The following is a 57,671-nucleotide window of genomic DNA, read 5'->3' on the forward strand; positions in this document are numbered from 1 at the left end:
CAGCGTCGATCCCCCCACCCCCGTCCCGCTGTTGTTCCCCCCAAACGCCGTAGGGGTACCCCCCCCACTGATCCTCTCCCCCTGCCAATAGATCCCGCCCTGCGCCTTCTCGTCCGTCGCAAAATCAGCCGGATCCCACCACTTCCCCGCCTCGATGGCCACCACTTTCAACCCAGCCAACGCAAGCCTCGCCAGCAGCGGAGCCCCACCCGCCCCTGTCCCGATCACCACCGCATCGACGATATCGTTCGTGCTGTATTGCTTCATGCCAGCTTGATCCTGTGCCGTCATCGAGCTTTACCCTCAGGCTCCCACGCTTCCACTTCCCCCATCCCGATCAGCACGAAGCCCTTCTGGGTCGCCGCATCCGCTCCATCCCCGATCCCGCTGTACCCAATTCGCGCAAACGTGCCCGGATGCGCCATGTACATCTCCGCCGCATACGAGAGGAGTTCCTCCGCCCACCGCCCCATGTCCAACAAATCGCCCTGTAGCGTTCCGTTGACGGCGTCCACCAAAAGCTCGTCCTGCGCCTCCGCCCCGAGAACCGCGAACCCCTTCCCAGACCTTAGCAGCGCCGTCTCATCGAGAACCGCAAGCCCGATTCGGATCGCCATTCCGTCCTCGGGAAGTACCTCGTACCGCCAGCCGTTGCCTCCTCCGCTCGCGAGCATCGTGTCCACACGCGCCGCGAGGTCGATCGGCTCTGGCCCATCCTGCGGAACCATGCGTGCAAGCACGGCTCGCAGGGTCGGCAGCCCCTGCGCATCGATTACCAGAGGCACATATTCAGGGTTGTCCAGCTTCGCCCGCTCCAGCAACACCTTCCGCGTCGCCGGCGAAACCCGGTCCGACTCGATCAGCCGCAGATACTCCTGATCCACCATCCGTCACTCTCCTCGCATCCTCCCTTGTTGTATCTTCCGGCGGACCCGGTGCACACTGAAATCGTCGCCGCATTTCGCTCGCCGAACATTCGACTGCCGAAACACACGCACCATCGCTCCCGAGAAAGATACCCTCCGCACATGAACACAACAATGCAGCCGATCCCGATCAAGGTCCAGCGCCTCACCCCGACCGCCCAGATGCCCACCTACGCCCACACGGGCCCCTGGGGCGATCTCGCCGCCGACCTCTATGCGTCTGCCCCGCACACACTCGCCGCAGGCAAGACAGCCGCCGTCCCTACCGGCCTCGCATTCGAATTCCCCGCGAGCCACGGAGCCTTGATCGAGGACCGCTCCAGCCTGGCCGTCCGAGGCCTCACCACCCTCGCGGGCGTGATCGATCCTGGCTATCGCGGCGAACTCAAGGTCGTCATGACGAACCTCAGCCCTAACCCGGTCCACATCGCCCCCGGCGACCGCATCGCGCAGCTTCGCATCGTCCAGCGCCTCGAAGCTGCCTTCGAAGAGGTCTCAAGCCTCGTTGAAACCGAGCGCAACGAGGGAGGCTTCGGGAGCACCGGCGTCTAGCGCCGCGCACACCCAAAGCGGTGCACCAAACCTCGTGCAACAGAGGAATTTCGGGCCTCGCCCCGTCTTTACCACACTCATTCGTCGCCCCGTAACATGCGACAATCGAACCAGCGAGCCATGCCCAAACAGCAAGTTCAGCCTCACCCGTATCTCCCCGCCGCCCCCGAGGGCCAGACCCCGAGCCCCTGTACCATCACCCCCGCTCTGCTCAAGACGCACAGCATCACCCAGGCCGAGTACGAGAGCCTCCACGCCAAGCTTGGGCGCACGCCGTCCTTGACCGAGTTGGGCATCTTCTCCGTCATGTGGTCGGAGCACTGCAGCTACAAGAGCTCGCGCGTTCACCTCAAGCGGCTTCCGACCAAGGGCGACCGCCTCACCGGACCCGGGTCGGTAGTACAAGGTCCAGGCGAGAATGCCGGCATCATCGACGTCGGCGATGGCTGGGCCTGCGCGTTCAAGATCGAGTCCCACAACCACCCAAGCTACATCGAGCCCTACCAGGGCGCGGCGACCGGCGTCGGCGGCATCCTTCGGGATATCTTCACCATGAACGCCCGCCCCATGGCTGTCATGGATTCCCTCCGCTTCGGCCCCCTGTCCCCTCCCGAAACTCCGGAAGAGGGCGACCCCACCGACTACCACCGCAACCGCCACACCATGCAGGGCGTCGTCCACGGCGTGGCCGGCTACGGCAACTGCTTCGGCGTCCCGAACCTCGGCGGCGAAACCCGCTTCGAGTCCTGCTACTCCGGCAACCCGCTCCTGAACGCCTTCGCCCTCGGCCTCGTGCGCAAGGACGAGATCTTCTACGCCAAGGCCACCGGCGTCGGCAATCCGGTCATCTACGTCGGAGCCAAGACGGGCCGCGACGGCATTCACGGCGCGACGATGGCATCGGAAGAGTTCACCGAAGGCTCCGAGCAGAAGCGTCCGAACGTTCAGATGGGCGATCCGTTCCTCGAGAAGCTTCTCCTCGAGGCTTGTCTCGAAGCCATGGCGACCGGGGCCGTACTTGGAATACAAGACATGGGAGCCGCCGGCCTCACCTGCTCCACCTGCGAGATGGGCGCGCGCGGCGAACTCGGCGTCTCCATCGAGCTCGACCTCGTTCCCCAGCGCGAGACCGGTATGACCTCCTACGAGATCATGCTGTCCGAATCGCAGGAGCGCATGCTCCTCGTCGCGGATGCCGGACGTGAGCAGGAAGTCCTCGACGTCTTCACCAAGTGGGGCCTCGACGCGAGCATCGTCGGCACGGTTACGGCCGATGACGTCATGCGAGTCTTCCACCACGGCGAACTGATCGCCGAGATTCCCAACAAGGCTCTCACCGACGAAGCGCCCGTCTACCACCGTCCCGTAGGCACATGGACCGCGCCCGTGCCCAAGGATCCTCCGGCGTGGGTTCTCGAAGAGCTGAAGAAGCCCCGCGACTACACCGCCGACCTCAAGCGCCTGCTCGCCAGCGCCAACATCTGCGACAAGCGCTGGATCTACGAGCAGTACGACTCGATGGTCCAGACCAACACCGTCCAGGGCCCCGGCGGCGAGGCCGGCGTCATCCGCATTAAGGGCACAGGCAAGTCCGAGGCCGCTCCGCACGCGGAGGCTCCGCGCCACGAAGGCTTCCTCGGCCATCTCGTCGACCTCGTCTCCTCCTCGACCCCCGAAGGCGAAGCGACCCTCTCGACCGGCAACGTAGATGCCGCCAACCCTGATCTCGATATCGACACAAAGATGGTCGCGAAGCCCGAACGTGGCCTGGCGATGGCCCTCGCGGGCAATGGCCGCTGGACGTACCTCGACCCCAAGCTCGGAGCCATGCACGCCGTCGCGGAAGCCGCACGGAAGGTCGCCTGCACGGGAGCAACGCCAGTCGCCGCTACCAACTGCCTCAACTTCGGCAACCCCGAAAAACCCGAGATCATGGCCCAGCTCTCCGAAGCCATTGACGGTATTGCCGAAGCATGCAAGGCCCTTGGCACCCCGGTGACCGGAGGTAACGTCAGCCTCTACAATGAGACGCGGGGCGAGGGGATCTATCCAACGCCGGTGATCGGTATCGTTGGCATTCTCGACGACGTTTCCACGGCCGTGCCGAACAGCTTCCGTCAGGCAGGCGATCTCATCGTCTTCCTCTCAGCGATCACAGGAGACGGCCGTCGTGCCTTGCAGGACATGGGTGCCACTGCTTACGCCCAGAGCCGTTCGTTCCCGTTGTGGGGTGAACCGCCTGTCCTTTCTCTCAACGAGGAAGCGGCCCTGCACAAGGCCCTCACCGCGCTCGCTTCGAACCGCCTGCTCGCCTCCGCGGCCGATCTCTCGGACGGAGGAGCGGCTACGGCGATCGCACGCGCCTGCATGCCACAGGAACTCGGCGCAGCAATCTCGATGAAGCTTACAGACGCCTCCCCATTCGCCATCCAGGAGCGCCTCTTCAGCGAGGTCGGATCCTCCGTCATCGCAAGCTGCCGCAAAGCCGACTTCCCCGAGATTCAGGCCCTCCTCGCGCAGCACCCAAAGGTGTGGGCATTCCCGATTGGCGAGGTAAGCGCTGGCGCGATCGAGGTCCGCATCAACGAAGAGCCGGTAATCTCGGCATCACTCGCCGAGTTGCAAGGTGCCTACTCCCAAACCATCGAATCCAATCTAGCCGCCGAGGTAGCCACCGCATGACGAAAGCCCTCGAACGAGCCCGTATGCCCTTGATCAGCAATTCTGCAATCGAAGACGAAGAAACCCCCTTCGACAAGCTCCGCGAAGAGTGCGGCGTCATGGCCGTCTACAACCACCCTGACGCCGCCCGCCTCACCTACTGGGGCCTCTACTCCCTCCAGCATCGCGGCCAGGAGTCCGCCGGCATCGCCGTCTCGAACGGAGCCGAAGAGAACGCCATCACCGACCTCAAGGGCATGGGCCTCGTCTCCGAGATCTTCACCGACCCCGTCCTCCAGCGCCTCCCCGGCCACATCGCCATCGGCCACACCCGCTACTCCACCACCGGCGACTCCGCCCTGCTCAACGCCCAGCCCATCTCGGTCGAATCGACCAAGGGTCTCATCGCCATCGCGCACAACGGCAACCTGACGAACCTCGGCAACTCCCGCGCCCGCCTTGAGAAAGACGGCGCCGTCTTCCAGACCACATCCGACTCCGAGATCATCGTCCAGCTCATCGCCCACTCCAAGGGCCACACCCTCATCGACTGCATCGCCGACTCCCTCGCCCAGGTCGACGGGGCCTTCTCGATCGTCATGATGACGCGCAACCGCATCTTCGCCGCGCGCGACCCTCACGGCTTCCGCCCGCTCTCGATGGGCCGCATCACAGGCAAGGAAGGCGGCCCGGACACGTTCGTCTTCGCCAGCGAGACCTGCGCCTTCGACCTCCTGCACGCTAAGTACGAGCGCGACGTGGAACCGGGTGAGCTCGTCATGGTGTCGGAAGACGGCGTCAGCAGCCACTTCTTCTCGACAGGAACACCGCGCCAATCCTGCGTCTTCGAGCACGTCTACTTCGCCCGTCCCGATTCGCGCATCTACGGCCGGTGGGTCCAGCAGAGCCGCGAAGAGATGGGCCGTCAGCTCGCCCGTGAATCCGGCGTCCCGGCGGACCTCATCGTTCCCGTGCCCGACTCCGGTGTCACCGCCGCCATCGGCTACGCCGCCGAGTCCGGCATCCCGTTCAACTTCGGCCTCATCCGCAACCACTACGTCGGCCGCACCTTCATCGAGCCCACCCAGCGCGTGCGCGATTTCGGCGTCCGCATGAAGCTCAACCCGAACCGCTCGCTGCTCGAAGGCAAGCGCGTCATCCTCATCGACGACTCCATCATCCGCGGAACCACATCCAGAAAAATCGTCCGCATGGTGAGAGCAGCCGGAGCTACGGAGGTCCATCTCCGCATCTCCTGTCCGCCAACGGTCGCCCCCTGCTTCTACGGCGTCGACACCCCCTCGACCGAGCACCTTATAGCTGCACAGAAGAACCTCGAACAAATACGCGAGTACATCGAAGCCGACTCTCTCGCCTACCTGTCGCTGGTCGGTTTAACTCACTCCTGCACCAAGGGCGAACCCGCCACCGGCATGGCCCCCGCCTCCTACTGCACGGCGTGTTACACCGGCGTCTATCCGACCCAGGTGATTGATGTAAGCGAGATTCTCCCTGCCACAACATTGGCCTGACGAATGCCACGTGCCTCAACCGACGACGCGTTCCACTTGAATCGCTTCCTCGAAGCTCAGTCGGGGTTTTATGCCCAGGCCCGCGCCGAACTCGCCGCTGGCCAGAAGCATTCCCACTGGATGTGGTTCATCTTCCCGCAGATTCAAGGCCTCGGATCGAGTTCGGTAGCACAACGCTACGCCGTCACCGACCTCACCGAGGCGAAAGCCTACCTCGCTCATCCCACCCTCGGTCCACGCCTCCGCGAGTGCACCGGCCTCGTGAACGCCATCGAGAACCGCACACTCGCTGAGGTCTTCGGCTACCCCGACGACCTCAAGTTCCACTCCTGCATCACCCTCTTCGCCCACGCCGCATCCCTGCCCGAAGACCAGGTCTTCCAGGAAGCCCTCGCGAACTACTTCCAGAACAAGCCCGACCAGGCGACCATCGCCCGACTCCACCGCTGAGCCGTATCATGGCATCAAGCGTCCAGCCCTCAGGAGTATCTCGAACGTGAACCTCCGCCGCATCCTCAGGTCTCTCTCAGCCCTGATCCTCCTTCTCGCCCTCGTCCTGCCCGGCAACGCCCAGACGCCGCTCAAGACAATCGCCTTCATGACCGACTTCGACGTCAAGGACGACGCCGTCGGCATCTGCAAGGCGGTCATGCAGGGCATCGCCCCGGGCGTGAACATCCTCGACGTCACCCACCAGGTGACCCCCTACAGCATCGCCGAAGCAGCACGCTTCCTCGCCGGCACCGCACCCTATCTTCCCAAGGACGCCGTCTTCGTCGCAGTCATCGACCCAACAGTTGGGAGCAAGCGTCGAGCCATCATCGCCAAGTCAAAGCTCGGCCAATACTTCGTGCTCCCGGATAACGGTCTCCTCACCCTCGTCCAGGATCGCGACGGCATCGAATCCGCCCGGCAGATCCTCAACCCCGCCTGGATGATCGGGGCCAAGACCTCGAGCACCTTCCACGGGCGCGACATCTTCTCCCCCGCCGCCGCCCACCTCGCCAAAGGCGACGACTGGACCCAGGCCGGTCCCGCGATCGACGTCTCCACACTCGTCCGCCTCGACCTGAAGTCCGCCACGGTAAACGCCGCGGGCCTCCTCGGCCAAGTGATCGGGACCGATGGCCCCTTCGGCAACCTCGTGCTCAACATCCCCGCCGAGACCTTCGCCGAACTCGGCTACCGCATCGGCGACGTCATCCCCATCTCGCTCGCCGGGAAACCTTACGCCATCCCATTCGTCAAGACCTTCAGCGACGTACCCGTCGGCAAGCCACTTGTCTATATCGACTCCCGTGGCCGCCTGTCGCTCGGCATCAACCAACGCAACTTCTCCACCACCTACCAGGTCGACGCCCCCGCTGAAATCGCCATTCCCCGCAAGCCCCAGTAACCGCATCTCAACGCAAGAGTCCGACATAGGAGAATTCATGTTGCAGTCCAAAGGCTACGCCGCCGAGACGAAGTCCGCCCCACTCACCCCCTTCAACTTCGAACGCCGCGACCTCGGGCCCGCCGACGTCGTCGTCGAGATCCTCTACAGCGGCATCTGCCACTCCGACATCCACCAGGTTCGCGACGAGTGGGGCGGCTCTATGTACCCGATGGTCCCCGGCCACGAGATCGTCGGCCGCGTCACAGCCGTAGGATCTGATGTGAAGCGTTTCAAGGAAGGCGACCTCGCCGGAGTAGGTGTCATGGTCGATTCCTGTCGCGTCTGCGGCAACTGCATCGCCCACGAAGAGGCGTACTGCGAAAAGGGTTTTGTCGGCACCTACAACGCCAAGGACTACAAAGGCGAGATCACCTACGGCGGCTACTCCAACAACATCGTCGTCGACCAGCGCTACGTCCACAGCATTTCGACCAAGCTCGAGCCGAAGCTCGCCGCAGTCGCCCCGCTGCTCTGCGCTGGCATCACGACCTACAGCCCGCTCCGCCACTGGAAGGTTGGGCCAGGAAAGAAGGTCGCGATCATTGGCCTCGGCGGCCTCGGCCACATGGGCCTCAAGTTCGCCCACTCCTTCGGTGCGCAGGTCACGCTCTTCACCACCTCGGCCGGCAAGGAAGCTGACGGCAAGCGCCTCGGAGCCGACGAAGTCGTCATCTCGAAGGATCCCGACGCTATGGCGAAGCAGAAGAGCAAATTTGACTTCGTTCTCGACTGCGTCTCCGCCCCACACGACCTCAACGAGATGCTCGGCCTGCTCCGCCTCGACGGAACCCTCTGCCTTGTCGGCCTTCCGGAAGTTCCGCTCCCGGTTAGCGCCTTCTCGACCGTCGTGAACCGCCGCAGCCTCGCCGGCTCGATGATTGGCGGCATGCCCCAAACTCAGGAGATGCTCGACTACTGCGCCGAGCACGACGTCGTCTCGGACATAGAACTCATCGGCGTCGACAAGCTCGACGAGGCCTACAACCGCGTCGTTAAAGCTGACGTGAAGTACCGCTTTGTCATCGATATGTCGACCATGAAATAGCTCCGCACGGAAGAGGTTCTCTTCTCGGGGACCTCTTCAGCTTTTTTTTCTTATCGGCAATCGATTTTCGTTGTGCTCCTGTCCGCGCGGGTGAAGAATGAAGCCGGATTTCAAGGAGGCGCAAATGAGCGATCAGGAAAAGACCGGAAACTCGGAGCTTGCTCCGGACGGATCGGTTTCAGACGCGGAGCTAGACCATGTTACGGGTGGCATTTCGGCCTTTCGCCCTTCCACAGCGGTCGAGACTGTAGCCCCCACGTCCTCAAGTGTTCTGCTCTTCGACGAGGCGGATAGCCTCTTCGGAAAGCGAACCACGGTTACTGACAGCCACGACAGGTACGCCAATCCATAGGCTGGATAGCGCACCAATTCCGCTGGCCCGGAGTCACGGCGGCGAAGTCGTACGCCCGTACAGCGGGGATAAAGTCCCTACTGCTCCGAAGCCCGCCACCCGATGTCCCGCCGGTACGTCATCCCTTCAAACGATACCTCGCCCAGCGACGAGTATGCCTTACCCAGCGCCTCCTTCAGCTTCGGAGCGTACGCGGTCATCCCAAGTACCCGCCCCCCCGCCGTCACCAGCTTCCCATCCCTGAGCGCCGTCCCCGAATGGAATAGCTCGACACTCTTCTCCCAATCGCAGAACCCCGTCGCCCCGGTAATCGCCTGCCCCTTCGGATAAGCCCCCGGATATCCAAGACTCGCCGCGATCACGCACACGCTCGCGCCACCCCGCATCTTCACCTTGATAGCCTGCCCCGCACCTAGCACGGACCACTCCAGCAGATCCAGCAGATCCGTCTCCAGCCGCATCATCAAAGCCTGCGTCTCCGGATCACCGAACCGCGTATTGAACTCGAGCACCTTCGGCCCGGCGGCCGTCATCATGATGCCGCAGAACAGTACCCCCTTGAACGGCGTTCCCTCCCGCATCATCCCGTCAACAGTCTTCTGCGCCACGTTCTCGAGCAGCCACTTACTCATTTCTTTAGAGACTAGCGAGTCGGTCGAATAAGCCCCCATACCTCCGGTATTCGGGCCCGTATCCCCTTCACCGATGCGTTTGTGATCCTGCGCCATCCCGAGGGTCACAGCCTTCCGCCCATCGCACAGTGCAAAGAATGAAACCTCGGGCCCGGCCAGAAACTCCTCCACCACAACCGACCCAGCCGAGACACCCGCCACCTTCCCAAGGAGCATAGCCTCCGCAGCCTCTTGAGCCTCTTCAACAGTCGAGCAGATCACCACGCCTTTCCCCGCCGCCAGCCCGTCCGCCTTCACCACCACCGGCGCGCCTATCTTCCCCAGCGCCGCCCTCACCTCCGCTGAAGTCTCGCACACCGCATACCCAGCCGTCGGAATCCCGTTCTTCTCCATGAACCCCTTCGCGAACGCTTTGCTCGTCTCGAGCATCGCCGCCGCTTTCCGAGGCCCGAACACCCGTAAACCGCGGCTCTCCAGCGCATCCACGACGCCCACTGACAGCGGCACCTCCGGCCCAACCACCGTCAACCCAGGCCGCTCCGACTCCACCAGCGCGACCATCGCATCGACGTTCGCCACATCGACAGGGACGCACCGCGCCACAAATCCGATCCCACCATTCCCCGGTGCGCAAACCACCTCCGTCACCCGAGCCGACCGCCGCAGCGCCCAACATAGCGCATGCTCGCGGCCACCACCACCAATCACCAGAACCTTCATAAAAAAAGCCTAGCACCCGCAGAGACCAGCGACGAGGAAGGGGTGCCGCATCTCTTCACCGACAGCCTCTTCGTCAGCTAAGGTGGGTAACCTCAGCTTCAACCTAAGGATTCTTTGAAGCCGCCTTCTCCGCCTCTGCCACCATCTTCCGAAACTCGTCCACCGCTGGCACTCCATGCGGCCGCAGCCCATCCCTCCCCGTATACCGCCATGCGGCGGGATGTTCCAGCGGACCCTCCACCTTCCCCTCGTAGACCACGAACGAGTCATCCGTAGCCCCAACCTCGGTCTGCGGATGCACGCCCGTCGGCGATGCGCTCGGCTGCCCCGAATCGGACGCGTCCAGTGGCCTACCACGCTGCCCACCCACCGCCAGCCCGCCACTGGTCGGGTCGATCATCCCGGGCCGGTTGTTCTGCCTGGGATCGGCAATCGTCTGGTCGACCAGCTTCCCTGTTCCCCTCCGCACCACGATGATCAGGTCCGCATCCTGCGTGCTGATTACAGGCTCGAAACGTCCCCACTTCAGCAGCGCCGTCTCCACATCTTTCTGCGCCACCTGGTTTGCCCGAGGATCGTCGTACGCAATTCCTGCATCTGGATCAATCAGGACAGCCACCGTATGCGCCTTCAGCACGTATGCCGGCAGAACAATCTTTTTGCTCTTGGCCAATCCCGGCAGTGCCAGCAGGCCCAACGCAACCATCGCCAAACGTTTTCGCATCCGCGCCTCCCGATCGATCACGCAAATCCTACTCCGATTTCAACGGAAGAGAGCCCACCGAGTCACCGGTGAGCCCCAGACGCGTGTTGCTCCCTCAAAAAGCTACTGGTTCGGCTGAACCACAAGATCGTCTGCCAGTTTGAATCGCATTAGCGACTCCGCCGGAATATCAATATCGCGGTTTCCGGTCATTCCCGCAAGTGCCGTACCCGCGCCGCCGCCAGCCAGTCCGCCGACCACGAGGCCAACACCGCCCGTTGCCACGCCGCCGATCAGCATCCCGAGCCCCGATCCGCCACCGATAAACGCAGCAGACCGCTTGCCCTTGCCCTTCTTCGTCCGGACCACGTCGTGTGTATCCAGCGCGTACTCCTGCCCGCCCATCGTCATTGAGGTCAGCCGCAGTTCAAGGATCGAGGCACCCTTGAAGTGTCCCCGCCGATGAGAGGCATCCACCACACCGCTCACATGAGTTCCGCGCGGGATCAGGACCTGTCCAGTGTCAGTTCCTGACACTGCCTCGTCGACTTCGCCCGTGAACCGCTCGCCCACATGGCTGGTCTTCACGTTGATGTGCTGGTTGATTCGGATGACGAGCGAAGTTCCCGCAGGGATATGAACATTCACCGGCGAGACGACCGGCTGGCTGGCTGGTGCTGGGGCAGTCCCGTTCGGTGCGGCCACCGCATCTGCCGATGCCATAGCAGGAGCAGCCTGCCCGACCGGTTGCACCGTCGGAGGAGGAACTGCGGCCGCGACCGTGCCACTCTTCGTCGAAGTCGTTGTGGTGGTCACCTGCTGGGTCGCCTGGCCCGGAACCGGGGGCTGCACCACCGAGGTCGTCGTGTTGCCGTCCTTATCGGTCGTCACCACCTGCTGAGCCTGGCCAGTCGCTGCTGCCTGCTGCTTGGCCTGATCGATCGCCTGGTCCTGTTTCGACTTGCATCCGGCAAGAAGCACAAGGGCAAAGGTAGTAGCCGTCATGGACCGGAACATCACTGTTTTTGCAATCGCTGGGAAAGTCATCGTGCGTCATTCCTCTTGTTCTTTGTCTTGGATTTTGCTGAGGAGCCTTCGGAGGGAGTCGGCACCCGGCCGTCCATCCGGAATGGACAGACGGCCGGTAGTCGATACGTCACACCTACACTTCGGGGCCCTACGGAGACCGCTAACCGATCATCCGTACAGGCTGTGAGATGCAGGACAAGCGCGCCCAGCCGTCCAGCTTGTCGATGTGCCCTGAAAATTCAGGATTCCGCACGACCGGCGTCCTGCGATATGGCGCGGGCGTTAAGATAGGTATTATGCCTTTCGCCGCAACGCGTCCGCAGCTCGCTCACCTCACCGCCGTCATGGACGACCTCAAGGCGCGCGGCACCTACTTCAAACTCCGCGTTCTCGACGACGAGCAGGGCCCCGTCTGCCACTACGACGGCCGCGAGGTCATCAACCTCGCCTCCAACAACTACCTCGGCCTCTGCAACCACCCGAAACTCCGCGAAGCCGCCATCGCCGCGACCCGGAAGTACGGCGTAGGCTCCGGGGCCGTCCGCACCATCGCCGGAACCATGCGCATCCACATGGAGCTCGAAGAGAAGATCGCCGCCTTCAAAGGCGTCGAGGCCTGCGTCGTCTTCCAGTCCGGCTTCTCCGCCAACGCCGGTACCGTCTCGAGCATCCTCGGCAAGGAGGACTTCATCCTCTCCGATGAGCTCAACCACGCCAGCATCATCGACGGGGCCCGCCTCTCCAAGGCAAAGATCAAGGTCTTCCGCCACAAGGACGTTGCCCACGCCGAAGAGCTCCTGAAAGAGGTCCAGAACGAGCCCGGACGCAAGCTCGTCATCACAGACGGCGTCTTCTCCATGGACGGCGACATCGGCCCCGTCGGCGAGCTCGCCGACCTCTGCGAGCGCTACGGCGCCATCATGATGGTCGACGACGCCCACGCCTCCGGAGTCCTCGGACGCAACGGACGCGGATCCGTCGACCACTTCCACGCGACCTCCAAGGTGGACGTCCAGGTCGGAACCCTCTCGAAGGCTATCGGCGCGCTAGGCGGATACGTCTGCGGCTCCCGCGACCTCATCGACTTCCTCTACCACCGCGCCCGCCCATTCCTCTTCTCGACCAGCCATCCCCCATCCGTCGCCGCCACCTGCATCGCCGCATTCGACCTGCTCGAGTCCGAGCCTGAACGCATCGCCCGCCTTTGGGACAACACCTGGTACTTCAAGAAGCAGCTCACCGATGCCGGCTTCGATGTAGGCGGCAAGACAACGCCTGCCTCCGAGACCCCCATCACCCCCATCATCCTCGGAGACGGCCGCCGCACCATGGACTTTAGCCGCGCCCTCTTCGATCAGGGCGTGATGGCCACCGGCATCGCCTTCCCCACCGTCTCCGAAGGCAAGGCCCGCATCCGCACCATCATGACAAGCGAGCACACCCGGCCCCAAATCGACCGCGCCCTCGATATCATCGTCTCCACGGCAAAGACAAGCGGCATCCTCTGATCGCCCCTTATCTTCCCCCAAATTCCGACAAAACCACCTCAAATGACCCACCAACGCATCAATTTCCCCAAAATTGCGTCTTATCCTATTGATGCCGTCCTTTGCCCCCCCTCTTCGTCTCAAGATTTCCCCCTCGACGGCGCTCCTCCTCGCTGCTCTTTGTGCTGCCCCCAGCCTCTCGTACGCCCAACAAACCGACCCGGCCACCGCGCCCGTTCTGATCGCATCCTCTGAAAAGCCCCTGGACAATCCCCTCCCCGACGCCCCCTCCGTCACCCTGCAAGACCAGCAGGAGCCACAGTCTTCCTCCTCCAATCCAAGTTCTTCGAACCCAAAACAGACCGAGCAGGGCCCGCCCCCCGGCGAGCCCGTCCAGACCGGCCGCATCCTCTTCATCATGCCGAACTTCCGCTCCGTCTCCGCCGACGAGAAACTCCCGCCCCAGACCGCCAAGCAGAAGTTCCTCATCGCCGGGAAGGACACCTTCGACTACTCCTCCTTCTTCATCGCCGGCATTCAGGCCGGCTTCGCCATGAATGGCGCTTCCTACCCCGAGTTCCACCAGGGAGCCAAGGGCTACGCCCGCTACTACTGGCACACCCTGGCCGACACCGTCGACGAAAACTTCATGGTCGGCGGCGCCGGCCCAGCCATCTTCCACTCGGATAATCGCTTCTACACCCTCGGCCACGGTGGATTCCTGAAGCGGGCAGGATACGCCGTCTCCCGCGTCGCCATCACTCGAACCGACGCCGGCGACCCCACCTTCAACTTCTCCGAGATCATCGGCGCCGGCGCTGCCTCGGGACTCTCCTCCACCTACTACCCCACCCGCTACCGCACCTGGACCAAAGTCGGCCAGAAGTGGCTCACCAGCATGATCATCGACGGAGCCAACTTCACCCTCAAGGAGTTCTGGCCCGACATCAACCAGAAGCTCTTCCACACTCACTAGCCCACTCGCCCTAAAATAGCCGAGATGAGTGTAGCCACCTACGTTCCCGCCCTGAGCTACGCCACCCCCGACGGCGAAAGCCGCATCCTGCTCGACCGCCCCTCCACCACCATCGGTCGCTCCCCCACCCAGGATCTCGTCCTCCCCGAATCCTTCGTCTCCCGTCAGCACGCCCTCATCTCCCGCGAGGGCCACACCTACGAACTCATCGACCAGAACAGCACCCACGGCACCTACCTCAACGGTGCCCGCATCCAGCGCGCCGCCCTCAACCCCGGCGACACCATCCAGTGCGGCTCCCCCAACGCGCCCAAGCTCCGCTTCCACCTTCAGCGCACCGGCGAGTCCGGCATCTCTTTCCTCCCTACCCCCGTCAGCGACCTCCTCTCCACCCTCAGCAACTTCCAGCCACCCGATGACGCCACCCCCGCCGGCCCCCTCGAACAGCTCAACTTCCTCCTCAGCGCCGCCCGCCAGCTCAACGCCGGCGGTGCCATCGACGACATCCTCCGAGCGCTCCTCCAGCTCACCCTCAAACTCACCGGAGTCGAGCGCGGCTTCGTCTTCCTCCGCAAGGACGGCGAAATGCACCTCGCCCTCGGCCTCCACGCCAACGGAGACCCCGTCGAAGAGGACGCCACCGTCTCCCGCCGCGCCATAGCCCGCGCCATCGAGAGCGAGTCCAACTTCCTCATCAGCGACACCATGACCGACCACAGCGCCTCCGCCTGGGCCAGCGTCATGGTGAACAAGATCCGCTCCATCTACTGCCTTCCCCTCCGCAAGCGCACCGCCCCCGGCGAGCCCGACCACCTCCTCGGCCTCCTCTACCTCGACAGCCAGCTCAAGCCCGGAAACCTCAGCGAGGTCGACCACCAGCTCCTCGACGCCGTCGCCACCGAGGCCGCCGCCCTCCTCCACAACGTCCTCCTCGCCGACGCCGAAAACTTCGCCCGCAAGGCCCGCGAAGAGCTCGCCATCGCCGCCCAGATCCACACCAGCCTCATGTCGATCAAGCTCCCCGTCCTCCCCTACGCCGTCCTCAAGGGCCGCAGCAAGCCCTGCCACGACATCGGCGGAGATTTCTACGACGCCGTCGCCTTGACCTCGGCCTCCGGCGAACACGACTGCGTCTGCGTCACCATGGCCGACGTCTCCGGCAAGGGAGTCTCCGCGGCCATCGTCGCAGCCACCCTCCAGGGCATCATCCACGCCCTCATGCTCACCCGCCAGAGCCTCCCCGAGATCGCCGCCCTCCTCAATCAGTTCCTCTGCACCCGTCAGGTCGGCAAGTACGCCACAATGGTGATGCTCAAGCTCTACCCCGACGGACGCCTCGAGTACCTCAACTGCGGCCACATCCAACCCGTCCTGGTCCATGGCGAAGGCCCCACCCGCCAACTCCGCCGCCTCGAAGACTCGAACCTCGTCGTCGGCCTGATCGACACCGCCACCTACGACTCCACCTTTTCCACGTCCGCCCCAACGAGCGCATCCTCTTAAGCACGGACGGCGTAACCGAAGCCGAAAACCCCGAAGGCATCCCTTTCGGCGACGCCGGCTTCGACCTCATAGCCCACGACCCCCTCGAAACCATCTTTACCCACATCACCCACTACCAACACCCTAACGAACCCCAGGACGACTGCACCCTGCTGGAGATTCGCTACGAGACGGCAAGCGCTTAGACCGGAACCGAGGAACTCCATGGACGCAATGAGCCATTTCTCCTGCGAAGCCGGATGTCAGGTGAATAGAGCTTAGGATTTCCGTCGAGCACGATAGAGAGTCAGCGCCTGACTTAAGAGCGGCGCCGGCAGACGTAGGATGGCTTTTTCCAAACCACCATGGTGCAACCTCGCCGCGGCCTCTCTTGCTTGAGCGAAGTGACCTCTAAGCAGAAAACCCCTGGCAAGCTGTTTGTTCAACCCCTCCACGATCGCATGCATCTCCTCCCCGTGCTCACGAACAAAGACTTCGTCGGTGGCCCACGTGCGGCTGATGATTAGGAGCCGCGCGGTTGCGACTTGAATGGAATCCGCGTCGGTCAACCTTGGTCCTCCGTGAGCCCGTTGGAGTGCCGTGTCGACGTCGAGATAGGCGCATGGACCCAGCCGTGTCAGGCGCGCGAAGCATTCGCATTCTTCCCATGTAGGCAAACCTATTCCAAAGCGAAACGCCTCACCGGCCAGGCTGCGGCGTGCAAGCACGGTATTTACATTGATGTAATTGGTGTGGAGCTGGTTCCGATACATGCTCCCGATGTGCACGGGGACGTCTGCAACTCCTGGAAGGAGGGGTATGAGCGCCGAACACGGCTGCCCCGCGCCGAGAATCTCATCCCATCCCCTCGAATCCTCATGCCACTGCTTCCCCCAGGCATGCTCAATCGAGCCATCGGGAAATAATTGGCCGAAGTTCGAAAAGGAGAACACCAGGTCCCTGCGTGTCTCCATGAGTGTCCTCTGCTTATCCAGACGACTCGGTAACCACTCATCATCGGAATCGGCGAAGCCTACCAGATCGTGGGTCGCTGCCTCAACTCCAACGTTGCGAGCAGCTCCTGCCCCTCCGTTGGGGACCCGAAGGTAACGCACTTCACGCTCAAATTCGGATGGCACGCGCGAGGTGTCATCGGTCGAACCATCGTCCACGACAATGATCTCGTCCTTCGGGGTCGTCGCCTCGATGACCGTTTGAATTGCGCGGCGTAATAACGCAGCTCTGTTATACGTCGGAATGACGACACTAATGCTTTCCATGGCTCGTTGCCTCACCCACTCACCGCGATACTTTGCCTTGGCCTCGTCACTCATCGCATACGTTCAATGCACACTATCTCACGCCGGAAGAGCTTTGTTCCGGCTCGTCAATCGCCGGACTTTGCACTCGAGATCAGTAGAAAGTTCCGAAAACAGATAACCGTTGTGTAGTCTTCGCTTGATTCCCTTCCTTGCAATCTTCGGAAACTGGTATACGATCACTCGCAGTCTGAATCCGACAGAGGAATCTTTATCAAATCTATGTTGAACGTGGAATGGCACAAAGGGGTTAATGGGCTCAGATTCCTAAAGAAGGATTGGTGTGAATTGGCTGTGGGTGCTCCGCTGTTTGCTCGCTACGAGTGGAATCTGGCTGCGGCGATGCATCTTGCAGGAGACGCGCAAAGCGTTTGGTTCTGCCGGGTGTCGGATGCCAACGGTCGTCCGTTGTCGATCATTCCCGTAATCCCGGCAACCGCAGCGGTTAGACCCTTTGGTGAGGTAAAAGCCCTGACACTTGGCTTTGATCATCAGTTGGCGGCATTCGACTTCCCCCTGGCCCCTGACTCCAATGTTGCTGAGGTTGGCGCCGCCGTCCTTAAAGCATTCAAAGGCCACCCGTATAAGTGGACAGTCATCTCATGGCCGCGAGTGATGGCAGACAGCAACGCTGCCAGACTCGCCCTCGCGCTCAATCCCCAGTGGACAAACATCACCCCATCGCAAGGATGCAGCACCTTCCACACTCGAAGCACACCGGGTCCCGTGGGCGAAGTTGTCTTCTCCTTGAAGTCAGGGCGGCTCCGAAGAAATCTCGCGAACCGTACGAGACGCCTGGAGAAGCATGGCCCGATATCGATGAAGATGGCTCGGGCGGAAGGCAACATAGATTCTTTCTTTGATGAATTCCTACGCTTGGAATCCTCTGGATGGAAGGGAGAAAGCGGAACCAGGACGGCAATAGCGCTGGTTCCCACCGCTAAAGCCTTCTACCGTTCGCTGCTCGCCGAATCCGACCCATCCTTTGAGACAGACATAGCCTTGATGTACTCCGGAGAAAAGGCCGTCGCAGGCCAATTCGTGATTAGGACGGCAGGGTGGGAGCATCTTTACAAAATTGGCCATGACGACGCCTTCAATGAGTTTTCGCCCGGCAGACTTTTACTGCTACGCGTAATTGAACGTGCAATCGGGCTCGGCGAAATCGATCGAGTCAGCCTTGTCACAGGTCTCGACTGGCACGAGGAATGGGAACCGGCTCTGGAACCAACTCTCCAGATCCATATCTTTCGCTCAAAATGGCGTCCGGTGGTGGTTCGTCTTGGAAGGTACCTTCTGGCGGAGTACCGAAGAAGGCGCAGCCGAACAGGATCGCAAAGCACGCAGACGGTTGCTACACCCGGTCATGAATAACGATACTCATAGACGGGTGCCCGCGAAGCAATCGGAAACCCAGGCAGCGCACCCGCTACTTAAACCCCAGCCGCGCGAGCCTCTCAGCTAGCTACACTCCACCACTCCGCCGGTACGTGACTCCCTCAGGGCTTGCTCACCTCCATCTGGTTGTCGTCCGACACCCGATCGATGAGCTTGTTGTAAGGATCGATCCCCGCGAACGTCGGCGCTTCATCCACAACGATCTCGAACGTCTGCTGCGCCTGCATGATCTTCTCTTTCTTCAAATAAAGCTGCTTTTCATGGGCCTTCTTGCCCGAAAACACCCCAATATCGATGTAATCTGCAAGCGGCATGGGAGTCTCATTTCCATTGCCGTCCGCCTTGACCTTCCTGGCCTGCACAGTAAGCGTCACCTTGTACTTCTTATCCGGCGTCTGCACATAACTCGCGCTAACAGCTTTGTTATCGTAGAGAACGATATTCTCAAACGCATCTGTAATGTAATACTGCAACTCCGCCGGAGTAGCCGCCCGCAGTGCATCCACGAAGTGCCGCGTATCCGGATAAGGAACATCCTGGTTATCAGTCGCATTCGCGTAGCGATACTGCATCAGGAAGCTACGCAGAGCAGCATTCAGCTTGTCTTCCCCAATGTAATCAGAAAGTGCGTAGAGAACGACGGAACCCTTCTGATACCAGACGTATTGCTCATTCTGAACAAGAACAAGTGGGTTCTCGTGGCGAATCTCCCCGGAACGCCCACGCAGATAGCCATCAAGCTCATGCGAGAGGAACTTGCGCATGTTCTCCGTCCCATACTTCTTCTCCATCACCCGCAGCGCCGAATACTCCGCAAGCGATTCGGACATCATGTTCGAACCTTCTACCTGGCCACCGATCAGTTGGTGGGCCCACCACTGGTGGGCAAGCTCGTGCGCAGTAACGAAGTAGGCGAAGTCGATATCTTCAGGCTTTTCAGTGCGCTCGATGAAGCCGATGGCCTCTGAAAAAGGCACGGTGTTTGGGAACGACTGCGCGAATGTCCGATACCGCGGGAACTCCAGAATGCGGTACTGCTTGAACTGGAACGGGCTGAAGTTCTTCTCGTAATACGCAAAGCCCGCCTTGGACGCCTCGATCATGTCGTCCACGTCGAATTTGTGGGCCGGGATGTGATAGACCTCGATGTTGATCGGACCGGCCGTCCCGGGATACACAACTCGCTTTACGTCGTAGCGGGCTGAGATGAAGTTGAAGAAGTCGAGCGTCTTCACCTGGCCCATATCGTAGGTGAAATAATGACGGCCATCCTTGTGCCAATCGGTCTGCAGATAGCCCGGAGCGACAGCTATCTGCGGCTTGCCTTCGGAGTCAGAATCCGATGTGCTGACGGTGGCACGGAAGCTGATCCAATCAGAATGTGTCGTGAAGAGGTTCGTAACAGAACCGAGAGGATCGCCGCGATGCGGCAACAGTTCGAGCTCTCCGAGCTTCTCTTCACGGCGGCGGCGCGGATCGTCTAACTCGACGCCCGAATCGTAACCGATCGTGGGAAAGTAGCCGGAGTCGAAGAAGGTGCCGGAGTACGCGAACTCAGGCCGCTCGTGTCCATCCTTGAAGCCGCGGCTGATGTGCTGCACGTTGAAGGTCATGTTGACCGTCTCGCCGGGCGCAAGCGGCGTATCGAACTGATAGATGGTGTAGACGTGTGTCGGGCTGGTCGACACGATATGAAATGGGCGATCGAACTGGACCTTCGATACGGATGGCTGAAGATCGATGGAGCCGAAGGCAGCGGCGTGGGCGTCGGAGAGGTGTATCTGCGAGATCGGGCCAGACGTCTTGTTCTGGAGCAGGAAGTGGCCGTCGCCTGTGAAGGACCGGCGCTCGGGAAAGATGTCGATGTTGGCATCGACGGCGATGATCTTGGGCATCGGCTGATGCTCGTATTTCCTATAAGCGCGTTCGTAGTCGGCCTGGATCACGCGGCCTTGCTTCGCGCTGATAAACGGGTTCAAGACGTGGGCGTTATAGAAAAACCATGCCCCGCTGCCAAGCGTCACGAGTACGAGGAAGATACCCGCAGGCAATAGCCCCGGCGCGCGCTGGAGAGCGACCTTCAGACGCGCGGCCCACCCGTCTTCAGAGCCTCGACGGGCCAGTGCAATGGAGACGACGCCAAGGACGCTGACGAAGCCAAGCCAGTAGATCGTCGACCATATCAGCGCAGGGACGAAGTGTCCGTAGCGGTTCATATCCGAGTAAGTCACGGAAGTGGTGTTGCCGAGGAGGTAGAGCGTGTTCTCCCAGCCGAAGCTTTGCAGGATAGGAGTAATCACGAAGATGGCGATGACGATGCCATGACCGATGAACTTGTTCGAGACAACCGCCTGTACGAAGAGAGCGATGAGAACGAAGATTAAAACCTGGGGGAAGACAACGAGATAGAGTTCCTGTGCATATTGGATCAGCTCGAAGTGGTAGTAACCCGCCACTGTCTGCATAATGATGCCGCAGAAGCCGGCAACCGTGAGCAGGACGAGCTCAACGAAGCAGAGGGCCGCCAGCTTCGAGAACCAGTCGGTCGTCTCGCGCATGGGGAGCGCATCGTGGATGCCGGAGAAGCGCGTATCGCGTTCACGCCAGATGAGTTCGGCCGCATAGAGCGTCGCGACGATGTAGAAGAAGAGGCTCGCTCCGCCCTCCACCGCCTGAAGCATTAAATAAGTAACGGGCCAACTAACCGAACCATCCCTTCGGCCGGCGAAGTGGCCGTTGTTCAGGCTGAGCGCTGCCATCAGCACGAGGATTCCCCAGAAAGGAACCTCGTGAACGATGTTCGAGATACGGATGCGTGTGAGCGAGACGAACTGCGCGAAAGACGTGCCGGAGCCGAAGATCTGCGTAACGCGGGGTAAAGGGATGGCGACAAGCGAGCGGCGAGGCTTGGCGGTTTCTTCCTGCTCACGCTGAAGATTGGCGCGCTTGCTGCTTGCCTTTGCGGTAAGCGATTCCACCGACATGGGAAAGAGCTTCCAGACGGCGAGCAGGCTCAGCAGCCCAATGCTGCTCCACAGGAGGCGGTTGTAGAGGAAGACGCCCGTCCAGGAGTAAAGCAGCGTGTTCTTCTCGATGACCGTCCAATAGCGGGTGATGGCGTCGTTGTAGAGGAAGCCGATGGGATCGAGGATGCCGGACCAGAAGTGTTCGAGCGAGCGCGTGGCGGAGAAGGCATTCACGCCAATGATGTAGATCATAAAGATCGCCGCGCCCTGCAGGTACACGATGAAGATCCTGCGAGAGAGAGCCGCGACGAGAAAGAACAGCGATCCAAGAAAAAAGATCTGAACGACCGCCACCGAGAAGAATGGCTGCAGATACCAGAAGAGATGGTTCGGTCCGATGCGGGAGTGATCCGCCCAGGGCGCAAACGTCCCGATAAACCCACCGAAGATCATCCCCGAGAATGCAAAGACAGTGGCGACGAACGACCCCGCCCACCGCCCACCAAGATAAGCAAACTTGGAGATGGGCTTGGTGAAGAGGATCTGGATCGTGTCGCGCTGAAAGTCGCGCAGGATCGATGTGCCGAAGATGGCGGCGATCACGATCACGCCGAAGAAGCTGGCGCCGATGTAGTTATAGGTGTTGGCATATGGCCCATTGAGGAGGATCTTGCCATTCGCATTCCCAATAGGGCCGAAGCTCTCGCTGGCGATGCAAAGGAACTCAAAGGTGAACCAGAGCAGGAAGTAAACGTAGGTGGAAACGCTCTTCGCACGGAACTTCAGCTCGAAGGTAAAGAACTCCCAGAATTGGGTCATAAGACTTTCTCCTCGGTGCGGGTCCTGAGGAGGGCGGCATCAAGAGCCCTCACTGTGTCAGGGGCACGGCAAAAGGTGATCCGCGGTCAGTTTGTCTTGGTCTGCCTTCCGAGGTTGAGAAAGTACACGTCCTCGAGGCCGGAATCGACCGGAGTAAAGCCTTCACCCGGACTCGAGTCGGCATAGATCCTTACTTCATGCAGACCGCCAACGAGATGCGTCGAGATGACGTTGAGGCTCGCTTCGAGAGCACGAAGCTCCTCGTCGGTGGAGACCACCCTGCTCCAGATCTTCCCCTTCAACTCATACAGCGCCTCAGCGGGAGAGCCCTCCAGAAGCAGCTCGCCGTTGGCGATGATGGCCATCCGGGGGCAGAGTTCGCGCACGTCCTCGACGATATGAGTCGACAGGATGACCGTCACATTCGAGCCAATGGAACTCAGCAGATTGAGGAAGCGATTGCGCTCGGCAGGATCAAGACCTGCCGTAGGCTCGTCCACAATGATCAGCTTTGGGTTGGCAAGCAGAGCCTGCGCGATGCCAAAGCGCTGCTTCATGCCGCCGGAGTACGTGCTTAGTGCTTTCTTACGTGCATCCCAGAGATTCGTCTGGTTCAGCAGCGCATCCACCATCTGGTTACGTTCGGTCTTATTCGTAATCCCCTTCATCACAGCGAGATGCTGCAGCATATCCAGCGCCGACATCTTCGGGTAAACGCCGAACTCCTGCGGAAGATAGCCGAGCACCTTGCGGACCGCATCCTTTTCCTTCAACACGTCGAGGCTATCGAGAAAGATCGTGCCGGTGTCAGGGTCCTGTAGCGTGGCGACCGTGCGCATAAGGCTACTTTTCCCCGCACCGTTCGGCCCGAGCAGTCCGAACATCTGGTTGCCGATCGTCAGGGAGAGGTTACGCAAAGCCTTGACACCATTAGGGTAGGTCTTCGATAGTCCTTGAATCGTGAGTGCCAAAGGTTAGATCCTCCGATACTGCCCAGTTCAACTTTCCCGCGTAGGCGCACTTTATCACGGCGAACGGCCTGAAAGAGCAACGTTCTGCGCGACAGCAAAGTGCGGAACCAGCATCGACGGTGTCCATCGGCCTTCACCCCGTTGTACCGAGCGTCACGGCGGCTATCCGCCAGGCGGAAGCCCTGAAACCATGAGAACCTCGTCCGCAGAGTCTCCTCTCATAAACGTGGCTTAGACCCTAGTCCCAACCAAGCGAACCGCCGGTCTGGTATTCGATCACTCGCGTCTCAAAGAAGTTCTTCTCCTTCTTGAGATCCATGGCCTCGCTCATCCACGGGAACGGATTCTCCGTCTTGGCAAACACCGGAGCGAGCCCAATCTGTGCACATCGACGGTTCGCAATGAAGTGCATGTATTGCTCGCAAAGCACTGCACTCAGACCGAGGAATCCATTCGGCATCGTGTCGCGCCCGTAAGCCGCTTCAAGCTCCGCCGCCGAACGAAGCATGCCACTTACCTCATCCTGGAATTCACTGCTCCACAGCCCCGGATTCTCAGCCTTGATCTGGTTGATGACATCGATCCCGAAGTTCAGATGAATGCTTTCATCACGCAAAATGTATTGATACTGCTCGGCAATTCCAACCATCTTGTTGCGCCGTCCGAGCGACAGGATCTGTGCAAAGCCCGTATAAAACCACATACCTTCGAACACCACATAGAAAGCAATCAGGTCACGCAGAAAATCTCTGTCCTTCACCGCCGTCCCCGTACTGAACGCAGCGTCCGCTAGGGATTGCGTGTACTTCATCGCCCACGCAGCCTTCTCCGTAATCGACGGAACCTCACGGTACATGTTGAACAACTCGCCTTCGTTCAATCCGAGGCTCTCGACGATGTACTGGAACGTGTGCGTATGCACCGCCTCTTCAAATGCCTGCCGAAGCAGATACTGCCGGCATTCAGGATTCGTCAGATGCCTGTAGATTGCGAGCACTATGTTATTCGCAACTAATGACTCCGAAGCAGCAAAGAAGCCAAGGTTCCGCTTGATCGCGCGCCGCTCATCGGGGGTAAGTCCGTTCGGACTCTTCCAGAGAGCGATATCCGCCTGCATCGAAACCTCGGTGGGCATCCAGTGGTTATTGCAGCCCGAGAGGTACTTCTCCCAGGCCCACTTATACTTCAACGGAAGAAGCTGGTTCACATCGGCGCGACAGTTGATCATTGCCTTATCATCGACGCGAACCCGCGTTCCATTGCGATCGATAGCCGTCTCACTTATAGGCGCAACATAAGACTCAAGGCCGACGACTGGCTTCTCTGCAACTGCCGGCATTACACTTATCTTCTCTACTTCGACTTCTTCGTCAGACCAGGTCAACATCGTAACTCCTTCTCTGCCTACTGGCAGGCCTCGCAGGTTGGGTCGGACATATCGCAGACAACACCAGCCGGTGCGGTTGTCACGGCAACGGCGTTCAGCTTGCCATCTGTCCGCTTCACCGTCGATTTCTCAACATGCGTTGCCGAACGCGAGCGCAGATAGTAGGTAGTCTTCAACCCTGCGTGCCACGCCTCACGATAAAGAGCATCGAGCTTCCGTCCGCTCGGCTGATCGATATACAGGTTCAGAGACTGCGCCTGGTCGATCCACTTCTGCCGGCAGGCTGCGGCCTGGATCAGCCACGTAGCTTCCACTTCGAACGAAGTGGCGTAAAGCCGCTTCAGTTCTTCCGGCACACGGTCAATCGACCCAAGCGAACCATCGAAGTACTTCAGGTCGGAGATCATGACTTCGTCCCACAGCCCAAGCCCCTTCAGGTCGTTTACCAGGGAAGCGTTCACGACCGTGAAGTCTCCGCTCATATTCGATTTCACGAAGAGGTTCTGATAAGTGGGCTCGATCGACTGGGTTACTCCGCAGATATTCGAGATAGTAGCCGTCGGCGCAATGGCAAGTGTGTTGGAGTTACGCATGCCGCTCTTCTGCACCCTGACGCGCAACGCTCCCCAGTCCAGCGTCGACGTTTGGGTCATCGTCATCGTATGATCCCGATGCTCCTGCAGCAGTTTCACGGAGTCGATAGGCAGGATGCCCTTTGACCACAGCGACCCGTCGAAGCTCGCATATCGTCCCCGTTCCTCAGCCAGATCGACCGAGGCCGAGATCGCCTCATAGCTGATGCACTCCATGCTCTCGTCCGCAAAGCGAACCGCCTCCGAGGAGGCAAACGGAATGCGCTGCTGATAGAGCGCGTCCTGATAACCCATAATGCCAAGGCCCACAGGCCGGTGCCGCAGGTTGGACGCGCGCGCCTCGGGTACCGTATAGAAGTTGATGTCGATCACGTTGTCGAGCATCCGCATCGCGGTACGAACCGTGCGCCGTAGCCGCGCCCGATCCAGTCCACCCTCCGTCATGTGGTTTGCAAGGTTGATCGAGCCGAGATTGCACACGGCAATCTCTTGCGCCGAAGTATTCAGCGTGATCTCCGTGCATAAGTTCGATGAATGCACCACACCCGCATGCTGTTGTGGCGAGCGAAGATTGCACGGGTCCTTGAAGGTGATCCACGGATGCCCGGTCTCGAAGATCATCGTAAGCATCTTTCGCCAAAGCTCTACTGCCTTCACCGTACGCATCACCCGAACTTCGCCACGCGCGGCCTTCGTCTCGTAGTGCGCATAGCGTTCCGCGAACGCCCGCCCGTAAAGGTCATGTAGGTCCGGCACCTCATCGGGAGAGAAGAGCGTCCACGTGCCATCCTCCTCGACCCGTTGCATGAAGAGGTCCGGCACCCAGTTCGCCGTATTCATATCGTGCGTGCGCCGGCGGTCGTCACCGGTGTTCTTGCGCAGATCGAGGAACTCCTCGATATCGATGTGCCACGTCTCGAGATAGCCGCAGACCGCGCCTTTGCGCTTGCCTCCCTGGTTCACAGCAATCGCGGTGTCGTTCGCCACCTTCAGGAAAGGAACGAGCCCCTGCGACTGACCGTTCGTGCCCTTGATATGCGAACCAAGGCCACGCACGCTGCTCCAGTCGTTGCCCAGTCCGCCCGCATACTTCGACAGCAGCGCATTATCCTTCACCGCCTTGAAGATGCCCGCAAGGTCATCCTCGATCGTCGTGAGAAAGCACGACGAAAGTTGCGGACGCAGCGTCCCACAATTGAACAGTGTCGGTGTCGAGCACATAAAGTCGAAGCTCGAGAGCAACTGGTAGAACTCGATGGCCTTCGCCTCGCGGTCGATCTCGCGAATCGCCAGTCCCATCGCTACCCGCATAAAGAACGCCTGCGGAAGCTCGAACCGAACACCGCCCTCATGCAGGAAGTAGCGGTCATACAAAGTTTGCAATCCGAGGAACTGGAAGTTGCCATCTCGGCTCGCGTCGAGCGCCGCCGCCACCCGCGACAGATCGAAAAGCCCAAGCTCCTTATCGAGAATGTCCAGCAAGATCGCCTTCCGGATATACGCCGGGAAGTAAGTGGCGTAATCGATCGTGACACTCTGCCTCATGGGAGTGACAGCCTCCGGCAGGACGAAACCCAGCGCCTCGTCGCGCAGAATGTTGATCAGCAACCTCGCACTCACGAACGCATAGTTCGGCTCCTGCTCCACCAGGGAACGCGCCGACATCGTCTGGGCAAGTCCGACCTCATGCTCCAGGATACCGTCGTACAGGTTGCGCCGAACCTCTGACATCACGGCGTCGGCGCTCACTCCGTCAAGCCCATGGCATGCCATCTCGACCTCGCGCTGCAGCCGCACCTCATCGAGAGGAACCGTCTCTCCGCTCGCCAGCCTGACCTTGAGCGCTGGAACGGACTGAATCACCACCTGGGCGCGCACCCGCCGCTGTTCCGCCCGTTCCGCGCGATAGAGCACGTAGGCTCGCGCGACCTTGTGCTCCCCTGACCGCATCAGGGCAAGCTCCACCTGGTCCTGGATGTCCTCGATGTGCAGCGCGCGCGCCTTGTCCGCCCGGCGGCTCAGCGCTACCACAATCTGTGTGGTCAGCTCCCGCACGGCGTCATGGATGCGTCGCGATCCGGTCGCCGTCGTACCCTCGACCGCGATAAAGGCCTTGGTGATGGCATTCGAGATCTTGCTCTCGTCGAACGCAGAAAGCGAGCCATTGCGGCGGATGACCTGAAAACCCGAGAAATCAGCGACGCTGCCGCCGCTGGTTCCGGAGAGAAAGGACGTGGGGATCTGAAGCGAGGAATCAAGATGAGGAAGTGCATTGGTGGCCATGGACCGTCTCCTTGCCTCAAAGGGTTGCGAGGAAACAGGAGAAGCGTTCCAGCACGGAGAGCTGCCGCGGAACGAGTCACTGCCACCTCGCCTCCCCTCGGAGGCGCCAGCGAATATTTCTATGGCAGGTCTTCGGACTCTGCAGGTTCTGACCTACTTGCCGGACTTCCCAGGTTTGCACCCAGTGTCATCGTGGCGTTCGTACCTGCTTACCGCTGCGGGGCAGTTCCGGACTCTCACCGGATTCCCTTTTCATCTCCGGACTCACATCCGGGGAACCATGGAATGAACATCACTATATAGGCGTCCTGCGCTCTCCGCTACTAGATGTTGTGGATATCTGGACGGACCGCTCGAACCAGCCGAAATTCCACCAGTCCGTTTTGCGGCCGCACACGCTTGACAAATGCAGCCTCCAAATCACCCCAGGGAGTCCCCACCACACCGCTTACCGCAAAAAAACATGTCGCAAATCAGTTTTAGCCAGTAAAGACGCGCCCTCCACCACGTTTTCTACCGGCCCGCTAACCGCATTTACCGCACAACCCCCCACATCCTACCGTACAAAAGCGGCATACTTGAGCACAATGCAGCCCTCCAGCCAGACCACAAACAGAGTCGCCTCGATCGACATCTTCCGCGGCATCACGATGATCGTCATGATCTTCGTCAACGAGCTCGCCGAAGTGAAACACCTCCCGTACTGGACCTATCACGCCCCCGGCCGCCTCGACTACATGACCTACGTGGACATGGTTTTCCCCTTCTTTTTGTTCATCATAGGGATGTCCATGCCCCTCTCGGTCCGGGCGCGCCTCAAGCAGAACCCATCGATGCCCGCCCTATGGCTCCACATCTTCCTCCGCTCCCTTGGCCTCGTCGTCATCGGCCTTGTCCTGGCAAACGCCGACCAGGCCGGCCCAATGCTCCTCCCTGGAAGCGTCTGGGCCCTCATCGCCCTACTCGGCGCCATGCTCTACCTCAATGTCTACTCAAGTACCTCAAAATCAAAGACTTGGCTCCGCCTGCTCGGCCTCGCGCTCGTCGTCATCATGTACGCCATGTTCCGCCGCACAACCCCCAGCGGTGGAATCGGCTGGATCAACTTCTCTTACCCCGAAATCCTTGGATTGATTGGCTTTAGCTACTTCGCCACATCCCTGCTCTACGTCCCGACCCGCCGCGCTATCTGGGCGCCTGGCGCCTGGTTTGTCCTACTCGTAGCCCTGAACTCCCTCTGCTCCGCCCACATCCTCAACATCTTCAACCACATACCTCTCTACGTCTGGCCCTTCGGCAACTTCTCCATGCCCCTGAATATTATGGCCGGCATCCTCACCTCCACCATCTTCTTAGGCCCCCAATGGCCCGAGAACCGCAAGAAAATCGCATACTCCATCTCTTTCGCCCTCATCTGCCTGGTCTCCGCTTACCTACTCACCCCCCTCGGAGTCTCGAAAATCCGAGCCACCCCCACCTGGTGCCTCTATAGCACCGCAGCCAGCGTCCTCTGCTTCACCATGCTCTATTGGGTCTGTGACATGCAGAAGAAGACCGGATGGGCCTTTTTCATCAAACCCGCCGGCTCAAACGCCCTCCTAACCTACCTCCTGCCCGATCTGTGGTTCTTTCTCTTCTCCGCTTTAGGGATCACTTACCTCGGCACCCACATGAACTTCGGTTTACCTGGTGTTCTTAAAGCGATGTTGTTCACCATGCTCATGGTCGCAATCTCTTCAGTACTCACGAAAGCGAAGGTGCGCCTGCAACTGTGAAGTTGCGAACTGAACAAAGTTGTTGCGCGGGAAAGCTGCTTGGTGTTTCCTTATGAAACATTACTAAGTGCGCATTCGACAGCAGCGAAGACCCTATGAGGTGAAGTCTTGCAGGAAATGGAACCCGCGGTACGGTCGAGGGTGAAGCGTGGTTTCCTCTGGCGAGTCTCGCTGATAGCTGGACTCGGCGGACTCCTGTATGGCTTCGATATGGGCATCATCGCGGCTGCGCTCATCTATGTGCGCTCCACCTTCGCACTCTCAACACAGATGGAAGAGGCTGTCGTCAGCGTCGTGCTGGTTGGGGCAATGCTTGGCGCGATTAGTGGAGGGATGATCGCCGACCGCATCGGACGCCGCGCTACGCTTGTGTGCGGAGGCGCGATCTTCGTTCTGGGCTCGGTTCTCGCGCCGTGGTCGCCCAACGTAGGTGCGCTGATCTTTGCGCGCGGCCTGCTCGGCATTGCAATCGGCTTTACGTCAGTGACCGCTCCCGTTTATGTATCCGAGCTTGCGCCTCCGCAATCGCGCGGCATGCTGATCGGACTCTATCAGTTCGCCCTCACGCTCGGGATTGCGCTTGCGGACCTGACAGGATACTGGCTCGCAGGTCAGCATGCGTGGAGACTCATGTTCGGCATCGGGGCGGTGCCGGCAGTCTTCTTCTTGCTGATGGTCATGACAGTTCCAGAAAGTCCACGCTGGCTGTACGCACAGAACCGGATAGACGAAGCGGAAGCCGTGTTGAAGACGTATACGGATCAGGCCGGAGCGTTGCTTCTTCTCGAAGATATTCGCGTAAGCCTGCTGACCACGATGGAGCGGCGTTGGAGTGTCCTGTGGAGTCCCGCGGTACGCGGGTCTTTGCTCACTGCCGTCGGGTTCACCGTGCTGCAGCAGGTCACCGGGATCAACACGATCATCTACTATGGACCGCGAATCTTCTCGCTTGCTGGTATCGCGTCTGACAAGAGCGCTATCTTTGCCACTTTCCTCGTCGCCATCATGAACGTGCTCGCAACTGTGATTGCGCTTGTCCTGGTAGACCGCGTGGGACGGAAGCCTCTGCTCTACGTAGGCGTCGGAGGCATGACCATCTCGCTCTTTGTGCTGTCCTACGCGTTCCACAACGAAGCTAATCTTGCATCATCGCTCGGGCTTGTTGCGACCGCTTGCCTGATGGTGTACATCACATGCTTCGCGTTCAGCATGGGACCTATCGCGTGGATCTTAGCCTCCGAGGTATTTCCCTTGCGTGTTCGTGGACGAGGCATAGCCGCTGCCTCACTCGGCTCAGGGATCTCGAATTTTATCGTGTCACTTACGTTTCTATCGCTCATCAACGCAGCCGGGAACGCGATGACCTTCGCGATCTACGGTGTCTTCTGCATCCTTACTCTGGTCTTCGTTCGGTTTGTAGTGCCCGAGACAAAGGGGAGGGAGTTGGAGAGCATCAGTTCCAAACCTGCGGCGGTCGCTCCGTAGGATCAGATCATATTCTGGGATCTCGCATCCCAGGGAAAATGCATACATGCTATGGCTGTTGGATCACAGGTTGGATAACAAGTTGAGACGTTCAGCGGATGGAATCGACAAGGGCTATGTGGTCGGGGTTGACCTCGGTGGAACGAATCTACGCCTTGCCCTCGCCGACGGACATGGCGAGGTCCTGGCGAGGTGGTCTACCCGCACCGTTGGGATCAAGGCCCCAGATGAGATCGTCAAATTGATATCTGCGGGCGTCGATGGGCTGGCGGCGCAGACAGGTCTGGGACGACATGACCTGCTTGCGGTTGGAGTGGGCGCACCGGGCGTTACAAATGCAGAGACCGGGGTCGTCATTGCTACGTCGTATCTCATGGGTTGGCGCGATGTTCCCTTGCGCGCGCTTCTTGAGTCGGCCCTTGGTCTTCCCGTCTCGGTTGATAACGATGTCAATGTCGCAGCTCTAGGAGAGAGCCGGACAGGTTTGGCCAGGGATATTCGAGACTTTGTTTTTCTCGCGATTGGGAGCGGAGTCGGTGCCGGCATTGTGCTAAATGGCCGCATATTCCAAGGGGCGGGATGGACCGCGGGAGAGATCGGCTACATGCTTCTACCTGGTCTACCAGAAGAAGCGATTGAACGCGGCAGGCCCGGGGCACTGGAAGGTTTCGTTGGCGGCGAGGGTATACGTGCTCGCTGGAAATCACTTTGGGATGAGACGAAGACTACGCTTCCCATGGATATCACGGCGACGGAAATCTTCGATCATGCATCGGCAGGGGAGACGCTCGCCGATGCGGTGCTTTATGATTCAGCACGCACGCTAGCCTACGCGATCTATAACATGGCGCTGATTTTGAATTGCCCACTCTTCGTTCTCGGTGGAGGTGTCGGCATGCACCCCGCCCTTTGCGCTAGGACGCGGAAGATTCTTGAGGCGCGTGGGACGCGGGCTGTTCCGAAGCTCGTCATCAGCGCACTGGGTGAAGAGGCACAGTTGATAGGAGCCATTCGTCTTGCGATGGATACGGCGATCGCGCATGGGGCTGTTCGACTCTAACTGTATTGGGCAGTTATGTGGCAAGGAAGATGAGATGGAAGAGACGAAGAAGCAACCGGCAAGATGGATTAACGGCATTGAGCCCACAACTGAGCTGTTAGCGATGAACGGTATCGAGATATTGGAGTACGAATGCCGCGAGCAACCAGAGCGATTGCGTGAGCTTGTCAGAGCCTACTCCAGCGATTCCGCGATCAGGGAAGAGCTGCGGCGCTTTCGTGTGCTCGCTGCAGGCAAGGGACCGGTTCTCTTCATCGGTATGGGCGGTTCCTTCTGCTCGTCAATCAGTGCGTCTATCCTTCTGCAGACCCATGGACGGCCCTCGTTCTCGATAGATGCCGGGGAGTGGCTTCACTACGGGATGAGGGCTTGGGATGACGCCGCCCTATCGGTGCTCCTCACTACTTCCGGGGAGAGCGCGGAACTGGTGGAACTCTTCCGTAAAGGAGAAGAGCGATCGCTCGGGCTGATTTGTAACAACGAAGCGAGCACATGTTGGAGCCTGGCGCAAAACAAGCTGCCGATACTCGCGGGTCCGGAGTACGGCAACGCGACAAAGACTTATACCAACTCGACGGCAGCTTCGATCATTCTCGCCTCGGAGATGGTTGGTGTTCGATGGCGCGACGAAGCCGAACGCGTGATTGAAAGCTACGCCGCAGATCTTCAGCGAGTTTTCTCGATGCGCGGAGAGCTTGAGGCTTTTTGCAGAGGGGCGGCGAATACAGAGATCGTGGGGCGTGGCGCGGCCTATGGAGGGGCCATCATGAGTGCGCTCTGCATTCGAGAGATGAGTGGATTCCGAGTTGCTCCACATACCGGTGCGGGCTTCAAACATGGACCGAACCTTGATGTCGACGAGTCCCATGTTGCGATCATCTTCGCGCTCGGACGCGCGGCGGACCTCGGCATCAAGCTTGCGCAGGAGTGTAACCGGCGCGGCGGTAAGGTTGTGCTTGTCTCGAACGAAGAGCTTGATGGGGGCGCTTCGATGTTTCCCGTCAGGATTGGTGCGGTACCGGAACCGTGGGAGGGGATCACTTCCCTGCTCGTGCCCCAGGCGCTGACCCTGGGAATGGTGGAGAAGACAGGCTGCCGCCTACCACCACGTTTCCGGTACGGCGTGATGGAGCAGTAGGCGAGCCTTTGCCTCAAGGTTGATGAGGCAATGTCAAAACGGGATTTTGATCGAAGAAGTTAGCTGGACGGATAAGGAAGTCATGCCACATTGTTGGCATAATCGGCCAGTCCTCAAGCCGGACGACGTGATGGAAGCCCAGGGTGTACCAGCCAACAATGTCGGTGTTTTCAATAGAGCGATTCGCTGCGGTCCAGGCTGGAAGACCCTCAAGACCCTTGCTACTGGTCACGTAGGTCCCGGAAGCGTAAAGTTCGTCAGCAGCATAGGGAGTAACCCACATCTGGTGCTCCGAGAAAGCACCCACTTTCTGGGCCGGATCGTCCAGCGGGATGTTTGAGACTGCCGTTGCTCCGGGCATGATCTCATAGCCGGTCGGGTAGCCTACCGCGCCATGCTGGGTGGGGTTGATGAAGTGCCACATGCCAGGATGCCGCGGGTCCACATCGAGGGTGCCGTCCTTCTCGGTGTGCGCGATCGAAGAGGCGACCCCCCAGATAGTCTTGCGCGCCGAGCCTGTGAGCTGTTCAGGTACGAGTCGGTCGACCATGAAGCTGTTATTCGGCCCGTCGACATCCATGTCGAGCCTATAAGAGAAATAGTGATCGTGATTGATGGCAAGCGTATTCGGTGCAACCAGCGTGCCGTGCTCGAGCTTACCGGCTTGGTCACCCATAACGTGCGCGAGAGCCTGCTCCTTGACCGCTTTCGTCTCAACGATCCCGGTTGCTCCGACCGCGACCCGGATTGTTCCGTCCTGCTGAAAGATCCAGTCGAGGATGTAGTCGTAGTTGCCAACGACGGCCGCAGTACGAAGGACAAGCTCGCGGCTGGGACGACCGCTCATCAAGCCCTCTTCCGAGTGCCGCCACGCCGGACCGTCGGAGGCATGTTCGAAGAGGCAGGCTAACTCCGGTTTCAGCACGGGTGTGCCTTTGTCCGAGGGCACGACGCCGGTGAAGTACTGCGCATGCGCGGGACAGTCGTCGGGCCCCACCGGCTTGATCAGACCGCCTAGGAGGAACTCGCCCGCGTCGAGAAAGACGCGTGAGTTCCAGCCGACGTCGGGATCCATGTAAGGCACGTACATCTCGGAGAGCGATCCCTCGTACATAACGGACCGAAGTTTGTTCCCATCCTGATAGCGCACGAGGTTGACGACAGGACCGACGCGGGCGTCGAGGCGAAAACGGAAGTGCCAGTTCTGCCAGGAGATTTCTCCGTGATCGATCTTGTAGCCAGGGCCGAGGGGTTGTGTCACCAGCAGAGGCGTCGTTCCCTGGCGCGGCGTTGCGGCTCCCTCTTCGTAGTTGATATCGCTCGCCGGCATCGGCAGCGGACCCCGATCGATGACATCGAGGACCTTCTCCGCCGTGAGATTTGCCAGGATGTAGAGGCCTTCGATCGACCGGCCCCAAGGGTGATAAACGCCGTGCGAATCCGTGCATGCGCCATACCCGATGCGGCTTCGGGATTGCTCGGGAAAGACGATAAAGGTGAGCGGAATGGGTTCACAGCGCACGCTTGAAAGATCGGTTACGCCATGGGTTTTGAGAGCCGCGATGACGCGTGGATCCTTCTTGATGATGTCGCTCATATCGTCGAGTTCGGATTCGGTGATGGGCGCCTGCACTCCGGGGACTTCCTTCCAGAAATCGAGCTTGTGTCCCGCAATATCTACCCTCGCCTCGATTGTCTTTCCTGCCGCTTCGAGGATCACATCTACCTCCCTTGGAAAAGGGTCACCCTGTTTCCAAGCTAGAACCGTGCTCTTAAGTGGTTCATGCAGCAAGAGGCTTGCAACGAGGGTCTTATCCGTCATGTGCCCACTCTGCTGAAGCACGTCGTGAACGGTCCAGTACTCGTCCGAGGTAAGCGAGTCGAGTGGGTGCTGCGGCAGTCTTGTTTGTGCGCAAACGCATGCGGCATAGACAAGAACGGCGGCGGAGGCGCCGAGTAGCGTCTTCATCTTCAGCATCGGAGGTTCTATCCTTTTCTCATCACCGGTCCGGAGGCCGACAGGTGAGTGTGTGCGAGACTTAGTAAGGTTTGATTAGTATGGGGACGTTCCTTCGCCGACGCAAGGCCGATCTTGGTTATTATGTAAACGATTCGCACCCCTCGTAGCATCGATCGTTTAGACTTTACGAGCCACGTGAAACGAGAAGCCATTTCGATAGGACGTCCGTCTGCTTTACGGCACGCGAATGCCTTGAATGTGTTGTCTCTGCTGCGGGAATCGCCTTCGTGCTCCCGCGCGGACCTCGTACGGGCAACCAAGCTAAGCGCGCCGACCATTACGAATGTGGTGAAGGATTTGCTCGCGGCGGATTTGATCGAACCTCTCGGACAGGGAGGTTCCAGCGGAGGAAGACCTCCCGATATGATCCGGTTCAAGGCGGAACGTGGCTGTGTACTTGCTGTCGATATCGCCGGTCGCTCGCTTTCATTTCTTCTGGTCGATCTGAACGGATGCGAGCTCGAGCACGCGGAGATATCCCTCCAGGGCAAGAAGACAACTCCAGAGGCAATCTGCGACTTCATTCATGCGGAGGCACGCCGACTCCTGCGACTTCAAAAGAAGGCAAAGGAACGGCTGATTACAATCGTTGTGGGAGTCCCCGCGATCACAAATGTTTGCGAGGGCATGGTGCTTTCGATCAGTACGCTCGAGCAGTGGCGCTCAGTCCCGCTTAGGACCATGCTTCACAAAGCGATGGGCTGCTCCGTCATAATCGAGAACGACACAAACCTGGCAGCGCAAGGAGAGCGGTTTCGTGGAGCAGCACGTGCCGAGCAGAATTTCATCCTGGTGAGCATTGGGAACGGCATTGGGGCCGGCATCGTGCTCAATGGAGAGATTCACCACGGCACGCAATGGTCAGCCGGTGAGATAGGCTATCTGCGCCTTCCGTTCGTCTCTCGCCGGAACCCGACTCTCCATCAGTTCGGCGAGTTGGAGACCGTGCTGACCGCTCCGGAAAGACTGGAAGGTTCGAAGGGCACCACCGGTACGCATGCCGAAGAGCAAGAGGTCGAAGTAGTCGGCATTCTCGATCTGGCGCAGGCTGGCGATCCGTGGGCCCGCAGGATTATCGCGAAGAGAGCGGGCATGGTCTCTGACATCGTTATCAATTTATCGCTGATCCTAAATCCCGGGCTGATTCTGTTCAATGGGAAGATCGGAAGCCATCCCTACCTGATCGAATCGGTTAGAAAGCAGCTTGAACGAGGCGAATTCGCCGTGACAAAGATAGGAGCGGCAGCCTTGGGAGACGCCGCTGTCTTATGGGGCGGTGTTGCGGTCGCGCTCGAAGCGATCCCATCTCTACTCCTTCCGCAGCCTGAGATCTAAGGATCCTTTCAGCGTGCTGTGGCACACTCGAAGGAGATTATGCGAAAACCTCTGGTTGCGCTCGCCGTCTCGGCTTTCGGGATTGGGACATCTGAATTCATTATTATGGGGCTGCTTCCGGACCTCGCTCACAGCTTCCAGGTAAGCATTCCGAAGGCGGGTGTTCTCGTCTCGGGCTACGCTCTGAGCGTTACACTTGGATCTCCGCTTGTGGCTCTTGCCCTTGCGCGTATGGATCGGAAGCGTGCGCTCGTCATCCTCATGGGCATCTTCATAGCGGGAAACGTCCTATGCGCGATCGCTCCGAGCTATACGCTTCTCCTGTGCTCACGCATTATGACGGCTCTATGCCACGGTGCCTTCTTCGGGATAGGAAGCATCGTCGCCTCGAACATGGTGCCTCGCGCTGAGCGCGCTCAGGCGATCGCGCTGATGTTCAGCGGGCTAACCCTTGCGAACGTCCTCGGAGTCCCCGCTGGCACGGCATTAGGCCAGGCCTTCGGCTGGAGGTTCGCGTTCTGGGCATTGGTTCCGATTGGTCTGACGGCGGCGGCAGGCTTGTATTGGTTTGTACCCTCACAACCGGCCGAAGCCATGCATCTCGGACACGAACTGCGGGCGGTGCTCCGCCCACAGGTTCAACTCGTGCTTGCCCTGAGCACGCTATCTTCGGTTGCCATGTTTTGCGTCCTCACCTATATCGCACCCATTCTTGAGAAAGTGACACACCTTTCTCCATCAACGGTAACGTGGGCTCTCGTTATTTTCGGGGTTGGCATTACCCTTGGAAACCTCGTGGGAGGAAAACTTGCTGATTGGAAGCAGATGACCTCCCTCATTAGCGGGCTGATCTTTTTAATCTGCATCTTCCTGATCATGCCCTTGCTGGAACGAAGGATGGTTCCGGCAATCGCAATCGTGTTCGTGTGGGGCTTCGTTCACTTTGCCGCGTCGGCGCCTCTACAGGCTCGCATCGTGGACCAGGCGAAGGGCGCGCCAAACCTGGCCTCAACGCTCAATCAGGGAGCATTCAACCTCGGAAACGCACTCGGAGCCAGTCTTGGCGGCCTTGTCCTCACGGCGGGTTACGGATATCAGAGGCTGTCGCTCGCGAGCGCGGCAGTGGCCTGTGTGGCGTTAATCGTCGCGTTGGTCGCTTTGAGAGTGGAGCGAAACGGGAGTGCTGAAGTTGACGCGCCAAGGGTTGTCGACGCGTATTAGGCATCGTTTATACTTACGCAGATACCGGCCTCCAAAGTTAAAGTAATATCCGCGGGTTGCGAAGCACGATATGGGAGATGTTCCTTCAGGGAGCGATGAAACACGTGTTCCGGGAGAGGCAGCGTCTCGCGATGGAGAAGTATCTCTCTCTTCCCAGGCTCCTGAGGACTCGCGGGTAACTTCCCTGCGCAACGAGACGACTGCTCCCCAAGACTCCGAGGCAACGGTCATCGCACCTTCGCCGATTCGACCTGGTTCTGACGCCGCGATTGGGGGCAACGCTCCGGTAGGGAGTTCAGATGCGACCATAATTGGCATTCCCTCACAGTGGAATGCTGATGCCGCCACTGTCGTTTCCAACGCTGCGACCTTCGTCTCAGAAGGCCCTCCACGCCGCACTCCATCTCCCGGCTCAGGAAACAGACTCGGCGCAGGTGGCATTCTGCTCGAAGTCGGCACGTTTCTCGGCGAACGCTACGAAATCCTCCAGCTCCTCGGTGAGGGTGGAATGGGCGCGGTGTACAAGGCGGCGGATCGTGAGGTCGACAGGATCGTAGCCCTGAAAGTCATTCGTCCCGAGATGGCCTCGAATCCTGAAATCCTGGCTCGCTTCAAACAGGAACTCGTGCTTTCGTCCCAGGTGACCCACCGCAACGTGATCCGTATCTACGACCTTGGCGAAGCCCAGGGCGTCAAGTTCATCACGATGGAGTTCCTGGAGGGTGAAAACCTTCACCAGATTCTGAAGCAACGGAAGAAGCTGGAAGTCGCCGAAGCGGTAGACATCATGGAGCAGGTTGCCAGCGGACTCTCCGCTGCTCATCGCGAAGGAATCATTCATCGCGACTTGAAGCCTGCCAACATCATGCGCGACAAGAGCGGCCGCGTGGTGGTGATGGACTTTGGCCTGGCCCGTACTTTCACCGGCGATGGGATGACGCAAACCGGCATGATGCTGGGGACGATGGAGTACATGTCTCCGGAGCAGGCGCAAGGTATGGATGTAAAGGCCAGTTCCGACATCTTCACGGTCGGCCTGATTTTATATGAACTGCTTGCCGGGACCACGCCCTTCTATGCGGAGAGTGCGATCGCCAGCCTGCTGATGCGCACACAACAACGCGCCGCGCCGCTGGTAGACGTCGACAGGAATATCCCGGGCACGCTCAGCAACATCGTCGCCAAGTGCCTCGAGAAGGATCCGCCAAAGCGTTACCAGAGCGCCGAGAGCCTGGATGCAGATCTCCGCGCGTGGCAAAGTGGGGGCGGTGCGAGGAGCATCTCTGCCTCCACGACGCAGCAACGCGTCAACCGCGTTCGGGAGCTTCCGTGGCTGAAGATCGGGGCAACAGGCGCTCTGATCGCGGTGATCGGTGCGGGAATTGGCTGGTACATCCTGGGGAAGCGGTTGTCTGCCAAGTCGTTGCCGCATGCCCCGATCTCGATCCTGGTTGGCGACTTTGCGAACCACACGGGCGATCCAGTTCTGGACAATACGCTCGAGCCGATGCTCGGTGTGGCGATGGAAGGAGCCAGCTTCATCAACGTGTACAGCCGCGGCGATGCGCGGAAGCTGGCGAAGAAGCTTCCTAATCCGACGGACGTGCTCGACGAGCAGTCATCGCGGCTTGTCGGCATGAACCAGGGCGTCAACGCGATCATCACCGGAGACATCACGCTGCGAGGTGATCAGTACGATATCTCCGCAGTCGCCTTGGACACGGTGAGCGGTAAGGTGCTCGCGAAGGCAGACGTCAACGTAAACAACAAACAGGCAATTCTGAGCGAGCTTCCGAAGCTCGCCGTGCCGATCCGCAAGGCGCTGGGCGATACGACGCCTGCTTCGCTGCAGTTCGATAAGGTGAGCGGAGGTTTCACAGCGGCGTCGCTCGAGGCGGTTCACCAGGATTCCCTTGGCGTCGACGCGCAGTTCGCGGGCAAGTTTCAGGACGCATTCGACTCATTCCAGAAGTCGGCGGAGCTGGATCCGAAGTTTGCGCGTGCGTACACCGGGATGGCGGCGATGGCGCAGAACCTCGGGAGACCTGGAGATGCTGTCAAGTACATGAAGCTCGCGATGGATAACGTCGATCGCATGACCGAGCGGGAACGGTATCGCAACCAGGGCTTGTACTACCTTACGACGGGTGAATGGCAGAACTGCGTGCAGCAATACACGCAGCTTGTCGCTCGCTATCCTGCTGATCGTGTCGGCCAGAACAACCTGGCAAGCTGCTATACGCAACTGCGTGATGCTCCGAAAGCTCTGGAAGCCGCACAGCATGCGGTTGAGATCGTCCCGAGGGGAGTCGGTCCGCGCCTGAACCTTGCGTTCATCAGCGCCTTTGCAGGCGACTTTGCCACGAGCGAGAAGGAGGCACGCGCCGCGCTGGACATCAGTCCAACTGCTTCGCAGGGATATCTGGTGCTTGCGGAGGCGCAGCTTGGCAACGGGCAAGTCAAGGAGGCGATCGACAGTTACCATCAGCTTGCGAAGTCCGGCAAGCTTGGCGCTTCGACCTCGGCGGACGGACTGGCGGATCTCGCCGGTTATCAAGGAAATTACTCCGAGGCTGCGCGTGTCCTTACGCAAGGAGCGGCGGAGGATGCAGCATCCAAGATGGCGGATAACTCGGCGCGCAAATATGCGTCGCTTGCGAATATCGAGGAGTTGCAGGGACATCACGCCGCGGCGCTTGCGGACGTTGCGAAGGCGCTGGCGAACAGCCAGTCAACGCAGATCCAGTTCCTGGCAGCGAGCGTTTACGTGGACGCTGGCGAGGTTTTGAAGGCGCAGAAGTTGGTTACGAGTCTCTCGACGCAGTCGTCGAGCGAACCGCAAGCTTACGGAAAGATCATCCAGGGATTGATTTCGTTGAAGAAGAAGGATTTCAAGGGAGCAGTCACGCAGATTACAGCCGCGAATACGCTGCTCGACACCTGGATTGGACGTTTCGAGCTTGGGCGGGCGAAGCTGGAAGCGGGAGCGTTCGCGGAGGCTGGATCGGAGTTCGATCTATGCATGAAGCGGAGAGGCGAAGCGATCGAACTGTTTATGGATAACGTTCCGACTTACGCTTATTTCCCGTCCGTCTACTACTACCAGGGGCGCACGCTCCAGGCGATGAAGAATGCGGGCTTCGCGGACGCTTACAAGTCTTATCTCGCCATTCGCGGTCAGTCTTCGGACGATCCGTTAGTTTCGGACATCCATCGCCGTATCGGCTCCCAGGGTACTCCCCCCTCCCCATAGCCGGGGTGTAAGTCTTTTGTTGTCAATAGGATACAGCCGATTATTGACTGTAAATATTAGATAACAAAAGGCTTAGCTGCAAATATTAGTGAGGAAAGGAGATAGCCGGGCCTTCGGGTTTTCCGGCTGTTTTCTTTTTTCCTCTGCTTCTAATTGTAGCGGACCGACCATAACTAAAAGGACAGTGACTTTTCCTTTTGCTATGAGTGAGTTAGGCGGTTTGGGGGCTTGACAGGTTTTTTGGGTTTTTGGGCTGGGGCGGAATACAGGGATCCTTCGCTTCGCTCAGGATGACGGCTTGGAGCGGGCGAGTGCGAGTGCAACTGCAACGGCAAAAGAAAACGCAGATTCCCTTCGGGAATGACAACCAGAGAGGCAAGGGCAACGGCATCGCATCGGCATCGGCAACTACAACGGCAAGGGCAAGGGCAACAGCAAGGGCAGTGGCTACTTTCGCTTAAGATGACTTGCCGGGAGTGGGGTTTCTAGTTTGCCTTGCCTGAGAGGGGGATGATCTGGCTGCCTCCATCGCAGCTTCGGGCATTGTCTGTGAGTGTCAGATTCGCGTTGAAGGTTCCGGTGATTGGAGGCTTGAAGGTTACGGCGATCGTACACCGGGCTCCGGGCGCGAGCGACGTTCCGCAGGCGTTGCTCTGCGCGAAGCTGGTTGCGTGCGATCCCGTGATGCTGATGCCGGTCAGGAGCAGAGGTGTCGAGCCGGGGTTTCTGAGGGTTACGTTCAGCGTGCTGGTGGTGGCGTGCCTGATCGCTCCGAAGCCGAGGCTTGTGGGGCTGATGCTCACCTCGGGGTCGATCACCGTTGCGGTGAGGGGGATCGACTGGGGGCTGCCTGGCGCGTCGCTCAGGATCTGCAGGGTCGCGGTCTGCGGAGTGCCGAACGGACCTCCTGCGAGGAAGATGACCGTGACGACGCAGCTTCTGCCTGGGGCCAGCGGCTTCGGACAGAGGCTCAGAGCGAGGAACGCCTTTGAGTTTCCACCTCTCGGGAAAGAGAGAAACGGATCGGTGATGGTCGCGGGGCCGGTCCCGGTATTGGTGAGGGTCAGGGACCGGAAGGTGACGCTCTTGAAGTAGACGGTGCCGAAGTCAATCGATGGCTCCGATACGGCGACGATGGGGATTGTCGCCGTGACGTACTTCGTCACCTGCGTTGCCGCGGCATAGTTGCTATTGCCCGCCTGGTTGGCGATCACCGAGCAGGTTCCGGTTCCGGCGGTCATCGTGTAGAGGACGCCGGCGTTGGTGCATGCCCCGGAGCTGCTGAAGGTCACAGCACCGGCGCTGGTGGAGGTGGCCGCCACCCTGAAGCTGGTCTTGTAGACAGCGCTTGCCGGTGGGTTGGTGGTGAACGTAATCGTCTGACTTGCCTTGCTGAGGGTGACGATGGCGGGACTGCTGGTGATGGCGGCGACCTTTCCGTTGGCGGCCATGGTGGCCGTGACCTGACAGCTTCCGGTTCCGCTATTGGCCGTGAGCCTGACACCGTTGACAGAGCATAAGCCGCTGAGGAGCTTGTAGGACACTGAGCCGCCCGAGACGTCGCCGGTGATACTCATGGTTTCGCTCTGGTTGTAGACCAGAGGCGAGGTCGTGATGAGGGTCAGTCCGGGCTGCACGGTCAACGTGCCGCTGATGTAAAGGAAGGAGTAATTCGTTGCGGCCAGAGTGCCGGTCGATACCGTGATGGGGTAGGTTCCGGCGATGCTGGGTGTTGCGGTGCTGGAGAGCACGGGTGAGCCGCTGATGACTCCGGGCATATCACTCTTCACAAAGCCGCTGTAGGTGTAGGTCAGCGCCGGGAGCGGCTGTCCGTACGGGACCACGAAGCTGGCTGCCGTGACCTTCAGGACGGCCGGGTAGATGGTGAAGGACTGGCTCACGGAGGCGGCGCTGTAGGTGGTGTTTCCCGGCGCCGATGCCGTGATGGTGCAGATGCCGACTCCGCTGATGATGCCGCCCGTGGTGCATGGGCCGGAGGACGTGAAGGCGACCTGCAGCCCCGAGGAGGACGACGCGCTCAAGGTGAACGAGCTGCCATACTGCACGTTCGGCAGGGTGGAAAAGGTGATCCTCTGCGACTTTGTGCTGGACCCCTGAGGCAGGACCATGAAGGTTCCCGAGACCGTGTTGGCGGCGTTGAAGGCAGTTGTGCCCGGTTGCGACGCGTTGACGGTGCAGCTCCCTGTGCCGGTGAGGATCACGTTGGCTGAAGAGACGTTATTGGTGATTGTCTGGGTGCCGATGGAGCACGATCCGGCGGCGGTGAAGAGGACCTGCAGGCCGTTGGGGACGCCGGCCGACAGGGCCTTCGCGGTGACGGTGGGCGGGTTGGCGAGAGTGACGGAGCTGGGTAGCGGGTCGAGGACGATCGTCTGGTCGTTCTTGAGGACGGCGGGTACGGACGGGACGCTCTGGCGTGGCGGTGCGGCCGTGTCCGGAACGAGGGTAGTGGTGATGGTATAGGTCACCGTCTTCGACGTCCGGTCCGGGTTGGTATCAACGAACTCGGTCGCGGGCGGGTTTCCGTTGATGCCGCTCACACTTCCGATGACGATGGGCGTGGCTCCGTCCGAGCTGCGGTTGACGGTGTAGGTGGCGACGACTCCGAAGGCCGGGGCCTTCCAGGTGACACGAACGAAGTTGTCCTGCGTTGGAGTTTCGGTGGGCGCGGTGGGCGGGCGGACGACGGAGTTGGCGGTCTCGTAGGTGAGCTCGGTCGCGGGCGGGCCGCCGCTGCCGGAGGTGGAGGTGGCGACGGTGCCGAGATCGATGGCGGGTCCGCTGCCGAGGTTGACGCTGCCGCCGGTGGCGAGCGAGACGACTCCGCCGCTACCGAGGGTGACGTTGCCGCCACTGCCGAGCGTGATGGTGCCGCCGCTGCCGAGGGCGATGGTGCCACCACTGCCGAGGGCGATGGTCCCGCCACTGCCAAGCGCCACGGTGCCGCCGCTGCCGAGGGTGACCGTCCCGCCGCTGCTGCCGAAGGTGTAGCTGCCGCCGGCGCCGATGGAGATGGGCGCACCGCCGCTGCCGAGCGTGATGGTGCCACCGCTGCCGAGGGTGATGGTGCCGCCACTGCCGAGCGTGATGGTGCCGCCGCTGCCAAGCGTGATGGTGCCCCCGTTGCTCAGGTTGATGTTGCCACCGGCTCCGACGGTTGCGCTGCCGCCGCTGCCGAGCGTGATGGTTCCACCGGCTCCGATGGTTGCGTTGCCGCCACTGCCGAGGGTGACGGTGCCGCCAGCGCTCGCGCTGAGGTCGCCACCACTGCCGAGGGTGACGGTTCCGCCGCTGCCGAGGGTGACGTTGCCGCCGCTGCCAAGAGTAATCGTGCCACCGCTGCCCAGGGCGATGGTTCCGCCGGAGCCGAGGGTGACGTTGCCGCCGCTGCCGAGGGCGATCGTTCCGCCGCTGCCGAGCGCGATGGTGCCGCCGCTGCCCAGGGTGACATTGCCGCCGCTGCCGAGGGTGACCGTGCCGCCGCTGCCAAGGGCGATGGTTCCGCCGCTGCCGAGGGTGATGTTGCCGCCACTGCCGAGCGTGACATTGCCACCGCTGCCGAGCGTGATCGTCCCACCGGCATCGACCGAGTACGTACCGCCGGCGGTGGGGACGGTGATGGGGCTGCCACCACTGCCGAGGGCGATGATGCCGCCGCTGCCGAGGGTGACCGTTCCGCCGCTGCCGAGAGTGATCGTGCCGCCGCTGCCGAGGGTGATCGTGCCGCCACTACCGAGGGCGATGAGGCCGCCGCTGCCGAGAGTGACGAGGCCGTTGCTGCCCGGGGTGACCGTGCCGCCACTGCCGAGAGTGACGTTGCCGCCACTGCCGAGGGTGACGTTGCCACCGCTGCCGAGCGTAATCGTCCCGCCGCTACCGAGGGTGACGTTACCGCCACTGCCAAGAGCGACGGTTCCCCCGCTGCCAAGGGCAATGGTGCCGCCGCTGCCGAGGGCGACGGTTCCGCCCGCGGCGATATTCAGGGGCGAGGTGGAGGGGCCGAAGTAGAGCAGGCTCGCAAGCGAGGCGAACTCGCCGCCGGTGGCGCCGGTCTGGCGGAGGTCCATGTTGGTGAGGTCGTTGAAGCCGCGCTCCTGGGTCTGGAGGGTTCCGGTGAAGTTGAGGTCCTGGCCGTTGGTCCATGCGGGGGTGATGGGGGCGATGGAGTTATCGACGCGGTAACCTGCCTCGCCGGCGAGCGGGGTGCCGTCGCAGTGGAGGGTGGCGGGGCTGGCAGGAGAGCCAAGGGTGTAGGGGACGTACCAAGCCGAGGTCGGGAAGGTCGCGGGGTTGCCGGCGGCGTCGGTAAGCTGTTTGACGGAGCCGGCTGAGGTCTCGTTGAGGGTGTTGAGGGTCTGGTTCGAGAAGGCTACGGATTTGTTCGGGCCGACGAGGTCGAGCTGGAACAGGTAGTTCATGATGCTCTGGTAGTTCGGCTTGCAGTTGGCTTCGAAGGTGGGGACGTAGCTTCCGGGGGTGTCGTAGTAGAGGCCGCCGTGGCTGAGGCCGAGGGTGTGACCGATCTCGTGGAAGATGGTGCCGGCGAGTACGTTGGCGCGCCTGCTCATGTCCTGGTTGGGGGCGGTGAGCCAGAGGCCGAGAGTGACGGCGGAGTCGGCTCCGCCGAGGTCGGAGTAGCCGGAGATGCTGGTGACGGTTCCGGAGGTGAGGCCGATGATGGGTTCGGCCAGGGTGTTGTTGGGGTAGGTGTAGTTCGGGACAGCGGGAGTGGCGACGGTGATGGTCTTGGTGTCGGCGCAGCCGGTGGTGTTGTAGACGCCGTTGAGGCTGGGGTTGCCGAGGACGCCGGAGAGGGTGATGCGGCTGGGGCAGGCGTTGATGCCGGTGCCGCGGTCGACGGTGGAGATGGTGGTGATGCCACTGGAGGTGACGATGGAGGTGAGGGTTCCGTAGCGGGTGTTCCAGGCGGGGATGGCGAGGGAGTGGCCCATCAGGAGGTAGTGATAGCTATCCTTCTGGCCGTAGGGGAAGCGGGTGGTGCAGTCTCCGCCGGTGATGCAGGAGTAGAGATTGCGGGGGTAGAGCTTGGAGAATTCGAGGCTGTTCTTCCAGCCGATGACACCGGGCTGGTTGGGGAACTGGCAGAGGGTGGATGGGGTGGCGGAGGTGGGGTCGACGCAGGTGTATTCGGGGACGGCGTTGCCGACCTGGAGATGAAGGTGGACGTTGGAGTTGAGGAAGGCCTGCTGGACCATGGCGAGGGGGTCGTTGCCATCGGCATCGGGCGAGGGGAAGAGGTTTTCCTTGGTGGAGTCGCAGGAACCGTCGGGATTGACGACGGCGCACATGTAGTCGAGCTGGACGAAGAGGTCTTTCTGGCCGTGCTTTGCTCCGGGCAGGCCTACCCAGGTGCTGGTTTTGGCGTCGTAGTAGCCGGGTTGGCCGGCGTGGAAGTCGGGGGCGGCGGGGCCGGTCTTCCAGGCGTCGAGGATGCCGTCGTTGTCGGAGTTGTTGACGGGGGTGCTGAGGATGACGGCGGCGTAGGCGTTGGCGGGATTGAGTGGGGCGCTGTATTGGCTGGACTGAGTGAGGGGGACGAAGTTGACGCTGTTACTCCACTGGCTGGCAGAGGCGAAGAGGGTGGTGGTCTTGGCGGCGGTGTTGCCTCCGGCGGGGGCGTCGTAGAAGCCCTGGACGAGCTGGGATGGGAAGTTGGTGGGGACGGCGGCTCCGTCGTAAAGGACGACGGATTTGAGGGGGAGGTTCGGGGAGAGGACGCGGTAGATGAAGACGAGGCTTGCACCCTCAGTGAGGGGGAGCGCGGTCTTTCCACCGTCGGGGAGGGTGATGGTGTAGTTGCCGGAGGCGTAGCGGATGCCGTTCGCGGCTGCGGGGAGGTAGATGTTGACGCTGGCGCGGTAGGCGCGGAGGGTGCCGGTGAATGCGCCGTCGGTGTAAGTGGGTATGTCACTGCCGATCTGCTGGCCTGTGATCTGGTTGTTGTTGAAGGTGCCGTTGGCGGAGGACGGCGTCGGGGTGCTTTCGAGGGTCTCCCAGTAGAGGAAGGCGTCGACGATGTCGGCTCCGTCAGGGACCCCGCCGGTGGGGCTCTGGGTGTAGGTGGGGATGGTGATGGTTCCGGTGGCGAGGCCGTTGATGCCGGTTCCGCGGAGGGTTACGCCGGCCGAGACGTAGTCGCCGGTGAGGAAGTAATTGTTTTCGAGCGAGAGGGGGTTGGCCGTGGGGACGACTGGCTGACCGGAGGAGACGAGGAGATTGACGGCCGAGCCTACGCTGACCTGGGTGCCGGGGTCTGGGTTCTGGCTAATGATGGTGCCGGAGGGTACGGTCTGGCTGGAGGCGGTGGAGACGGTTCCTGCCACGAGGCCGGCGGTGGTGAGGGGAGTCGTGGCCCCGGACTGAGGCTGGCCGACGACGTTGGGAACGGTTGCGAGTCCGGCCTGGCCGTTGACGGATCCGGTGCCGCTGAGGGTGGCGATCTGGGTGGTGAGAGGGCTGGCATTGTTGAGCGTGTTGTCGCTCACGGCTGCGGTCCCCGTGAGGAATGCGGCGCTCTGGGGTGTGAAGCTGAAGCTTTCGCTGCAAATGGATCCGGGAGCGAGCGGGAATGCGGACCCACATGTCGAGGCTGGGTTCGGGGTGAAGTTGCCGCCGAGGTTCAGGCCGAGCGAGCCGGTGAGTGGCTGATTGCCGACGCTCTGAATGGTGAACGACTGCGGGCTGTCGGCGCTTGTGCTGCCCACGTTGGTCGTGGCGAAGGCGAACGAAGGCGGCTGGGAGCGATTCAGCTTGATGATGCTTCGGTCGACGAGATCATCGATGAATAGATTACCGGTAGCATCGACCGCCGTAGCGACCATATTGATCCCACTGAGGAGGACGAGCTGGCACGAACTGGTGGTGCAGCCTACCGGTACTTCGACGAGTTCGTTCAACCCGGCATCGGCTATATAGACGTTGCCCGCAGCGTCCACGGCGACACCATCCGGCTGGCTCCAGCCAGTGCCTACGCTGATCAGGCAGGCGCTGGTCGCGCAACCGGTGGGAACCTCCATGACCTTCCTCAGGCCAAAGTCCGCGACGAAGAGATTCCCTGCAGAGTCAAGGGTGATGGAAACGGGGTTGGAGCCGCCGCCCGGGTTGTAGACAACGGTCTGGCAGGCGGCAGAGGCACAGCCGGCCGGGTTTTTGACGACCTCACCATCGAGGAAGTCGTCGAAGAAGACGTTCCCTGCTCCATCGACGGCCACTCCCAACTGGCTTCTGTAATTCGAGCCGATGACCTGCTGGCAAGCGCTGCTGGTACAGCCGGCCGGAACCTCGACGACTTCATTCAGATTGTTATCCGCAATGTAGAAGTTCCCGGCTCCGTCTTCGGCGATGCCCTGGGGAAATTGAAGGCCGACGCCTACAGTGGAGGTCGTTCCATCAGGCGCAATCTTCAGCACCCGGTGCAGGGACGTATCAGCGTCCGAGATGAAGAGATTGCCTGCGGCGTCGGTCAGCAAGCCTTTGGGTTGGCTGAGCGTGAAGGCGCCTGTGTTGACGATGGTCTGCGCACCGGGGCCGAAGGCGATCGCCGGCTCCTGGCCGATGCCGTAGACGGGCAGACTTCCGACGAGATTGCCCGCGTTGTCAAAGATCTGTGCCGCGCCCATTCTGAGTCCGGGAGCGATCGGGGCGAAGTTGACGTTCACGGTGCAGGAGTTGCCGGCGGCGATAGTCCCCGAGCAGGTCCCTCCGGTGGCCTGAGTAAAGTCAAGGCCTGTGGCCCCCTGCGTGACGACCCGGGTAGCTCCAATCGTCGTCGTGGCGGCGAGGGTGAAGGTTACGGGAATGGAGTTGCTGCACGGCCCTGCGATGGGCTGTCCCGCCGGGCAGACGTTGTAGCTTCCCAGGTTCTGATTGACGAAGCTGGCGGTCACAGTAGCTGCCTGGCTGACGGTCACGCTACAGGTTGGGCTGGTTCCCGCGCTCGCGCAGACGCCGCCCCAGCCGAGGAAGGTGGATGTTCCGGTCGCAGCCGCCGTGAGTGTCACCTGGCTCCCAACCGGGAAGTTTCCGGTGCAGGTTCCTACCGACGAACCCTGGTTGGCCTCGGAGCAACTGATCTGCTGGAGGGTGTCGGTTACGTTACCGGTCCCCGCGCCGAGCATGGTCACATTCAAGGGAACCGTGGTTACCAGGCCGACTCCGCTGAGCGCAACCGCCTGAGTCGCGGCGGGGACGTTGAGAGCGTTATCGGAGAAGCTGAAGGTCCCGGAGGAAGGTCCGACGCTGTGCGGCATGAAGCTGAGGGTGACCTGGCAGGATCCGCCGGGCGCGAGTACCGGCGCGTTGGCCTGAATACAGTCCGGCAAGGGACCCTGACCGACACTCGCGGTAAAGTCGCCGCCGGTTTGCCCCAGGCCGATTGCGCCGAGCGGTTGGTTGCCGATGTTCTGAATGGCGAACGTCTTCGGGCTATCGCTGCTCGTGCTGTAGACATTGGTGGGAGCGAAGTTCAGGGAGGGTGTCTGGGACCGCGTGAATTCGTAGACCTCGCTGGTATTCGCGTCAGGGATGAAGACGTTTCCCGTTGCATCCACGGCCAGACCGAATGCAGAGACTCCGCTCAGCACCGTAACCTGGCAACTGGTGCTGGCGCAACCGGCTGGAACCTCGACCACTCCGAGGCCCAGGTCGGAGACGAAGACATCTCCTGCCGCATCGACGGCCACGGCCTCCGGCTGGCTCCATCCCTGGCCGACCTGGATGTAGCAACTCGCGCTCGTGCAACCCGCCGGAACCTCGACGATCTTCGCCAGCCCATAGTCGGCGACGAACAGATCCCCTGCGGAATCGAGCGTTACACCGACCAGATTGGAACCGTTGTACGCTATGCTCTGGCAGCTAAGGCTGGTGCAGCCCGGGGGAATCTTGACGACCTGTCCCGTGTTGAACTCGGCTGCGTACACATTGCCGGCTCCATCGACCGCCGTCCCCAATACGGCGGTAAGGCCGGTTCCAATCGCCACCTCGCAGGAGGCGCTGGTGCAGCCGGCCGGGACCTTCACCACCCGGCTCAGGTCGTTGTCGGCGATGAATAGATCCCCAGACCCGTTGACCGCGATTCCCTGGGGATAACTCAGCCCGAAGTTCACCGTGGTGACCGAGCCGCCCGTTGCGAGCTTAACCACTCTCTGGTGACCGGTATCCGAGATAAAGACGTTGCCGGCCGCGTCCACCGTAACGCCTTTCGGCTGAGACAGAGGGAAGATCGCGGTTGTATTCAAGACGGTCTGCGCGGCCGGTCCGAAGGCAGCCGCAGGCGCCTGTCCAACACCGGAGAGCAGCGTGGACGACAGGATATTGCCAGAGTTATCGAGGAACTGAATCGCGCCGAGGCGCGGGCCGGGCGCGGTGGGAGCGAAGGTGACATTGGCTACGCAGGTATCGCCCGCGGCGTGCGTTCCGACGCAGGTGTTGGTGTCGATCGGGTTGCCGAAGTCAAGCCCGGGGGTTCCCTGCGTCACGGACCGAAGCTGGGCAATCGTGGTAGCGGCTGGAAAGGTGTAGGTGAAGGCAAGCTGCCTGCTGCATGGCGCGGGAAGCGTCTGTCCCGAAGGGCAAACGTTGACATTGCCGTAAGCTCCGGGCAGGCCAAAGGTCCATGTGTCGTTGAGTTGGCCCGAGCCTGCGTACCCACCGAACAAGACGACCTGGCTGTGTGCCGTATCGTACGTCAGGCCATTGGGAAGATAGCGCCCGGATGGGCTTGGGGTGGTGGTGTTCTGCGTCCAGGCAGCTCCGCTGTAGAGCCAGGTGTCCCCAAGAAAGTTGCCGTTGTAACCCAGGGCCATGACGGCCTGGCCAAGCGCCGCGTCGTAGGCCATGCCCTGCGTATAGCGCGCGGGAGGGCTTAGCTGAAACGCCTGCGCGGTCCAGTTCGTGCCGTCCCAGATCCAGGTGTCGTTGAGATAACCGGCACCGTCTCCCCCGAACAGAACCACCTGGCCTGTTGCGTCGTCATAGACCATGCTGTAGTCCGCGCGCGCGGTCGGGCTATTTGTGGGTTGCGCCTGGGTCCAGTTGGTACCGTCCCATATCCAGGTGTCTCCCTGATCCTCGCCGGTTGTGCCACCGAAGAGGACCACCTGGCGGTGCGTCGCGTCGTAGACCATGACGTCGCCATCGCGCGGGGAGGGACTGTTTGCCGGGGCAGCCTGGGTCCAGTTCGTACCATCCCAGAGCCAGGTATCGCCCAGGCGGGTGTTGGCGTTTACGAACCCTCCGAACATCACGACCTGGCCATGCGCCGCGTCGTAGACCATGGCGTGTGCGGCGCGCGCCGGAGGAACGTTTGTTGGGTTCGCCAGGGTCCAGCTTGTGCCATTCCACAGCCATGTGTCATTCAATGTGCCGTTAACGCCGTATCCGCCGAAGAGAACAACCTGGCTGTGGGCGATGTCATACGTCATGGCATGGATGTAGCGATTGTCGGGGCTCGTGGCGGGCGATTGCTGAGTCCATGTCGGGACGAGAGTCTGGGCCCGTGCCGGGGAGCCAAGGACGCCAAGAAGCAGGAACGCGGCAGCGACGGAGAAAAGACGCATCGCACACGCGAAGGCGTACTGCGCCGGCTGGCGACTCGTGCTTCTGCTGGAAGCGACTGACTTCGGGGAAGAGGCTGAATGAACCGAGAAAGACGCTTCGGGGGCCGTGTGTGAGGCGGGCGTTGCCATCTTCAACATCTCCTGCGGGGCCGAATCGAATACTTTCACGAGTCGACGCCCTCGACGATCGGGGCCCGGATTTCTCACTGACGATAGCAAGCGCCAGATTTCGGCGGCACAATCCTTTGTGTCGCCGAGTCGGAGCCTCGACTTACAGTGGGGAGATGATGCGCCGGTTCCGGGTTATCCCTCTCACGGCCGTGTACACAACCAGATGGGCACTTACGCAGGAGAGCTTGCAGGGGCAATTGGCTATAAGCTATGGACGGCGTTATGCGTTGTCAAGGAGATTGGTTGTCTGAGTAAACGAATTATTTCCGTGGTAACGAGTCGAGCCGAGTCAACCGTAACCTGTTTCGTTCGGGATACGCGCCAGCCAGATCACCGCTAGAATCAGCAGGTTCCCTGCACTAACGACCCATCCCCCTTATGCCTGAATCGACTGCTCCGTTGAACGCTCATCTCGAGGTCGTCTTCCCCGACCGCCCCACGCAGGTGGTTCCCATTTCGGACCTACCGTTCTTTATCGGACGAGGAAAGGAGAATGGGAATACGCTGTCGCTCGACGACATGCGCGTCTCGCGCAACTGCATGGTGATCCGCGAGGACGCGGCAGGGCTGCTGCTGGAGGATCGCGGTCAGCGCGACGGGATCTTCGTGAACGGCGAGCCGGTGCGGGCATGGCTGCTCTCGGACGGAGACCGGATACGGCCTGGCACGGATGACGGATACCAGCTTGTCTTCCACCTTTCGCCCGAGGCTACCGCGCATGAGGAAGCCGAGACGAAGCTGCGGAGCATCCTCGGCTCGATGGGAAGCGGAACGGTTGGAGAGCTCGATGGGCTGAAGCTTCTGCTCGAGTTGACGTCCCTGGTGCATTCACAGCTTCCGCTGGAGTCGGTGCTGGCCTCGATGCTGGATAACGCGATTCTGATCACGCACGCGGATCGTGGCATGTTGCTGGAGCCAGACGCAGCCGGAGTGCTGCAGGTGAAGATCGCGCGAGGGAGAGATCGCGAGAGCCTGAGGCCGGAATCGGTGCATCCGAGCCGGTCCGTGCTGGGCAGTGCCATCGAGCTGCAAACGGCGGTGGTGAACGAGGATCTCAATCTGGCGGAGATGAACCTGCAGAGCGCACAGAGCGTGGTGCTGCAGCTGCTGCGCTCGTCGGTGGTGATTCCGCTGTACTGCATGCCGCGGCAGAAGGCGGAACGCTCCGGGGAGACTCCGCTCAAGCAACTGCTTGGCGCGGTTTATCTGGATTCGCGGCGGACGGCCACGTTCTCCGCGCTGGATCGGCGCATTCTGGATGCCCTGGGCGCGCAGGCTGGCAGCATTCTGGACAATGCCCGGCTGATCGAGCGGGAACGGGAGCGGCAACGGCTTGAGCAGGAGTTGAGCCTTGCACGGGTGATTCAACAGGCACTCGTTCCGCAGGGATTGCAGGACCATCCACCTTACTCGATCAGCGGACTCTACCGGCCGTGTGACGAGGTCGGGGGAGACTACTACGACGTCTTTCCTACGCCGGACGGACGGCTCGCGCTGCTGATGGCTGATGTCGCGGGGAAGGGGCTCGGAGCCGCATTGGTGACGACCATGCTCCAGGGGGCGCTCTCGGGGATGACGCTTGGCATCGACCCGGTGAAGGTCTTCAATCATCTGAACCAGTTCTTGTGCGACCGGGCGTCGGTGGGACGTTGCGCCACCATGTTCCTGGGACTGGTGGACAAGGCCGGGGGGCTGGAGTTTGTAAGTGCCGGCCATCCCTCTCCGCTGCTGATGCGGCGAGGCGTTGTGAGCGAACTGTACTCGACCGGATCGCTTCCGATTGGGCTTTTCCGCGAGGAGTCTTACGTTTCGATGCGGATGCAACTCGAGCCCGGAGATACGATCCTGCTGTACACGGACGGAGTGACCGAGGCGGAGGATAAGGAACGAAACCTGTTCCAGGACGCGCGTTTGAAAGAGGTCTTCCGTCAGCAGGAGGAACTGCCGTTGAAAGATGTTCAGGATGGGGTTCTGCAAGCGGTGGAGATCTTTACCGAAGGTGCAAGTCAATCGGATGATGTGACGCTTCTGCTGGTTCGCTATCGCGGTTCAGGAGATGGGCAATAAACATTCTTAATCGCTCCCTCCGCGGACCGTGTTTCTCGGCTCCGGGATCAGGTTCCGTAAGGAAATCGAAGGATAAGCGTTCCTTGAAATGACCGAGCGCAAACTTCTCCGTTCCCGTTGACCTGAACATGCATCAGGGCTGACAGCACGCCTGCGCACTTCACTTCCTTGTTGACCCGGCAGGCGTCCTGGAAGGTTTTGACGTTCGCACTATAGAGCGGATCTGATGTAGGGTTGCTTCCAGTTAGGGTGTCCAACTCGGTTGAACCTGAAAACACAACGTCGCAGCAGACGGGACTCTCCCCAGCTCCGGCTAAATTTATGTGACTTGTCTTTACCCGAACTCATCATCATGTCTCCTCTTCTTATTGCGATGAATAGCGCGTGCCGCTTAGAAACACGATGTTGTCTCCACTTCGCCAGAGACGTCAGCTGCTTCCGCAAACCCGCAAACGAGCTTATTGTGCCGGGGAGAGATAGCTCCTGTTGAACGTCGCTAGCACGCATAAGCATCTCTCGCCATGGACAAGTCATTCCGCCCGAGTCTTGAAGATTGCATCGCCGGCAACTGACACTCTTGTCCGGAAGCAGTGTTTATCAACATTTTCTCCCCGCATTCGAGGAGTTGAAGGGACATCCGAACCAACGCCGCGAAGGATTCTGCGTGCATCTTTCGCATGACTCGTCCGCGATGAACCTGGACGGTATTCTCGGCAATCCGAAGTTCTGCAGCCGTCTGCTTATTCAGGAACCCTCCGACTGCATAACGCATTACCTCAGCTTCTCTAGAAGTGAGGGATCGCCACCGGTTTCTCAAATCTCGGCTTCGCTCGCGAAGGACAAGAGCAGATGCATCTTTCTTGCATGCACCCTCTATGGCTTCGAGTAGGCGAGGCGTCACGACGGGCAGCGTGAGAAAATCATGCGCGCCTTCCTTGATTGCGCGGACACACGCTGGAATATCTCGCTGGTCTGAAAGAACGATGATCGGTGGCGAGACTGCCGGTGCGAGGATCGTCTGTAGATCAGGTCCAGACTTATCTGAGGGTTGTCGACTAATAAGCAAACAACTAGGCACTTCGGGGCGCCTGCAATCCAAATATTCCTTTGTCGAACGAAACCACCTCGCCTGGATACCGCTGTGTTCGATAGCCGCACTGAGGTCTTCAGCGAGTATCTCGTCATTCGTGACGAGGTACGCAATCCTGGATGGGGTGTCCGGTCCGACATCGACACGACGGGCCGGACGAGCGGCTAAGGGACTAAGCGTCCTTCTCGATGTCGAAAACGTCATAGCCCCACTTCGCGGAGCGGCAACCGTAGCGATCAAACTTGAAAACGAATTCATAGCATTCGTTCCGTCCAAGGAAGGTATGCCGAAGTGACAAACTTGGATTGTGCATCACCCAGGTGCCCACATCTACTGAAAACTCGGTTTCCTGGCAGGCTCAAGGCATGACCATTGCCACACGATGTGCCACCGTTAACCAGCATTTCTCTGGGGTGAGCCACTTTCAAGGTTTGTTATCCGACAAGCCAACTATGCCCCATCGATCGCCCAAGATCGATAACGAGAAAACGGCTATTTGGGAACCCACTCTAAAGGCCTTTTGTGACCACTAGAAAGGGGGGGGTGGTGAAGGCGGTGATGAGAGGCAGACGCCTATAGAAAGCTAAAGCTTGATGATGCCGCGACGGGATTCGAGAGAACGCCGAATGTCTGGATCGCCAGCAACGCATCCAAACCACTCATGTCTGGAAGTCGCAGGTCCATGAGAGTTACGCGTGGCTGAAAGGCACGATATTGCTCGATTGTTTCTCACCCGGTCATGGCCTCCGCCACCATTTGCATATCCCCCGCGTTGCTGATATAGGCCGCGATACCTTCCCGCATGGCTTGGTGATCGTCAACGCATAGGACTCGGATTTGGGCTCGTTGCTCCGTCATCGTGGCTTCTACTTTTCGCCTTTCGGCCTAGAATATCGATTTAGGTATCGCCTCAGCCAATACGTTTGCCTCGCGTTCTGTGGAGAGTATGCGATTGCCGCCGGAATGCTAAGCTCCACTTCGGTCCCACCTGGAGTGCGGCTCCGAATCTTTAGAGCGCAGCCGATCGCTTTAGCGCGCTCTTTCATACCGGATAGTCCCCAGTGACCCTCGCGACCACGCTCAAGTATTTCTGGATCAATCCCGCTACCGTCATCCGTCACCATGAAACGAAATGTCCGTAATCCGTAATCGATGACGATTGAAATCTGTTTTGCCTTAGCGTGTGACACTGCATTGATATAGGCCTCCCGCCCTATGCGGCACACCTCATCGCGGACTACAGGCTTTAACTCGTGCGGGTTTCCTCGAGATTTCACTTCACACTTCGAAATCGAAGTGTGAGAGAACTCATCCACCAGCTTTAGGAATATCTCGTCTAAGCTTGCAAGACTGTCGACAGTGCGGAGCCCTCGCAATGCTGCTCTACCGTCTACTGTCGCTTGACGCATCAGCTGCAGCACGCGGCGAAGTTGAGGTTTAGCCGCTGAATGATCCGGGACATCATCCTGCGCAACATCGAGTTGCATGGATGCGCTTATAACGTCCTGTAAAAGTGTGTCGTGTAGATCTTGGGCGATTCGAGTGCGCTCGACGAGCCGATCTTCGAAACGTCTATTGAGTTGTTGCTTTAACTGCAACAATCGGAAGCGATATAGGGCTATCGCGGCAGCCACGATTGCCATACCTAACAGAACTTGGAAATACCAAGTCTGCCAAAACGCAGGACGTATCGTGAAGCTAACATCAGTCTCTGGACCGTTCCACGCTCCGAGAGCATTGGAGCCCATGATGCGAAATGTATAGCTACCATGAGACAGGTGACCATAAGCGACCTGCCGAAACGAAGCATCACTGCTCCACGTATGATCGAGTCCGTCCAACCGATATCGAAAGCGAGTGCGTTGAGGCATAGAAAGAGAAATGCCGGAAAATCGAAAAGTGAGCGCGTGAATTCCAGACGGTAAATTCAAATATTGTTCATGAATGGGGGATGCGTTGTCGATCGAGACCGAATCGATTCGCACACGAACCGGCCGTCGATACCCCTCGTCGGCGTTCACATCCGCAACCGCCAGTGAGTGCATCAGGGAAAGCCAGATGTGTCCAGACGAATCCGAAAAGAGCGAGCGGTCGCGCCTTACTCCTTCCGTTTCTGTCAGTCCGTCCGCCAGTCCATAACTCAGGACGTCATTTTCTTTGATGCTTCCGGATAGCAACTTTGCTCGGTCGATTTGCAGCACATGGGCTGAGGTGACGATCCAGAGAAAACCTCGAACATCTTCGCCGATACTAAGTACCTCCTCATTGAGCAGCTGTGGAGGATCGAAAGGCATTTCAATTCGCCCATGGTTGAAATGGCCGACACCATGGGATGTGCCCACCCAGAGGATGTGGTTCGAGTCTTCAAATAGGGTTCTAGCATTCACGGTGGTTCCGGCATTAGGTGTGGCGTATGTCGTCCACCGGCCATCATCGAGGGACACCAGGCCACTGGGGGACGCGAACCACAACTTCTTGTCCGCAGCTTCCAACGACGAGAATACTGCGTTGGACTTTAGTCCATTGTTGACGTCATAGGTCGTAAACCGCCCGTTTCGTAAAACACTGATGCCTCCACTCACTGTCCCTGCCCACACACTGCCGTCGTGTGCGCGAGTTACGGTGTACACGCTGTTCTGAGCTAATCCGTCTTTTTGTGTATATGTGTGAGCTAACCAGTCATTACCGACTCGTCTAAGCTCAGTAAGTCCACCTTTTTGGCGGCCGAGCCAGAGGTCATCGTCGCTACCAGTGATTGAGTAGATGATGTCATGGTCTAGTTCCGGCGAGGCCACACGTTTCGTCGTACCGTCTTGGAGGCAAAAAAGACCGCCAGAGATGGGTGCGAACCAGGTACGCCCTAGTCCGTCTACAAAAATAGGCCCACCAATCTCCTTCAGTGAGGTATCTCGTTGCGAGATTGAGGTGAACATGCCTTCCCGCAGACGATCAACGCCACCCAGCCCGGCAAACCAAATGTCTCCCTCTGCATCCTCGTAGATTGCGGAAATTGGATTGTCGCCACCGTCGCGATATAGTCCCGTGACGAGCTTGCTCTGGTTGTCGACCCGGTAAAGACCTTTATCAGTACCCACCCAAAGATTTCGATGGTGGTCTCGCGCCAGAGCCAAAACCTGTGCCTTCCGCAACCCCTCCGGCAGGTCGAGGGGGACCATTCGCCCGTGGA

At 60.2% G+C, this 57,671-nt stretch carries 32 protein-coding genes, 2 pseudogenes and 1 riboswitch (2 of these 35 cut by a window edge); of the genes and pseudogenes, 20 read left to right on the plus strand and 14 right to left on the minus strand.

Annotation, left to right across the window (positions count from 1 at the left end; translation table 11 throughout):
* Together GRAN_RS06535 and GRAN_RS06540 are read right to left on the minus strand one after the other, a co-directional pair.
* Positions 1-267 carry the start of a GMC family oxidoreductase gene (locus GRAN_RS06535; protein ID WP_128912136.1) on the minus strand. It extends 1,284 nt beyond the left edge of the window, so the window shows 267 of its 1,551 coding nt (coding positions 1-267); its start codon is at positions 265-267; its stop codon lies beyond the left edge, outside the window.
* 20 nt (positions 268-287) lie between these two features.
* Complete coding sequence (locus GRAN_RS06540) at positions 288-887, minus strand: gluconate 2-dehydrogenase subunit 3 family protein (protein ID WP_128912137.1); 600 nt, start codon at positions 885-887, stop codon at positions 288-290.
* A 141-nt stretch (positions 888-1,028) separates the two neighbouring features.
* Here GRAN_RS06540 and dut point away from each other — a divergent pair, with 141 nt between their 5' ends.
* The 7 genes from dut (at position 1,029) to GRAN_RS06575 (ending at position 8,506) form a co-directional block, all read left to right on the plus strand.
* Positions 1,029-1,478, plus strand: a complete 450-nt coding sequence (gene dut / locus GRAN_RS06545) for a dUTP diphosphatase (RefSeq protein ID WP_128912138.1) — start codon at positions 1,029-1,031, stop codon at positions 1,476-1,478.
* Between the two features lie 120 nt (positions 1,479-1,598).
* Positions 1,599-4,160, plus strand: coding sequence for a phosphoribosylformylglycinamidine synthase subunit PurL (gene purL, locus GRAN_RS06550; protein WP_128912139.1), 2,562 nt, complete (start codon positions 1,599-1,601; stop codon positions 4,158-4,160).
* Between the two features lie 23 nt (positions 4,161-4,183).
* A complete protein-coding gene (gene purF, locus GRAN_RS06555) occupies positions 4,184-5,671 on the plus strand; it encodes an amidophosphoribosyltransferase (RefSeq protein ID WP_421800801.1) in 1,488 nt (495 codons plus the stop codon).
* A 3-nt stretch (positions 5,672-5,674) separates the two neighbouring features.
* Entirely contained in the window at positions 5,675-6,121 is a 447-nt protein-coding gene (locus GRAN_RS06560; protein ID WP_128912141.1) for a DUF1810 domain-containing protein, read from the plus strand.
* A 46-nt stretch (positions 6,122-6,167) separates the two neighbouring features.
* On the plus strand, positions 6,168-7,067 hold the full coding sequence (locus tag GRAN_RS06565; protein WP_241654370.1) for an SAM hydrolase/SAM-dependent halogenase family protein: 900 nt from the start codon (positions 6,168-6,170) through the stop codon (positions 7,065-7,067).
* Between the two features lie 37 nt (positions 7,068-7,104).
* The gene (locus GRAN_RS06570; protein WP_128912142.1) at positions 7,105-8,154 is read left to right on the plus strand and encodes an NAD(P)-dependent alcohol dehydrogenase; all 1,050 of its coding nucleotides are present in this window, start codon (positions 7,105-7,107) and stop codon (positions 8,152-8,154) included.
* A gap of 124 nt (positions 8,155-8,278) precedes the next feature.
* Positions 8,279-8,506 carry a hypothetical protein gene (locus GRAN_RS06575; RefSeq protein WP_128912143.1) on the plus strand — a complete coding sequence of 76 codons (228 nt, stop codon included), beginning with the start codon at positions 8,279-8,281 and terminating at the stop codon, positions 8,504-8,506.
* A 77-nt stretch (positions 8,507-8,583) separates the two neighbouring features.
* Here the strand turns inward: GRAN_RS06575 and purD are convergent, their stop codons facing one another.
* The 3 genes from purD to GRAN_RS06590 form a co-directional block, all read right to left on the minus strand.
* Positions 8,584-9,858, minus strand: coding sequence for a phosphoribosylamine--glycine ligase (gene purD / locus GRAN_RS06580; RefSeq protein ID WP_128912144.1), 1,275 nt, complete (start codon positions 9,856-9,858; stop codon positions 8,584-8,586).
* 103 nt (positions 9,859-9,961) lie between these two features.
* Entirely contained in the window at positions 9,962-10,582 is a 621-nt protein-coding gene (locus tag GRAN_RS06585) for a hypothetical protein (RefSeq protein ID WP_241654371.1), read from the minus strand.
* Between the two features lie 102 nt (positions 10,583-10,684).
* Positions 10,685-11,608 (minus strand): hypothetical protein, encoded by a 924-nt coding sequence (locus GRAN_RS06590; RefSeq protein ID WP_241654372.1) that lies wholly within the window; start codon positions 11,606-11,608, stop codon positions 10,685-10,687.
* Between the two features lie 278 nt (positions 11,609-11,886).
* On the opposite strand from GRAN_RS06590, the gene GRAN_RS06595 reads away from it, so the two are divergent.
* The 3 genes and pseudogenes from GRAN_RS06595 (at position 11,887) to GRAN_RS06605 (ending at position 15,741) form a co-directional block, all read left to right on the plus strand.
* On the plus strand, positions 11,887-13,098 hold the full coding sequence (locus GRAN_RS06595; protein ID WP_128912145.1) for a glycine C-acetyltransferase: 1,212 nt from the start codon (positions 11,887-11,889) through the stop codon (positions 13,096-13,098).
* A 91-nt stretch (positions 13,099-13,189) separates the two neighbouring features.
* A complete protein-coding gene (locus GRAN_RS06600; RefSeq protein WP_241654373.1) occupies positions 13,190-14,053 on the plus strand; it encodes a hypothetical protein in 864 nt (287 codons plus the stop codon).
* 24 nt (positions 14,054-14,077) lie between these two features.
* A pseudogene (locus GRAN_RS06605) lies at positions 14,078-15,741 on the plus strand (SpoIIE family protein phosphatase).
* A gap of 72 nt (positions 15,742-15,813) precedes the next feature.
* On the opposite strand, the gene GRAN_RS06610 reads toward GRAN_RS06605, so the two are convergent.
* A complete protein-coding gene (locus GRAN_RS06610; RefSeq protein ID WP_128912146.1) occupies positions 15,814-16,869 on the minus strand; it encodes a glycosyltransferase family 2 protein in 1,056 nt (351 codons plus the stop codon).
* Positions 16,870-17,076: 207 nt separating this feature from the next.
* Here GRAN_RS06610 and GRAN_RS06615 point away from each other — a divergent pair, with 207 nt between their 5' ends.
* A complete protein-coding gene (locus GRAN_RS06615) occupies positions 17,077-18,228 on the plus strand; it encodes a GNAT family N-acetyltransferase (RefSeq protein ID WP_128912147.1) in 1,152 nt (383 codons plus the stop codon).
* A 125-nt stretch (positions 18,229-18,353) separates the two neighbouring features.
* On the opposite strand, the gene GRAN_RS06620 is transcribed toward GRAN_RS06615, so the two are convergent.
* The 4 genes from GRAN_RS06620 to GRAN_RS06635 form a co-directional block, all read right to left on the minus strand.
* Positions 18,354-22,037, minus strand: a complete 3,684-nt coding sequence (locus tag GRAN_RS06620; RefSeq protein ID WP_128912148.1) for a M1 family aminopeptidase — start codon at positions 22,035-22,037, stop codon at positions 18,354-18,356.
* An 86-nt stretch (positions 22,038-22,123) separates the two neighbouring features.
* The gene (locus GRAN_RS06625; RefSeq protein WP_128912149.1) at positions 22,124-23,008 is read right to left on the minus strand and encodes an ABC transporter ATP-binding protein; all 885 of its coding nucleotides are present in this window, start codon (positions 23,006-23,008) and stop codon (positions 22,124-22,126) included.
* Between the two features lie 238 nt (positions 23,009-23,246).
* Positions 23,247-24,395, minus strand: a complete 1,149-nt coding sequence (locus tag GRAN_RS06630) for a ribonucleotide-diphosphate reductase subunit beta (RefSeq protein WP_128912150.1) — start codon at positions 24,393-24,395, stop codon at positions 23,247-23,249.
* Between the two features lie 17 nt (positions 24,396-24,412).
* Positions 24,413-27,271, minus strand: a complete 2,859-nt coding sequence (locus GRAN_RS06635; RefSeq protein ID WP_128912151.1) for a ribonucleoside-diphosphate reductase subunit alpha — start codon at positions 27,269-27,271, stop codon at positions 24,413-24,415.
* A gap of 106 nt (positions 27,272-27,377) precedes the next feature.
* Positions 27,378-27,569, minus strand: a riboswitch (cobalamin riboswitch).
* Positions 27,570-27,858: 289 nt separating this feature from the next.
* Between GRAN_RS06635 and GRAN_RS06640 the strand changes: the two genes are divergently transcribed.
* The 4 genes from GRAN_RS06640 to GRAN_RS06655 all read left to right on the plus strand — a co-directional run bounded on the left by GRAN_RS06640 (position 27,859) and on the right by GRAN_RS06655 (position 32,729).
* Entirely contained in the window at positions 27,859-29,046 is a 1,188-nt protein-coding gene (locus tag GRAN_RS06640; RefSeq protein ID WP_128913010.1) for a heparan-alpha-glucosaminide N-acetyltransferase domain-containing protein, read from the plus strand.
* Between the two features lie 117 nt (positions 29,047-29,163).
* Positions 29,164-30,531 carry a sugar porter family MFS transporter gene (locus GRAN_RS06645; protein ID WP_128913011.1) on the plus strand — a complete coding sequence of 456 codons (1,368 nt, stop codon included), beginning with the start codon at positions 29,164-29,166 and terminating at the stop codon, positions 30,529-30,531.
* Between the two features lie 82 nt (positions 30,532-30,613).
* On the plus strand, positions 30,614-31,591 hold the full coding sequence (locus GRAN_RS06650) for an ROK family protein (RefSeq protein ID WP_241654375.1): 978 nt from the start codon (positions 30,614-30,616) through the stop codon (positions 31,589-31,591).
* A 34-nt stretch (positions 31,592-31,625) separates the two neighbouring features.
* Positions 31,626-32,729: an SIS domain-containing protein gene (locus GRAN_RS06655; RefSeq protein ID WP_128912153.1), complete on the plus strand. Its 1,104-nt coding sequence runs from the start codon at positions 31,626-31,628 to the stop codon at positions 32,727-32,729.
* Positions 32,730-32,742: 13 nt separating this feature from the next.
* Here GRAN_RS06655 and GRAN_RS06660 read toward each other — a convergent pair whose 3' ends face one another.
* Positions 32,743-34,707 (minus strand): copper amine oxidase, encoded by a 1,965-nt coding sequence (locus GRAN_RS06660; RefSeq protein WP_128912154.1) that lies wholly within the window; start codon positions 34,705-34,707, stop codon positions 32,743-32,745.
* A 240-nt stretch (positions 34,708-34,947) separates the two neighbouring features.
* Between GRAN_RS06660 and GRAN_RS26935 the strand changes: the two are divergent.
* The 4 genes and pseudogenes from GRAN_RS26935 to GRAN_RS06675 form a co-directional block, all read left to right on the plus strand.
* Positions 34,948-35,058 (plus strand): annotated as a pseudogene (locus GRAN_RS26935) (hypothetical protein); the annotation flags it as partial.
* Between the two features lie 54 nt (positions 35,059-35,112).
* Positions 35,113-36,084, plus strand: a complete 972-nt coding sequence (locus GRAN_RS06665; protein WP_128912155.1) for an ROK family protein — start codon at positions 35,113-35,115, stop codon at positions 36,082-36,084.
* Positions 36,085-36,123: 39 nt separating this feature from the next.
* Entirely contained in the window at positions 36,124-37,305 is a 1,182-nt protein-coding gene (locus GRAN_RS06670) for an MFS transporter (protein ID WP_128912156.1), read from the plus strand.
* A gap of 70 nt (positions 37,306-37,375) precedes the next feature.
* A complete protein-coding gene (locus tag GRAN_RS06675) occupies positions 37,376-40,558 on the plus strand; it encodes a serine/threonine-protein kinase (RefSeq protein ID WP_128912157.1) in 3,183 nt (1,060 codons plus the stop codon).
* A gap of 485 nt (positions 40,559-41,043) precedes the next feature.
* Here the strand turns inward: GRAN_RS06675 and GRAN_RS06680 are convergent, their stop codons facing one another.
* Positions 41,044-51,285 carry a choice-of-anchor D domain-containing protein gene (locus GRAN_RS06680; protein WP_161570871.1) on the minus strand — a complete coding sequence of 3,414 codons (10,242 nt, stop codon included), beginning with the start codon at positions 51,283-51,285 and terminating at the stop codon, positions 41,044-41,046.
* A 420-nt stretch (positions 51,286-51,705) separates the two neighbouring features.
* On the opposite strand from GRAN_RS06680, the gene GRAN_RS06685 reads away from it, so the two are divergent.
* Positions 51,706-53,394 (plus strand): SpoIIE family protein phosphatase, encoded by a 1,689-nt coding sequence (locus tag GRAN_RS06685; RefSeq protein ID WP_128912159.1) that lies wholly within the window; start codon positions 51,706-51,708, stop codon positions 53,392-53,394.
* A 496-nt stretch (positions 53,395-53,890) separates the two neighbouring features.
* On the opposite strand, the gene GRAN_RS26940 is transcribed toward GRAN_RS06685, so the two are convergent.
* Together GRAN_RS26940 and GRAN_RS06695 are read right to left on the minus strand one after the other, a co-directional pair.
* A complete protein-coding gene (locus GRAN_RS26940) occupies positions 53,891-54,571 on the minus strand; it encodes a response regulator transcription factor (RefSeq protein ID WP_421800802.1) in 681 nt (226 codons plus the stop codon).
* Positions 54,572-55,350: 779 nt separating this feature from the next.
* On the minus strand, positions 55,351-57,671 hold the 3' portion of the coding sequence (locus GRAN_RS06695; RefSeq protein WP_128912161.1) for a sensor histidine kinase. It continues 793 nt past the right edge of the window; only the last 2,321 of its 3,114 coding nucleotides appear in the window; its start codon lies beyond the right edge, outside the window; its stop codon occupies positions 55,351-55,353.

The sequence above is a fragment of the Granulicella sibirica genome (assembly GCF_004115155.1).
Lineage (GTDB): Bacteria > Acidobacteriota > Terriglobia > Terriglobales > Acidobacteriaceae > Edaphobacter > Edaphobacter sibiricus.

What these genes read in the sequence shown, in the direction of transcription:
- GRAN_RS06540 (WP_128912137.1), bottom strand. Translation starts at nt 887, where the DNA reads ATGGTGGATCAGGAGTATCTGCGGCTGATCGAGTCGGACCGGGTTTCG.
- dut (WP_128912138.1), top strand. Translation starts at nt 1,029, where the DNA reads ATGAACACAACAATGCAGCCGATCCCGATCAAGGTCCAGCGCCTCACC.
- purL (WP_128912139.1), top strand. Translation starts at nt 1,599, where the DNA reads ATGCCCAAACAGCAAGTTCAGCCTCACCCGTATCTCCCCGCCGCCCCC.
- purF (WP_421800801.1), top strand. Translation starts at nt 4,184, where the DNA reads ATGCCCTTGATCAGCAATTCTGCAATCGAAGACGAAGAAACCCCCTTC.
- GRAN_RS06560 (WP_128912141.1), top strand. Translation starts at nt 5,675, where the DNA reads ATGCCACGTGCCTCAACCGACGACGCGTTCCACTTGAATCGCTTCCTC.
- GRAN_RS06570 (WP_128912142.1), top strand. Translation starts at nt 7,105, where the DNA reads ATGTTGCAGTCCAAAGGCTACGCCGCCGAGACGAAGTCCGCCCCACTC.
- GRAN_RS06575 (WP_128912143.1), top strand. Translation starts at nt 8,279, where the DNA reads ATGAGCGATCAGGAAAAGACCGGAAACTCGGAGCTTGCTCCGGACGGA.
- purD (WP_128912144.1), bottom strand. Translation starts at nt 9,858, where the DNA reads ATGAAGGTTCTGGTGATTGGTGGTGGTGGCCGCGAGCATGCGCTATGT.
- GRAN_RS06585 (WP_241654371.1), bottom strand. Translation starts at nt 10,582, where the DNA reads ATGCGAAAACGTTTGGCGATGGTTGCGTTGGGCCTGCTGGCACTGCCG.
- GRAN_RS06590 (WP_241654372.1), bottom strand. Translation starts at nt 11,608, where the DNA reads ATGACTTTCCCAGCGATTGCAAAAACAGTGATGTTCCGGTCCATGACG.
- GRAN_RS06595 (WP_128912145.1), top strand. Translation starts at nt 11,887, where the DNA reads ATGCCTTTCGCCGCAACGCGTCCGCAGCTCGCTCACCTCACCGCCGTC.
- GRAN_RS06600 (WP_241654373.1), top strand. Translation starts at nt 13,190, where the DNA reads ATGCCGTCCTTTGCCCCCCCTCTTCGTCTCAAGATTTCCCCCTCGACG.
- GRAN_RS06610 (WP_128912146.1), bottom strand. Translation starts at nt 16,869, where the DNA reads ATGAGTGACGAGGCCAAGGCAAAGTATCGCGGTGAGTGGGTGAGGCAA.
- GRAN_RS06615 (WP_128912147.1), top strand. Translation starts at nt 17,077, where the DNA reads ATGTTGAACGTGGAATGGCACAAAGGGGTTAATGGGCTCAGATTCCTA.
- GRAN_RS06620 (WP_128912148.1), bottom strand. Translation starts at nt 22,037, where the DNA reads ATGACCCAATTCTGGGAGTTCTTTACCTTCGAGCTGAAGTTCCGTGCG.
- GRAN_RS06630 (WP_128912150.1), bottom strand. Translation starts at nt 24,395, where the DNA reads ATGTTGACCTGGTCTGACGAAGAAGTCGAAGTAGAGAAGATAAGTGTA.
- GRAN_RS06635 (WP_128912151.1), bottom strand. Translation starts at nt 27,271, where the DNA reads ATGGCCACCAATGCACTTCCTCATCTTGATTCCTCGCTTCAGATCCCC.
- GRAN_RS06640 (WP_128913010.1), top strand. Translation starts at nt 27,859, where the DNA reads ATGCAGCCCTCCAGCCAGACCACAAACAGAGTCGCCTCGATCGACATC.
- GRAN_RS06645 (WP_128913011.1), top strand. Translation starts at nt 29,164, where the DNA reads ATGGAACCCGCGGTACGGTCGAGGGTGAAGCGTGGTTTCCTCTGGCGA.
- GRAN_RS06655 (WP_128912153.1), top strand. Translation starts at nt 31,626, where the DNA reads ATGGAAGAGACGAAGAAGCAACCGGCAAGATGGATTAACGGCATTGAG.
- GRAN_RS06660 (WP_128912154.1), bottom strand. Translation starts at nt 34,707, where the DNA reads ATGCTGAAGATGAAGACGCTACTCGGCGCCTCCGCCGCCGTTCTTGTC.
- GRAN_RS06665 (WP_128912155.1), top strand. Translation starts at nt 35,113, where the DNA reads ATGATCCGGTTCAAGGCGGAACGTGGCTGTGTACTTGCTGTCGATATC.
- GRAN_RS06670 (WP_128912156.1), top strand. Translation starts at nt 36,124, where the DNA reads ATGCGAAAACCTCTGGTTGCGCTCGCCGTCTCGGCTTTCGGGATTGGG.
- GRAN_RS06675 (WP_128912157.1), top strand. Translation starts at nt 37,376, where the DNA reads ATGGGAGATGTTCCTTCAGGGAGCGATGAAACACGTGTTCCGGGAGAG.
- GRAN_RS06680 (WP_161570871.1), bottom strand. Translation starts at nt 51,285, where the DNA reads ATGGCAACGCCCGCCTCACACACGGCCCCCGAAGCGTCTTTCTCGGTT.
- GRAN_RS06685 (WP_128912159.1), top strand. Translation starts at nt 51,706, where the DNA reads ATGCCTGAATCGACTGCTCCGTTGAACGCTCATCTCGAGGTCGTCTTC.